We start from the raw sequence: 55,370 nt of genomic DNA, 5'->3' as shown, positions 1-55,370 counted from the left end.
TCCACCTGCCCGTGAGCGGTGCCGGTGTCTAGCGGCGCGAAAGCGCGGCGAGTTTTGCCTGCAATTCGCTGCGCAGCGTCCTGTCCTCTGGCGGAAGGGCATCCAGCAGCGCCGTTATGGCAGGCAGGCTAGTACGCTGTGTTTCGTAGGCCTCCAGCGCCCAGTTCAGCTTGGCAGCGCCCTGACCCTCGCCCAATTGCCCAGCAGCGACGCTGCGGGCTGCAAGGACCCATGGCACGCCGCGCATTCCGCGTTTCAGCGCACGGTCGAAGAGGTCGGCGGCCTCCTGCCATTTCCCGGCTTCGGCATAGGCGCTCGCGGCAAACGCCGCGGCATGGCCGTTTGCCGGGTTTGCGGCGGCGTATTCGGCAATGACCCGTGCCGCGTCTTCGCTCTCCAGTGCCGCAGAGAGCCGCAAGACGAGCGGCCATGAACGCTTTATGCTTGCGGCTTTCCCATAGGCCTGACGCGCGCCGACGCGATCGCCGGCAGCCAGTGCGGCATCGCCCTGCAAGGCCCAGGCATCGCTCGAATTGGGAAATTCAGCAGTAAAGGAGCGCGCGGCAGCCAGCCCTCCCTGGAAATCTCCGTTATACATCCGCACACGGATCGCATCGCGTTTCGCCAGCGCGGCCCCGCCCTGGACACCCGTGGGAGGAAGAACGGCCAGCGCCTCCGCCGGCGAAGAGGCCAAATCGAGAAACACAGCAGCTTGCTCCCGATCCCCCAGCGCCTCGTAGGCACGGCCCACGAGCGTGCGCAGCCATACCGAACCGAGTGGTCCACGCGCCTGTTCGGCGAAGCGGTAAACCAGCTCCTCCTCCCCACCGCTGCGTGACAAGGCGAAGGCAAGCAGTTCTGCAACCCTGCGATTGTCGGGTTGCAGGCGCTGCAGCTGGTCGAGCGTTTGCGCTGCGCTTTCGAGGTTCCCCCGCTCGATGTCGATGATCGCCGAAAGCAACCGGGCGGCAGGTGTCCTGCTGCGCACCGCTCCCGAGCGGTCGAGCGCCTCGCGCGCTTCGACAAACGCGCCGCTACGAGCGGCTGCAACCGCCTTCAGATAGTGGGCTGCAGGCGTTTCACTCTCTTCTTCGTAAAGCAGGTCGATCGCCTGCGGAACGTCGCCTGCATCAAGCAGGGCTGCAGCGTATTCAATCCGCACCTCCTGGTCGCGAGGCGCCGCCTGCCGCGCCCTGGCAAACCATTCCGTCGCCGGGACCATCCCTTCGCTATCGCGCGCCAGATGGCCGCGGAACCGCAGCGCGGCGGCATTGTCCGGCCCGAGCTCCACTGCCTTTTGCGCCGCGTCGAGCGCGGCAAACTGGTTGCCGATGTTGTAGCGAAGCCGGCCGATATCGACCCACAGCTCCGGGTCATCGGGAGCGACAGCGCGCGCCCGTTCCAGCGCCTCGATGGAAGCCGGCAGGTTTCCTTCGCGGTAGGCAAGCTTGCTCAGCAGGCGGAAGCCTTCGCTTGCCGTCTGCGGACTAAATTGGCCATCACCGAGCCACTTGCGCGCTGAAACCAAGTCGCCGCGTTCCAGCGCCTCCTTGCCTGCCAATGCAGCGTAGTCGGTCCGGGGCGTGCCTGATGCCGCGAGCTCTTCAAGCGTCAACTGCACTGCCCGTGCATCGCCGCGTTCCACCTGGGCCCGCAGGTTTTCGATGCCGTCGCGGGTCCCGCCGCTTTCGCCGCAGCCTGCAACCAAGGCCGCTGCGAGAACCGCAGCCAGTCGGAAATCAGTCCTGCAGGTCATACTGCTTCAGAAGGTCGTACAGCGTCGGACGACTGATGCCGAGCAGCTTGGCGGTATTGGAGATATTCCCCTGCGTACGCGACAGGGCCTTGCGGATCATCCTCCGGTCGGCCTCTTCACGCGCCTGCTTGAGATTGAGCGCCAGTTCGCCAGCCTCTTCGTCACCGCCAAGGTCGAGGTCTTCCGCACCGACCAGCTTTCTGTCCGACATGATAACCGCCCGCTTCACGCGGTTTTCCAGCTCGCGAACGTTCCCTGGCCAGCCCCAGCTATCGATGGCCGCAAGGGCATCGGGAGCAAAGCCTTTCACCTGCGGGTTCATCTCCGCGCTGAAGCGGGACAGGAAATGCTTTGCCAGCAACACCGCATCACCCGGCCTTTCCGAAAGCGTCGGGATCTTCACGACGATTTCAGCGAGCCGGTAGAACAAGTCCTCGCGGAAAGTGCCTTCCGCGATCATCGCTTCAAGGTCCTGGTGCGTCGCACACACGATGCGGGTGTCGACCGCAATCGGCTTGCGCCCGCCGATCCGCTCAATGACGCGTTCCTGCAGGAAGCGTAGCAGCTTGACCTGAAGTGGCAGCGGGATGTCGCCGACCTCGTCGAGGAACAGCGTGCCGCCGTCGGCCAGTTCGATCTTGCCCTCATTGGTCTTCACCGCACCGGTGAATGCGCCCTTTTCATGCCCGAAGAGTTCGCTTTCGAGGAGGTTCTCCGGGATCGCGGCGCAATTGATGGCGATGAAGGCCCCGCTGCGCCGGTCGCTTGCCTCATGAAGTCCGCGAGCGAGCAGCTCCTTGCCGGTACCGCTTGCGCCGAGGAGCATGACCGAAACATTCGTCGGCGCGACACGCTCGATCGTCCTCGCCACTTTCGCCATTTCGGGGGCAGCAGTGATCATCGAGCCGAGGACCGTTTTTTCCTCGCCCACCTTGGCCGAAAGCCGGCGGTTTTCCGCCTCGATTTCGTGCAGCCTGAAGGCCCGGTCGACGATCATGCCGAGCTGGTCGATATCGACCGGCTTCTGGTAAAAGTCATAGGCCCCGCGGTCGATCGCCTGGAGAGCGCTTTCACGAGCGCCGTGGCCGCTGGCGACGACGACCTTGGTGTCGGGCTTCATCGCCATGATCGCATCGAGCACGGCAAAACCTTCGGTCGTCCCGTCGGGATCCGGCGGCAGGCCGAGATCAAGCGTGACGACTGCCGGCTCTTCCGCCCGCAAAGCGGCGAGCGCCTGGTCGCGGTTTCCCGCAATCACGACTTCGTAATTGTCGTAAGCCCACCTCAATTGCGCCTGCAGCCCTTCATCATCCTCGACAATGAGCAGCTTGGGTTTCGCCTCGGCCATCAGACGGTCTCCTTGGTCGGGGTGCCGGACCCTTGGTAGATTGCTTGTGCGGAGCGCAGCGGCAGGCTGACGCTGAAACGGGTCCCCAGCCCTTCGCGGGATTCGACGTCGAGCCGGCCTTGCATGGCGCGGATCGTCTCGCGCGCCTCGTAGGCGCCGATGCCGAAACCGCCGTCCTTAGAGCTGACGAAGGGCTTGAACAGGCCGTTGCGCAGGAAGGCGGGGCTCATTCCCTTGCCCTGGTCGATCACGTGGATCTGGCCTGTGATACCGTCGCTGAAAACTTCGATCGTAACCGGCGTTTCGTCGAAGCTCGCATCGATGGCGTTCTGCACTAGATGGGCGAGCGCCTGTTCCAGCCCCTCGGCATGGGCGACGACGACTGCCTGTTCCGAACGCGCGATGCCGATCGGATGTGACCCGCCAAACTGGTCGACGAGCTTTTTGGCGACCTGCGCGAGATCGAGCGGCTCGACCGCCTGGTTACCGGCCGTGCCATAGCGTCCGAGCCGCGCGAGCAGGAGGTTGAGCTTGTCCGCGCTGTTGCGCAGGGTGACGAGCATGTCCTTGCGGAATTCCGGCTTGTCGGCATGCAGTTCTGCATTGCGCATCAGGAGCGACATCTGGCTCGAGAGGTTCTTGATGTCGTGCATGACGAACGCCATGCGGCGGTTGAACTCGTCGAACCGGCTGGCCTCGGAAAGGGCGACCTGCCCGCTCTGTTCCGCAAGGTAGCTGGCGAGCTGGCGCCCTACGATGCCGAGAAGGTCGAAATCCTCCCAGTCGAGGTCGCGCGTGATGGCCGGCCTGGCGAGCACGATGACGCCCACAAGTCGGTCGAAATGGAGCAGCGGGACCGCGGCCCAGGCGCGCTGTTCCTCGCGCAGCCATTCGGGCAGGAATTCGAGCTCTCCGTGGTGTTCGACCCCTTTGCGCGCCTCGTCGAAATCGATGATCAGGCCTTCGCGCTCGAGGATGGTGGCCAGTTCGACCGGCATCGCCCGGTGCGGGATGTCCGCGTTCGGCCAACCCCAGCTTGCTCCCAGAACCAGCGATCCGTCGTCATCGGGGACTAGTAGCAGGCCCGAGGGACTGTCGGTGATGTCGGCCAGCGCCTTCACCGTACGTTCCTGCAGGCTGGTCTCATCGAAGCCGGTGCGGCCGATGGTGTTGGTGAAGCGCATCCACTCGCTCCGGTAATCGTAGCGGTGCTTGAAGAGATGCTTGATCGCGGTCACTCGCATCCAGCCGCGCATCCGGTCGGACGGCAGCCAGATCAGCGCCAGCGCACCCGCCGCGATAAGCAGGCCGACCTGCGTCAGGGCACGCACGTCGCCTTCGAGCAGGTCGAGCGAATTCGCCAGCACCAGCATGACCGCGAAATAGGCGCCGATCACCAGCAGCGAGAGCGAGCGGAAAGCGAGCGTGCGCGAAGGCCTGAATTCCAGGCCGGCGGCATTCGAATTGTAGCCGATGGCGAAGGGTATCGCGATGATCGCCGCAGCAAGCCCCTGGACCACGACCAGTTCGGGCGGTGCCCCTCCGGTGAGATAGGCCAGCGTATGGAAGTTGAGCGCGAACGCCCACATCCCTGCCATTGCCGCGGCATTCCAGCGCAGCAGGCGGCGCGAGGACAGGGCAGCGCCCACGTAGAGGTTATGGATCAGCACAAGCGCACCGACCGCAGTCAGGACGCGCAGGATCGCGGCGGTCTCGAACACCATCAGGCTTGCATCGGGCCAGCCGGCATAGCGCCGGGCCAGCATCAGCAGCGCGATCTGGAATGTCTCGACGATTGCCAATGCAATCGCTGCGGGTCGCACAAGGCGCAGGCTCTCGTCGCGGCCATCATTGGCGAACAAGCGGAAGAGGACGAAAATCCAGGCAAGGTTGCGCGCCACTTCCGTGAGCGAAACGACCAGCCGGTCGGGCGGGAAGCTGGCCGCCGCAAAGCACCAGTTTGCCGTCAAGGCGAGCGCTGCCACGCCGGCCCAGCGGTCTGGCCTTTCGCCCGCACCGAAACGCGCGACCCACAGCGCGGCCAGGCCGCAAACCAGCGCGCCGACCGCGTAAAGCACGGACCCGAGGCTGCCGACCCATTCCATCAGCGGGCACCATCCGGCCAGAGGATGACGCGCGCCGTCTGGAGCAGGATCAGCACGTCGAGAAAGGGCGAGTAATTCTTTGCGTAATACAGGTCGTATTCCAGCTTGCGGCGGGAATCGGCCATGCTCGCGCCATAGGGGTAGTTGATCTGCGCCCAGCCGGTAATTCCGGGCTTCACCATGTGGCGTTCGGCATAATAAGGCAGTTCGGCCTCGAGCTCGTGAACGAATTGCGGGCGTTCTGGTCGCGGGCCCACGAAGCTCATCTCGCCCTTCAGTACGCTCCACAACTGCGGCAGCTCGTCGATCCGAACTGTGCGGATGAATCGTCCGACACGGGTGATGCGCGGATCGTCCTTCTCCGCCCATTTCGCGCCGTGCACCTCGGCATCCTGGCGCATGGAACGCAGCTTGGGGATCATGAAATTCTGGCCGAACAGGCCGACGCGCTGCTGGCGGTAGAATGCCGGGCCCTTGCTCTCCAGTTTCACGAGCAGCGCGAAGAGGAGGATCAGCGGTAGGGTCGTCACAAGCAGGACAAGGCTCACCACGATATCGAAGGCGCGCTTGGCAATGGATGACAGGCGCTGGCCCGCAGTAAAACCGTCCGAGAAGATGAGCCAACTCGGGTTAAGAGTATCGAGGTCGAGCCTGCCGGTCTCGCGTTCAAGGAAACCGGACAGGTCGCTGACATCGACCCCCTTGGTCTTCACGCGAAGCAGGTCCTTTAGGGGCAGCGCATTGCGTCGTTCCTGCATGGCGAGCACGACTTCCTGTGCCCCGATGCTTGCGACATATTTGCCGAGGTCGCCAACTGAGGCGCGGTCGAGCGCGCCTTCGATCTTTTCGCCCGGACCTGTGCCCATCCACAGGCAGGCGAGCACCTTGAAGCCCGCATCGGGCCTGCGAGACAGGTCGACGATCCTCTGCGCCCTCGGCCCTGCCCCGAGCACAAGCACCCGCCGCCTGAAGGCTTCCTTGTCGATGATACGCGACATCAGCAGCCGGTTTACGACCAGCAGCACCAGCCCGATGACCATCGCGTAGAGCAGGATGGAGCGCCACAGCGCTGTACCGGGCAGCACGAGATTGACGAAAGAGATCGCAAAGATGCCAAGCCCCAGAGCCACGAAGATACGGGCAGTGGCAAAGCGCATCGAGCGGAGGGCGATCGGCGTATAAGTACCTACCGCAATGGTCGCGAGCCAGACGATGACGGCAAAGCCGATCACGGCCGGCAAGCGGTCGCGAAAAGGTCCCGGGTCCATTTGCAGCTGGAAGGTGCGCAGGTGCCAGCCAGCCTCGCCCGCGAGGACCAGCAAGAGCAGGTCCAGCGCGCACAGAAGCATCACCTCGTAAGGGATGTAATGCTTGAAAATTCGAAACATCGTCGTTCTGCGGCGGCCTCGGGCTTGGTTAAGGCCAGCCTTACCATTGGAATGGTGAACTGTCGGTAAATTTTACACCAATGAAAAACGGCGCCCTGTCGCGGTGACAGGACGCCGTTTCGAGTGATTTTTCAGGCCGGGTTAGTTGTTGACTGCGTCTTCGACAGCCTCGCCTGCGTCCTGCGCGGCTTCGCCGACGGCGCCGGCCGCTTCACCGACTTCATTGGCGGCATTGGCGATAGCCTCGTCCTTAGCGACCTCCGCCCCGCCCATTTGGGTGAAGAGGACGACCGCCACGACAGCGATGACCAGCAGGACGAGCGCCATGAGCCAGCCCGAACCACCGCTGCGGCGCGGTTCGTCGGTCACGACGGTATGGGTGGTGTGCGTATTGCCGTCGGGCGTACGCGTTTCCGTGATACGTTCTTCTGCCATTGGTACTTGCCTTCCCACAATTGCTTGTATTGTGGCGAAAACGCGGCGCGCTGGCAGGCGGTTCCCGCGTGACTGGTTAACGCTCGCCGAACTGGAACGGGGTGGTCCCGCGGCTCATCCGGTCGAAGCTGAGGTGGCGCCCACGCGGCGGAAGCGAACGCTGGGCGCAGTTCTCGCGGTGGCAGCGCGCACAGCCCGGTCCGATCGGCTGCGCATCGGCAGGACGCAGCGAAACGCCCCGCGCCTGGGCCAGGTCGCCTGCCAGGACGGCCTCGATGCCAAGCACCACGGAATAGCGCGCCTCGCCCTTGGCCCCGCTTCCCACTGGGCTCTTGGCCATGGTCAGCCAGCCGCCCTGCCGGTCTCCGCCATCGTCGAGCGCAATAAATTGCACCTGCAATTCCCCGCCCCGTTCGAAAGCCAGATGCGCGGCCCACAGGGGGCAACTCACCTCCCCGTCGAGGAAGCGGGCCGTGCTGGCACCGACGAAGACCTTGGAAAACTGCCCCGCCCGGTCAAGCCGCGCCATGAAGAAGGGCAATCCCCGCTGACCGACCCGTTGGAGCGTCGTCAGGCGGTGGGCGAGCTGCTCGAACGTCACCCCGAAGCGGCGTTGGAGAACCGGCAAATCGTATCCGGTCGCCTCGCAGGCACGCAGGAACCTGCCATAGGGCATGATCAGCGCTGCGGCGAAGTAGCCGGTCAGGTGGCGGGCGAACAATTGCCGCGCTGCATCGTCCTCCAGCCGCGCACCCTGCACGATGGCGTCGATCTCGTCGCGCTGTTCGAGCTGGGCCAGCTGCGTGGCGAGATGGAAATTGCGCGAGGCCGGGCTGAGCATTTCGTTCAGCTGGATCTGCCGCGCATGGAGATCCAGCCGGCTCAACCTGTCCGGTAAGACCTCAGCGGGCAGGATGCGCACGGACAATTGGTGCCGCTCACGCAGGCGGTCTGTCAGGGCGACCCCGATATCTCCGCGCGACAAGCGGATTTCGTCGGCCAGCTCATCGGCCGCCGTGTCGAGGTCCGCGAAATGGTTTCGCCAGCGTTCGATCTCGCGCCGCGACGCGGCGAGCGGATCATCGAACAGGTCCGCGCCTGCACCCGCCTTGTCATAGAGGCGCGCGAAGGCCGCAGCGATCTGCGGCGAAGTCGCAAGGAACTCCTCCGCTTCGTCCCGGTCGATGGCGAGGTCGGCGAACCGTTCGTCCGCCAGTCGCCGCATCAGCCCGTCGAGTCCGCCCACCGCCTCGTCCTCGCGCAGGGACCGCGGGTCGAATTCGAACTGTTCGACCATCGCCATAATGACGCGCGCGCTAACCGGGCGCTGGTTGCGTTCGATCAGGTTGAGGTAGCTGGGCGAAATCGACAGGCGCGTCGCCATGGCTGCCTGGGTCAGGTTCTCGCGCTTTCTGAGGCGACGTATCGCCGGCCCTGCAAGGAGCGCCTCATCTGCCATTTTGTAAATTCCTTTACATCTTTACAGCCACAATTGCCAGATACGCGCCAATTAGACAACAAATTCTGTAAATTTCTCTGTCCTGCAAACGCCCGAGGGCACATCTTCCTCTCAAGGCCACAGTGCCAAGACGACAGGAGATTCGCATGACCTACCAGAGCCGCATCGCCGAACTCGGCCAGACCATCGCCAAGAATGGCGACAGCTGGGCAGCCATCGACGCAGCAAGCGCTGCTCGCATGGCCGTGCAGAACCGCTTCCCCACCGGCCTCGACATTGCGCGTTACACCGCCAAGATCATGCGCGAGGACATGGAAGCCTACGATCGCGACCCGGCGAACTACACCCAGTCGCTCGGCTGCTGGCACGGTTTCATCGCCCAGCAGAAGATGATCAGCATCAAGAAGCATTTCGGCAGCACCAAGCGCCGTTACCTCTACCTTTCGGGGTGGATGGTCGCCGCCCTGCGCAGCGAATTCGGCCCCCTGCCCGACCAGTCGATGCACGAGAAGACGAGCGTTCCGGCACTGATCGAGGAACTTTACACCTTCCTCAAGCAGGCCGATGCCCGTGAACTCGGCGGCATGTTCCGCGAACTCGACAAGGCCAAGGAAGCCGGTGATGCAGTCAACACGCACCGCCTGCTGCGCGAAATCGACGAGCACCAGACGCATGTTGTGCCGATCATCGCCGACATCGATGCAGGCTTCGGCAACGCCGAGGCGACCTACCTGCTCGCCAAGAAGATGATCGAGGCGGGTGCCTGCGCACTGCAGATCGAGAACCAGGTGTCGGACGAAAAGCAGTGCGGCCACCAGGACGGCAAGGTTACCGTTCCGCACGAGGACTTCCTCCAGAAGATCCGTGCGATCCGTTACGCCTTCCTCGAACTGGGCGTGCCCGACGGCATCATCGTCGCACGCACCGACTCGCTCGGCGCCGGTCTCACCAAGCAGATCGCATACTCGACCGAACCGGGCGACCTTGGCGACCAGTACAACAGCTTCCTCGACTGCGACGAAGTCGATCCGGCCAACATCACCAATGGTCAGGTCTTCATCAGCCGCGACGGCAAGCTGCTTTCGCCCAAGCGCCTGCCCAGCAACCTCTACCAGTTCCGCGCCGGAACGGGTGAAGACCGCTGCGTGCTCGACTGCATCACCGCTCTCCAGAACGGTGCGGACCTGCTGTGGATCGAGACCGAGAAGCCGCATGTCGAACAGATCGCCGGCATGGTCGACCGTGTTCGCGAGGTGATCCCGAACGCCAAGCTGGTCTACAACAACTCGCCCAGCTTCAACTGGACCCTCAACTTCCGCCAGCAGATTTTCGATGCGTGGGAGAAGGAAGGCAAGGACGTGTCGGGTTACGACCGCGCCAAGCTGATGAGCATCGACTACGACGGCACCGAACTCGCCGCCGAAGCCGATGAGAAGATCCGCACCTTCCAGGCCGATGCCGCGAAGCGTGCCGGTATCTTCCACCACCTCATCACGCTGCCGACCTACCACACGGCCGCGCTGAGCACCGACAACCTCGCCAAGGAGTACTTCGGCGAACAGGCGATGCTCGGCTACGTGAAGAACGTCCAGCGCGAGGAAATCCGCCAGGGTATCGCCTGCGTGAAGCACCAGAACATGGCCGGCAGCGACATCGGCGATGACCACAAGGAATACTTTGCCGGCGAAGCGGCCCTCAAGGCTGGCGGCAAGGACAACACCATGAACCAGTTCGCAGCTGCCTGAGGAGAGGAAGGATGACGACGATGACCGACGAAGCCCCGAAGACCGAACCGGGCCGCGCACGCGCCCTGTTCTCCACCGCCGACTTCCGCCTGCTGCGGACCGCCCTGATGCATTACGCAAGGGCGACGGATGACCGGGAGGAGCTCGCCAAGATCAACGCGCTCCACCACCGCCTGGGCACCTACGTGCCTTCGGACAGCTAAATACCAGTTCTCCTGGGGAGGAGAAACGGCCGTCGCAGCACCCCCAAAGCTGCGGCGGCCGTAAATTTTTGGCTCAGCCCCCGCTGCGCGGCATCAGTTCCAGCGCAGCACCGGCAAGCGCTTCCGCACCTGTCGCGACCACCTTTTCGGCATCGGGCGCCCAGAACGGCGAGTGCAGCGAAGGCAGCGGCTTGCCCTCTTCTTTAAGCGCCCTGAGCATGTGGTCCGGCGTACCGCTGACCCAGAAGATCACCGACTTGATGTTGTCGGGATCGGCACGGCGATATTCGCTGAAATCCTCGCCCCCCATTACCGGCGGCTGCGTACCGACACGGTCGGCCCCGAAGCGGTCGGCGAAGCTGGCGAGCAGTTGTTCGGCGAAATCGGGATCGTTGTAGGTGGACGGCGTGAAGTCTTCCTGCACCTCGACCACCGGCATCAGGTTTTCGGGCATGCCAGCCGCCACCGCCTCGCCGCGGGCGATGCGGGCAATCCCGTCGAGCAGCAGCTTGCGGCTTTCGTCCGAATAGCTGCGCACGGTCAGCTGCATGCGCGCCTCGTTCGAGATGATGTTGTGCTTGGCACCGGCAAGGAAGCTGCCCACCGTCACCACGCCCGGTTCCAGCGGCGAGAGTTCGCGGCTGACCAGCGTCTGCAGGCGCATGACGATGGCGCTGGCGAGCACGATCGGGTCCTTGGTGGTGTGCGGATAGGCCCCGTGGCCGCCTACACCCTTCACCGTGATGTTGACACTGTCGACATTCGCCAGCGCATAGCCCGGCGAGATGCCGATGCTGCCGGCCGGCTTGTCCGCGGCCGCATCGTGGAAGGCGATGGCGTAATCGGGCTTGGGGAAACGGGTATAGAGCCCGTCGGCCAGCATGGCGCGCGCACCGCCGCCGGCTTCCTCGGCAGGCTGGAGGACCATGACCAGCGTGCCCTGCCATTCGTCCTTGCGTTCGGCGAGCAGCTGGGCTGCACCGATGAAGCCGGTCATGTGGGTATCGTGGCCGCAGGCGTGCATCACGCCCGTCGTCACGCCGCTGGCAGGCGTCGCCATGACCTTGCTGGCGAAGGGCAGTCCGGTCTGTTCGACCACCGGCAGCCCGTCCATGTCGGCACGCAGCAGGACGGTGGGCCCGTCACCGTTCCTCATAACCGACACGACGCCGGTCTTGCCCACGCCTTCGGTCACTTCGAAGCCCAGCGCGCGCATCCGCTTGGCGAGCTTGGCGGAGGTCTTGTACTCCTCGAAGCTGAGTTCGGGATTGGCGTGGAGGTCGCGGTAAAGCTCCATCAGGTCGGGCATGTCTTCGGCCAGCGAGGCGCGCAGGTCCTGCGCCGAGGCAGGAGCCGCAAAGGCGATGGCAAGCGCGGCAAGGCTTGTTGGACGGATGTAGGACTTCACGGGTTTCTCCCCCACAGCATGGAACACTTGGAACACGGTCATGGGGCAAAATTCCCCGCCCCCGACCATCGCCCCTCTGGCCGCGCCTGTCTGGCACGGCAGCAGGCCGTAGGAAAGCCCTACAACCCGTAAGTGAAGACGAGCGCTGCCGACAGCGTGACCACCATGATGATGACCAGCGGCACGCCTGTGCGGATGTAGTCCCCGAACTGGTAGCTGCCTTCCGACATGATCAGCATGTTGGTCTGGTACGCGATGGGCGTCGCATAACAGAGGTTGCAGCCGAACAGCACGGCTAGCACGAGTGGCTCGGGAGGAAGCCCCAGCTGGTTCGCAATGCTGAATGCAATAGGGGTGCCGACGGTCGCCGCAGTCGCATTGGAGGCGAAATTCGTCAGGAACGTCACGAACAGCATGATGGCGGCCAGCACTGCGGCAGGTGAGAGATGTTGCAGACCCGATGCGATGACGAGGCCAAGCCAGTCTGCGGCCCCGCTTTCGAGAACAATGCGTCCGATCGCGATACTGGCTGCCACAAGCACGATGACCTTGCCCGAAAGTGCTCGACCGACGCGGTCGAATTTCACGCAGCCGGTCACGAACATCAGGATCGAACCGGCAAGCGCGGATATCGCGATCGGCACCTTGAGGAGGTAGAACCCCTCGCTGCCGTAGAAAGGCAGGCCGACCGATGCCAGCGCGACCGACCCAATCATGATGACCCCGGCAAGCACGGCCTTCGACCGCCGCGGCAATTCGCGCATCCCTTCGAGAATCAGCAGGCTGTCGGCCTGCGCGAAATTCTGCAGATCGTCGGGCAGGCCCATGACCAGCAGCACGTCGCCTTCGCTGATGCGCATGTCGCCGCCGACCGAGTACCGGTCTTTTTCGCCCACCAGCCGCTTGGGCCGGTGCATTCCGATCACCGCCACGCCGTAAAGGTCGGCAATGCCCGATCCCGGAAGGGTGCGCCCGATGAGGCGGGAATCGGCAGTGACGGTCATCTCCACGACGGCGATGTCGATGCGCTTTTCTTCCGAAGTGCGGCGGATGCGCTCGAGCACCCAGGACGGCGCGGTATCGCCCCTGAGGATCCGCGCCGCTTCCTCGATGGCTTCGTGGGTGCCCGACATGGTCAGGCGCTGGTTCGCGCGCATCAATCCGGCCGGCACCTCGTCGAACTCGATGCCTTCGGGCAGACGGCGGACCACTTCGGCCAGTTCCCTGCCGTTGAGGATGGAATTTTCCGTGATGCGCAGCCGGGTAACGAACCTGCGCATCTCGTGCTGGTTGGTGATCCGGTTGTCGCCCAGCAACCGCGGCATGACCAACCACAGGTATGGCAAGGCAACCACCGCGGCGACAAGGACGATGCCGGTATAATCGAACACCCCCATCTGGCGCATGCCCAGGTCGACCGCGATCGAGACGACCAGAATATTGGTCGAAGTGCCGATGGTGGTTGCCATGCCCCCGATCAGAACTGCGGCATTGATCGGTATGAGAGTCTTCGAGGCCGGCATGCCGCTCCGGTTCGCCAGGGCCATGAAGATCGGCAGCAACAGGACCAGAACGGGTGTGTCGTTGACGCCCATCGACAGGATCATCGCGACCAGCAGCGAAACCAGCAAGCCCAGCTGCCCGTTGATCTTGAACACTTTTTCAAGCAGGCGCGCCGCCGGTTCAAGGGCCCCTGTCACCACGAGCCCGCGCCCCATGATCATGAGGGCGCAGATCGTGATCAGGGCGTAATGGCCGAAACCGGAGAATGCGAGGGCCAGCCCATCGGTCGGTGCGGTCCCTTCCAGCGGAAAGAAATACAGGCCCACCGCGATGACCGCGATTGTCAGCAGCGAGACGATCTCCACCGACATGCGGCCGCGGGCAAAGGCGACGAACATGGCGACAGTCACGACCATGGCGGCTATCGCGTGATAGGACGGAATTCCGATCATCCGCCTGCGTGAATTCCATCGCTGGCGCGCGAATTCAAGGGCTTTCGTCCCCCAGTTTCAATTCGTCTCAGCTTTGCGCAGGTGCGGCGGTGCCTCGTCCCCCTACCAGCAGGGCCGCGGCAAAGGCAGCTGCGACCAGCGTACCGGCGCCGCCTGCAAGGAAAGTCCAGTCCGCGCGGCTGGCCATCGCAACAAGGTTGAGCCCTAGCGCCGCAAGCCCCGAAAGCACGCAGATTGCGCCTACTGCCTTGGCAACCGCTCCGCCCTTCCCGAACAGCGACAGTCCCAGCATCACGGCCGCCGCGCCGAGGGTGAACTTGGCGAGGAAATAGAGGAAGAACGCGCCTGCCAGCACCGCCTCGAACAGTTCGGGCAGGCTTTCCGACACTTTCATCGCGGGCGCGAACATCGAAAGGCCCATCGCGACCTGCAGCATGTTGAGCAGGCCGGAAATGCCGACCAGCGTCCACAGCATCGCATTATTCGGCTGCCGCATTCCGAGTGCGAACGACACGGTCGCCAGCACGAGGAAGGCGATAAGTTCCGCAAACCATGTCAGCGGGCGCAGCATCTCGTTTTCTGAGCCCGAAACGACGGTGATGTAGAAGATCTGCGACGCCACGGTCGCCAGCAGCGCGATTGCGACTGCGCGAATGGATGCCTGCTCGCTCATGGACTGTCCCCCTTGTGCCGGCACGGGATGAAACCATGCCGTTCGCGGGGTCTGCCACGAAAGTTACAGCGAATGGAAGGCTGGTACCCCTGGCCGGACTCGAACCGGCACTTCAAAGAAACTCGATTTTGAGTCGAGCGCGTCTACCAATTCCGCCACAGGGGCCTGTGCAAGAGCGCGGGAGTTAGCCGCGCTCTGCGGGTGCATCAAGCCTTGAGGGCCTGCGCCACCAGTTTGTGCAGCTTCGAATGCAGCTGGTCGTTGGCAGCCAGAACCTGCTTCGAATGGATCTGTTCCGAACGGCCACGGAAATCGGACACGAAGCCGCCGGCCTCGCGCACGATCAGGCAGCCTGCTGCCGTATCCCAGTCGTTGAGACCGCTTTCCCAATAGCCGTCGAACCGACCGGCTGCGAGCCATGCAAGATCGAGCGAGGCGGCGCCGAAGCGGCGGATGCCCGCGACATTGGGGCCGACCGCGCTGAAGATTTTCGACCATTCGGCAAAGTCGCCGTGACCCTGGAACGGGATGCCGGTGGCGATCAGCGCTTCGGACGGGTTGCGGCGCGAGGACACGCGCAGGCGGCCGTCATGCAGCCATGCGCCGCGGCTCTTTTCTGCCCAGAATGTCTCGTCGGTGACGGGGTTGTAGACCACGCCGGCAGTCACTTCGCCCCATTCGTCGCTGCCGAGCTTGCGTTCCTGCACCGCAATGCTGATCGCGAAATGCGGGATGCCGTGGAGAAAGTTGCTGGTGCCGTCGAGCGGATCGACGATCCAGCGCGGCATGCCGTCCTTGCCGTCGATCACGCCCGCTTCTTCCATCACGAAGCCCCAGTCGGGCCTCGCCAGGAGCAGCTCGTCGTAGATCGCGCGTTCGGCGCGCATGTCCGCCTTGGACACGAAATCGGCAGGGCCCTTGCGGCTCACCTGAAGGTGTTCGATCTCGCCGAAATCGCGGCGCAGGCGGGCACCCGCCTTGCGCGCGGCTTTCTCCATTACGCGGATCAGTCCGGAAATTGCGGCCATTGGTATCTCTTACTCGGTGAGGACGCGGATCGAACGCGCCTGCAGGTGGATGTCGCCCCACTCGCAGGCCATGTCGAACTTCGTGCCCTCGATGTTGAAAGTGTCGATCGCGAAGCGGCGCTTGCCTTCGTCGCCGATGTCGCGGCGGTCGAGGCTGAGCTTGGAAATGCCCGCGAAGCGCAGCATTCCGGGGTGGAAGCAGCCGTCCTCCCCTGCACCCGGCTCCTCGTAATCGGGGTGGCCGGGCTCGAGGCAGAAATCCATCTCCAGCGTCAGTTCGTCATCGTTGATGATCACCGCGCGCAGCTTGCTGCTGGGGATGTCGACGTGATCGAACCGGCTGGCGATGGATTTGCCCATGGTCGTTGTGCCTCAGTTGGCCTTGCCGACGTAGGTCTGCTCGTAGACGTCGACCACGATGCGCGTGCCGCTTTCGATGTGCGGCGGGACCATGATGCGCACGCCGTTGTCGAGCACGGCAGGCTTGTAGCTGGACGAGGCAGTCTGGCCCTTCACCACAGCGTCGGCTTCGACGATCGTGGCTTCGACCTGCTGCGGCAGTTCGACGCTGATGGGCTTTTCGTCCCACAGTTCGAGCATGACCCGCATGCCGTCCTGAAGGAACGGGCGGGCATCGCCGAGGAGGTCGGAAGGCAGGTTGATCTGCTCGTAGGTTTCCTGGTCCATGAACACGAGCATGTCGCCGTCTTCATAGAGGAACTGGTAGTCCTTCGTATCGAGGCGCACCTTCTCGACCGTGTCGGCGCTGCGGAAGCGGACGTTGGTCTTGCGGCCGTCCTGCAGGTTCTTCATTTCGACCTGCATGTAGGCGCCGCCCTTGCCGGGCTGGGTGTGCTGGATCTTGGCGACCTTCCAGATGCCGCCTTCGTACTCGATGATATTGCCCGGACGGATGTCCACGCCACTGATCTTCATGGGAAACCTGCCTTCGATGTGAAAGAGCTCCGACCGGGAGGGATTCGTGCCGGGCGGACGTGCGCCGCGCGCCTTACCCGAGGCAGGCCAATCGGGCAAGCAATGGAAAATTCATGCGGCACCCCCTATATTGGCTGGTGGAGGGCATCACCATGAAACGCCTCATTGCCACTGGCCTCGCCGCCGCCGCGTTTGCCGCCACCGCCGCACCGATGGTGCAGGCGCAGGGCCGGCTCGGCCTGCTCGAACAGGGCGAATATGTCTGCGCCCTGCCCGGCAGCGCCACCGGACCCGCCTGGCGCGAGATGGACGCGCATAATTTCGCCATCACCGGAGCGTCGAGTTACCGCACCGACAAGGGACAGGGCACCTACCTGCTCGAAGGCAACCGCGTGACCTTCACGCGCGGCCCGATGAAGGGGCATCGCATGATGCTGCTGTCGTCCGGGCTGCTGCAGGAACTGGGCAAGGACGACAAGCTCGGCCGCCTGCGCTGCCACCGCGCAGGCCCGCTGCAAGACTGACCTAGCGCCCCGCCGTCAGCAGCGGGAACGGATTGACCGCGTTTGCGGGCTCCCACCACTCGGCGTCCTGCGTGGTCTGCAAAATCGCGAAATGCAGGTGCGGAGCCTCGTCCGAGGCATTCCCGCTCGACCCTACCGTTCCCAGCCGCTGGCCGCGGCGCACGCGCTGGCCTTCCTTGAGCCCTTCGGCATAGCGGTCGAGATGGGCGTAGTAATGGATCGTCTCGCCATCGGGTGAGCGCACGTAGATCGTGTTGCCGCCCGCATCGGAGCGGAACAGCTTCTCCACCGTCCCCGGGCCTGCCGCCACCACGCTGGTGCCGCGCGGTGCCATGATGTCGATCGCCTCGTGCAGCCGCACACCCTCGCTGCGCGAATCGCTGAAGGTGTCGGTTAGGTCGGACGGGCGGATGTTCTTGACCGGAATGAGCAATTGCCGCCCGTCGCTGTCGGCAGGAGCGGTCGGCCCTGCCCTGTCGAGCGAAGCGGCAGAGGCGTCGGTCTCGCCATCGGTGGGCACAGCGACGGGACTGGGTGCAGCCTCTGCCGGGCGCGTGTTCTTGCGCTGGCTTTCGCTGCTCGCATTCTCAATCAGCGTGCCGCCCGCCACGATCCAGATCGCGCTGGTAATCGTGGCGGTGATGACGATGGTGAGGATGCGATCGACAAGGTTCATGGGTCCACCCTAACCCATCAGGCTTCGAATATCACCTGCGTCGATTGCGAGACCATCTGTGCGAGCCGCGCTGCATCCCAATTGGTCAGCCGCACGCAGCCGCTGCTCTGGGCACGGCCGATAGTATCGGGTTCGGGCGTGCCGTGGATGCCGTAATGTTCCTTGCTGAGGTCGATCCACACGACCCCGACCGGGCTGTTGGGTCCGGCAGGCAGCTTGTAGGTCTCGCCCGAACCCTTGCCGAGCACTTCGGGATCATAGGAATAGGGCGGGTTGTAAGCCTCGCCGAGGATTTTCCATTCGCCCAGCGGCAGGGGAAATTCGCTCGACCCGGATGACACGGTGAACAGGGCCACCAGCTTGTCGCCCTGATAGGCGCGCATTGTGCTGCCTGCCTTGCTGACGACGATGCGGTCGACTTCGGTCTGCTCGCTGCCGACGCCGAGCGAAGCGAGCGTGCGCTGCCAGTTATTGTCGTCGATCGAGCCGGGCTTGATGGCATCCGCGCCAATATTGGGCACGCGGATCTGCTGGCCCACCTGGAAATAACTCGGCTCCTCGCCATCGGGCCGGGCGATGTCGGGGGTCGGCGTTGGCTGCGGATTGGGGCCCTTGCCCTGCGCCGCACCCGCAGGTTGACCGCCGGGATTGAGTTCCTTCAGCACCGCGACTGTGGTGTGGAAACGTTCGGCCAGCCGCTCGTCGAGCGAGCGATAGCCAAGCCTCTCCATTTCCGCCTGCTCGGCCGGATCCTCGGGGATCGAGCGATAGTCGGTCTTGCCCCAGCTTGCCGGGATGGTGACCACGCGGGTCGCAGGTATCTGCTCCCACTCCGCCAGCGCAGCCCGGGTCGGCTCGTCGAGTTCACCCGTGGTATCGAGGTCGTTGGCTTCCTGGAAACCAAGCAGCGCGTTCTCGGTGCTCATGCCCATCTTGCCGTCGATGACGCCCGGTCCGAAGCCGATCCGGTCGAGCACGACCTGTGCCTGCATGACCGGGCGTTCTTCAGAATCGGGAATGGCATCGGCATCTGCCGCCATCGCATCGCCCTTGCCATAGGCCGCGTCGTTCGAGGCCATCGCGTCGGCGTAATTGTCCTCGCCATAGGTTTCGTACCCCTGGTCGGGCGCGGCAGGCCGGGCGGCGGCAGTGCCGGTCTGGTCAGTTTCTTCGGCCCCGTCCAGCCCGCAGGCGGCAAGGGTTACGCAGGATGCGGCGAGAAGCAGGAAATGGCGCATGGGAACTCCCGAAATTACGGGACGCGACCCGTCCCTTCGGGAGAAACAACTCACTTTACCGACATTTGCTCCGCAAAGGCCTTGATTGCTGCCACTTCGTCGCCGTTCCAGACGGCACCCGATACGGCGAGGAAGTCGGCCCCTGCCTCCACGATCGGACGGCAATTGTCGGGCGTGATCCCGCCGATGGCGACGCTGGGGATCTCGACCATCTCGCTCCACCATTCGAGCAGTTCGAGCTCGGCCGTGTGCTCGGTCGCCTTGGTCGTGCTGGGGTAGAATGCGCCGAAAGCGACATAGTCCGCCCCCGCCTCGCCCGCTTCCAGCGCGAGGTGGCGCGAGCCGTGGCAAGTCACGCCGATTTGCGCCTCGCGGCCCAGTTCCTCGCGCGCGTCGGCAGGATCGCCGTCGCCCTGCCCCAGATGCACGCCGTCGGCCTTGAGCCGCTTGGCCAGCCCAACATCGTCATTGACGATAAAGGCGACCTCGCGCGCGGCGCAGATCGCCTGCAGCGGTTCGGCAAGCGCAGCAGCCTCGTGCTGGTCCAGCCCCTTCACGCGGAACTGGAAGGCCGTGACGAGGCCTGCGCCTGCGTCGAGCGCGCGTTCGAGGCGTGCGGGAAAATCGCCCGACACGTCGAGCGGCGAAATCAGGTAGAGTTGGCAGGGGGTATCGGTCATCGCGGCGCTTCGTATCGCCAGAAACGCGCTTCGTCGACATTCAGATTTGCGAAAGCGGCGCGCGGCCTATCCTTGCGTCATGACCAAACGCCCCCTCGCCCTAGTGGCAGCCGCCCTGCTCTTCCCCGCGATCGCCGCCTGCGCGGTGGTGCCCGATGCGCCCATCGTGGAAGGAACGCCGCGTGCCGAAGGCACTCCCGTGGCCATCGGCCAGCCGGTGCGCGTGGGCGATATCGTGGTCACGCCCCGCCGCGTGGTCGAGGACAGCCGCTGCCCGGTGAATGCGCGCTGCGTGTGGGCGGGCCGCCTCGTGGTCGAAACCCGCATCGATGGTGCGGGCTGGCGCGACACGGCCAATATCGCGCTGGGCGAAGACTATGGTACGCACGACCGCGTGATCGCGCTCGTCTCGGGCGCGCCGGAGGTCACCACCGGGCGCGAACTGGCGCCCGGCGATTATCGCTTCGTCTACGAAAGCAGGTAGGTCGTCAGGCGATGCTGGCGGCGTGGATCTGGTCGATCGCGCCCGACAGCGTGCCGTCGAATTCCTCGTCACTCTGCGTGGCGCGCAGGTCCTGCAGCAGGCCGCGGCTGAAGCTGGCGATCATGCCCGGGTTCTGCGCCAGGTATTCGCACGCCTCGTCGGTCGAATAGCCGCCCGACAAAGCCACGACGCGAAGCACCTTGGGGTGGCCGACGAGACCCGAATAAAGGCCCGCTTCCTTGGGGATCGACAGCTTGAGCATGATCTGCTGGCCTTCCGGCAGCGCATCCAGCCCTTCCTCGATCGCGGCGAGCATGATCTTTTCGCCTTCCGCACGGTCGGCGGCAGTGATGTCGTATTCCGGTTCCAGGATCGGCACGAGGCCGCAGGACAAGATGCGTGCACCCTCGGCGAACTGCTGGTGCACGGCTGCCTTGATGCCGGCGGGGTTGGCCGACTTCACGACGCTGCGCATCTTGGTGCCGAAAACGCCCAGATCGCGGGCGCGGTTGCACATGTCCTCGAGGCCCGGGTTGGGCTTCATCAGCTGCGCGCCGTCACGCTCGCCCTCGAGGCCCTTGTCGACCTTGAGGAAAGGAACGATGCCGCGTTCTGCAAGGCGGTGGGGCACGCTCTTGCCGCCGCTCTGGCCGTCCATGGTCTTTTCGAACAGGATCGCGCCGATGACCTTGCCATTGCCGAAGCAGGGCGCCTCGATGATGCGCTGGCGCATTTCGTGGATCAGGCCGAACATTTCGTCCTCGGTGGTCCAGGCACCCTCTTCGATGCCGTAGCCCTTGAGCGCCTTGGGGGTCGATCCGCCCGACTGGTCGAGCGCCGCGATGAAGCCCTGGCCGGTGGCGATACGCTGGCGCATTTCCTCGAAATTCATGTCCGTCCTCGCTGGTGCGTGCATAGGTATGCACGGCCCCTTAGCGGGGGCTCTTCGCAGCTGCAACAGGAACGCGAGTATTACTTGTTGAGGGCGGCGACCCCGGGCAGGTCCTTGCCTTCCATCCATTCTAGGAAGGCGCCGCCTGCGGTCGACACGAAGGTGAACTCGTCCTTCACCCCGGCATGGGCCAGCGCGGCGACGGTATCGCCCCCGCCCGCTACCGAAGTGAGCGAGCCGTCCTGCGTCAGCGCGGCAGCCGTCTTGGCGAGCGCCACGGTGGCCGCGTCGAACGGCTCGGTCTCGAACGCGCCCATCGGGCCGTTCCAGACGAGCGTACGGCAGGTCTTGAGCACGTCGCCAAGGGCCTCCACCGCCAGCGGGCCGACGTCGAGGATCATCTCGTCCGTGGCAACCTCGTGGACGTTGCAGATCCGCATGCTCGCCGGGTTGGCCGCGAATTCCTTCGCCACCACCACGTCATAGGGCAGGTGCACGGTGCAGCCGGCATGGTCGGCCGTGTCCATGATGCGGTTGGCGGTATCGGTCAGGTCGTGTTCGCACAGCGACTTGCCCACATCGACCCCGCGGGCGGCCAGAAAGGTATTGGCCATGCCCCCACCGATGATGAGGTGCTGGACCTTGCCGACGAGGTTTTCGAGCACGTCGAGCTTGGTCGAAACCTTGGCCCCGCCGACCACGGCGGCTACCGGCGTCTGCGGCGCGCCGAGCGCGGCGTCGAGTGCCCTCAGTTCCGCTTCCATCGCGCGGCCCGCATAGGCGGGGAGGAAATGCGCCAACCCTTCGGTCGAGGCATGGGCGCGGTGCGCCGCGGAAAAAGCGTCGTTGACGTAGAAATCGCCATGCGCCGCAATGGCCTTCGCGAATTCGGGATCGTTCGCTTCCTCGCCAGGCCAGAACCGCACATTGTCGAGCAGCCCGATATCGCCATCGCGCAGGATACCGATCGATTGTTCCACCACGGGCCCCGAGACTTCGGGGATGAACATGATTTCCTTGTCCAGCACACGCTCGACATCGCCCTGCACCATGCTGGTGCTCATGGTCGAGTGGCGCTGGCCCTTGGGCCGGCCGAAATGCGCGAGCAACAGGACCTTGGCGCCCTTGTCCGACAACTCGAGGATGGTCTCTTTGACCGCCTCGACGCGGGTGACGTCGCTGGCGCGCCCTTCATGCATCGGCAGGTTGAGATCGACGCGCACCAGCGCGACCTTGCCGGTTACGTCGCCAAGGTCGTCCAGGGTCCTGAATTTGCTCATCTGAGTGTCCTTAGAGGAACTTCGCCATCACGCCGGTGGTGTCGATCATGCGGTTCGAGAAGCCCCACTCGTTGTCGTACCAGCTGACGACGCGCGCCAGCTTGCCTTCGAGCACGGCGGTTTCGAGGCTGTCGACGGTCGAGCTGGCCGGGTGGTGGTTGAAGTCGCTGCTGACGAGCGGCTGGTCGGTATAGTCGAGTACGCCCTTCATCTTGCCTTCCGCTGCGGCCTTGAGCGCGGCGTTGATTTCCTCTGCCGTGGTGTCGCGGCCGGGGACGAAGGTCAGGTCGACCAGCGAGACGTTCGGCGTCGGCACGCGGACCGACGAACCGTCCAGCTTGCCCTTGAGTTCCGGCAGGACGAGGCCGACCGCACGGGCAGCGCCGGTGGTGGTCGGGATCATGTTCTGCGCACCGCCGCGGGCACGACGCAGGTCCTTGTGGATCTGGTCGAGCATGCGCTGGTCGTTGGTGTAGCTGTGGATCGTGGTCATGAAGCCGCGCTCGATCCCGACGAGGTCCTGCAGGACCTTGGCGACCGGTGCGAGGCAGTTGGTGGTGCAGCTGGCGTTCGAGATGATGTCGTCGTCAGCGGTCAGCGTGTCGTGGTTCACGCCGTAGACGATGGTCTTCGACACGCCCGTTGCCGGGGCCGAGATGATCACGCGCTTGGCGCCTGCCGCAAGGTGCGGACGGGCCGCTTCGTCCGACTGGAAGAAGCCGGTGCATTCCATGACGATGTCCACGCCCATTTCGGCGTGCGGCAGCTTGCCGGGATCGCGTTCGCTGGTGACGCGCACGTGCTTGCCGTTGATGACGAGGTCTTCGCCGTCCACTTCGACCGTGCCGGGGAAGCGGCCGTGGGTGCTGTCGAAACCGAACAGCAGCGCGTTCGACTTGGTGTCGGACAGGTCGTTGATCGACACCAGCTCGAGGTCGTGGTCGTCACGCTCCAGGATGGCGCGCGCCACCAGGCGACCGATACGTCCGAAACCGTTGATTGCAACCTTGGTCGCCATTGGGAAGAACTCCTGCTTAGCCGTTCAATTTGTTGATGATTTGCGGGACAATCGCCTCCGCGGTGATACCGAATTTCGCGTAGAGGTCGCCGGCCGGGGCGGATGCGCCGAAGCGGTCGATGCCGATGGTCAGGCCGTCGACGCCGACAAAGCGTTCCCAGCCCTGTGTGACGCCCGCCTCTATCGAGACCTTGAGCGCATCGGCGGGCAGCACGTCGGCGCGGTAGGCCGCGTCCTGCTGCGCGAAGAGCTCCATGCACGGCATCGAGACGACATCCGCGCCGATACCCTGTTCCTCGAGGCCGGCGGCACAGGCCATGGCCACCTCGACTTCCGAACCAGTCGCCACCAGCACGACCTTGCGGTCGGCATCGGCGGCCTTGAGGCGGTAGGCGCCCTTGGCGCTACGGTTCCTCGCCGCGCTCCAGTCCGCATCGCCTTCGCCGCGCAGCTGCGGCAGGTTCTGGCGACTCAGCGCGAGCACGGCAGGCGTGGTCGGCGCTTCGAGCGCCAGCGCCCAGCATTCCGCCGTCTCGATCGTGTCGCACGGGCGATAGACGTTGAGATTGGGGATCAGGCGCAGGCTCATCACCTGCTCGATCGGCTGGTGGGTCGGACCGTCTTCGCCAAGGCCGATGCTGTCATGCGTCAGGACATAGGTCACGTTGATCTGCTGCAGCGCCGACAGGCGGATCGCATTGCGGCAATAGTCACTGAAGATCAGGAACGTGCCGCCATAGGGCGCAACGCCGCCGTGCAGCGCCATGCCGTTCATCGCGGCGGCCATTCCGAACTCGCGGATGCCGTAATAGAGATAGCGGCCGCTGTAATCGTCCGCGCTGAAGGGTGCGGTCGAGGCGGTCTTGGTGTTGTTCGAGCCGGTGAGGTCGGCCGAACCGCCGATCAGCTGGGGCAGCTTCTCGGTCAGCGGGCCGAGCGCCATTTCCGATGCCTTGCGGGTGGCAACGGTCTTGGGATTGGCGGCGAGGTCCCGGATGTAGCCTTCCAGCGCGGGGCTCGCGAGATTTCCGACGCCAGCCATGTGCTTCTCGAACGCGGCCCGCGCCGCGCTGTCGGCTTCGAGACGCTGGCGCCATTCCGCATGGGCGACCTTCCCGCTTTCGGCGGTCGAGCGCCAGTCGGCAAGGATCGCATCCGGCACGGTGAAAGGCTCTGCGTCCCAGCCGAGATATTCGCGGGCGGCGGCAATTTCGTCCGCACCCAGCGGCGCGCCGTGGACATTGTGGCCGCCCTGCTTGTTCGGGGCGCCCTTGCCGATGACAGTGCGGCAGGCGATCAGCGAGGGGCGTTCGTCGGCCAGCGCTTCATCGAGCGCGCGGCGGATGTCCGCGAAATCATGACCGTCGCAGCTGGTCACGTGCCAACCGGTCGCCTCGTAGCGGGCCTTGATGTCCTCGCTCGTCGACAGGTCGGTATCGCCGTCGATGGTAATACGGTTGTCGTCCCAAAGCACGTTCATGCGGCCGAGCTTCAGGTGGCCGGCAAGTCCGATCGCTTCGTGGTTGATGCCTTCCATCAGGCAACCGTCGCCTGCGATCACCCAGGTGCGGTGGTCGACCAGCCGGTCGGAGAAGACCGCGTTGAGGTGACGTTCGGCAATTGCCATGCCGACAGCCATCGCAAGGCCCTGGCCGAGCGGGCCGGTGGTGCATTCCACGCCGTCGAGGAGGAAGTTTTCCGGGTGGCCGGCGCAGGGGCTGCCGAGCTGGCGGAAGTTGCGGATGTCGTCTATCGTCGGACGCTCGTAGCCCGACAGGTGGAGCAGCGCGTAGATCAACATCGAGCCGTGGCCGGCCGAAAGCACGAAACGGTCGCGATCGGCCCAGTTCGGCGCGGCAGGATCGTGGCGCAGATATTCGCTCCACAGCACCGTCGCGGCGTCGGCCATGCCCATCGGCATGCCGGGATGCCCCGAGTTTGCCGCCTGCACCGCATCCATCGAAAGAGCCCTGATGGCGTTGGCCATCTGGACCATGCGGGCAGTGTCGATTGTCATGCTTGGTATCTCCGCGAAAAAGGGCCGATTCGACGCGCGCGCACCCTTCGCGGAGGCGTGCGACAAGGTCAAGCCGAGGGCTGGGGACAGGCCCGCGAGGCCGACCCTTGAGCAACTTATCAACAGCACACCCCAAACCTTTGCGCGGCAACGCCATTCTTGGTATTTCTACGCGCCATGAGCGAAGCGCGCATCACGACGGCCATCGACAGGATCGAAAAAGCGCTCGCCCGCATAGAGACCCAGGCCGCACTTTCGCGCTCTCCGTCGGCTTCGGCTGCACTCGTGCAGAAGCACGAAACGCTGCGCGAACAGGTCACTGCCAGCCTGGCCGAACTCGACACGCTGATCGCGGGACTTGAACGATGAGCGAGGTCCGCCTCACCGTCGGCGAGCGCAGCTATACCGTCGGCTGCGCAGCCGGGCAGGAACAGCGGATCGAGTATCTCGGCGGTCTCGTCGATGCCAAGCTCAAGGCGATGGGCGGCAATCTCACCAGCAACGAGGCGAAGAACCTGCTGTTTGCCGCGCTCATGCTGGCAGACGAGGCCGACGAAGCCCGCACCAAGGGCGGCCCGGCTGCACCCTCGCCCGCACCTGCCGGATCGTCGCTCGACAGCGATGCGGTCGCCGGAAAGCTGGAACGCTTCGCCACTGCGTTCGAAAACGCTGCATCGGCTCTTGAGGGGCGCTCGCAGGCCTCCTAAATAGACTGCGGCGGGACTGCCCGGCACGAGCCGCATGAAACATCCCTGAGGCTATAAGCAATCCAAGGGAGCTGTCCCTACCTGGTTGGCGGGTTCGTCCCGGCGATCCGGATATACGGCGCCCACCTGACGTGAAGGCGTCAGAGGATTTTCCGGCAACGACCCATGGTGGTTCCGCCACATTACCTTTGCGCCTCAGGCGCCGGCGTTCGCGTCCGCTCACTTGGCTTTCCTCGCTCAAGCGACTTTGCGGTCGCGTCGCTGCGGGCGGCCGGTCGGCCTTGCGGGCCTTTGGCCCGGAGGGGGACGCACGAGTAAGCGAGTAGATGAGGCGGCAGTGACCAAGGACGAACTTCGTAAGCAACTGCGCGCGGCGCGTCGTGAAACGGTCGAGGCCCTGCCCGACAGCATGCGCGCGCTCGTGTTCCATCGCCCGCCCGCCCCGCTGCTCGACTTGCTGCCCGAAGGTGTGACCGTCGGACTCTACCGTGCCAATCCGCACGAAGCGCCTGCCGCGTCCTATGCAAAGTTCCTGTTCGAGCGGGGCCACACCCTCGCCCTGCCGCGTTTCGCCACCCGCAATGCGCCGATGGAATTCGCGCTGTTCGAAGACCCGTTCGAGGAAAGCGACCTCGAGGTCGGCCCCTGCGGCCTGATGCAGCCCGCCGTGGATGCGTCGGTAGTGTCGCCTGAAGTGCTGTTCGTACCGCTGGTCGGTTTCACCGATCGCGGCGAGCGGCTGGGCCAGGGTGGCGGGCATTACGACCGCTGGCTGGAAGCCAATCCCTATACGAAAGCGATCGGGCTCGCCTGGGACAGCCAGCTCGTTGCCGCGCTGCCCACCGAACCGCATGACCGCAGGCTCGATGCCGTCGTCACCCCTACCCGCCTTTACGGACCCTTCGCATGAGAAACGAACCTACCTGGCGTATTCCCGTCGGCCTCATAGGCTTGCTGCTGGCACTGCTGGTCTACGGCATCCTCGTCGCGCGCTACGTGCCCGAAGTGATCGGCGGCTGGAACGCGCTGGTGCAGACGGTGATCTACCTGTTCCTGGGCCTCGTCTGGCTGCTGCCGCTGCGACGCTTCCTGATCTGGATGGAAACGGGGCGCTGGTCGCCTCCTGCGGACAAGGAATGAGGCGCGCATAACGAAAAAGCGGGGCCGAAGCCCCGCTTTCACGCATCTTCAGATCTGAAGAATGTCCCAAGTGGCGCGAGTGACGGGACTCGAACCCGCGACCCTCGGCGTGACAGGCCGATACTCTAACCAACTGAGCTACACCCGCGCATTCAGGCGCTGTGCCTCTTGGGAGCCGCGCATCTAGGCGGCACTCCGATTCCTGTCAATGCGCTTTTCGCCCCTTTTTTCGGATTGTTTTCCCGCCCCCGCATTTACTCGAAAGTAACCATTGGGGGCGACACTGCCGCCAGCATTTCCACGTGGGGGAACGGGGGAAGTCGCATGTTGCAAGGGGCATTACTCATCGCATCGCTGGCGCTGCTCGGGGGCGGCGCGATCGCCGCCAAATCGGCCATCGATATCCAGGACAGCTGTTACGAGGCGCCGTCCGGCTGGCCCCGCTGACGCTCAGCAGTTTTCATATTTGCAGTAGCGTTTCTTGCCCTCGGCAAGCCATTCGACCGCCTGGTCGAGCCGGCTTGCACGGGTCGCCTCCCGCTTTGCTCCGGTAATCCAGTCGGCGTAATCGCGCCGCTGCGCCGCGGTGAAACCATCGAAGGTCGCCTTCGCCGCAGCATTCGTGCCGAGGCGTTCGGCGAGGCCTTCGGGCACGGCACTTTCCTTGACCGGTACGCGCTTCTTGCGGCCGCCGGTGGCGCTCCCGCCCGCCTCGATCACGGCGGCGATGTCCTGCAGGCGGGCGACCAGGTCCGCATCGGCGGGAAGGTCGGAGAGCTCCGCGATCTTGCCGCACTGGCCCATACCCTCGCCGTGCTTCGCCTCGCCGTGGATGGTGAAAGAGCAATGCGCCTTGAACGCCGCCATGCCGGCGACGTTCTTACCCTTGAGGCAGAAGTGCGGCATGCCCCACTTAATGTCCTCCTCGCCTTCGGGAAGCGCGTCATGCGCCACTTGCCGCAGGTGCCGAAGGATGGGCTGCGCAAACGGCGCGGCCTTGGCGATGTAGTCATCGACTCGGGTGTCGGTCTTCATGTCCGACACCCTATCACAGGTCAGTCGACGAGGATCAGCGCGGGCGTCTCGATCAGCTTCTTCAGCGCCTGGATGAAGCTGGCGGCATCATAGCCGTCGACCACGCGGTGGTCGCAGCTGATCGAGATGTTCATCAGCTTGCGCTTCTCGATCCGTTCGCCGCCCATGCCGTCAGAGACGTACATCGGGCGCTCGATAATCCGGTTCGGGCCGATGATCGCGACTTCGGGACGATTGATGACCGGCGTGGTCGCCACCCCGCCGAGGGGGCCGAGCGAAGTGACGGTCAGCGTGCCGCCTTCCATCTCTTCCTTCTTGGCTGTGCCGCTGCGAGCCGCATCGGCAAGCCGCGAGATTTCCTTGGCAAGCTGCCACAGGTTCATGGCGTGCGCATTGCGCAGAACGGGGACCATCAGGCCCGCGTCAGTCTGCGCGGCCATGCCCATGTTGACCGAACCGTGCCGAGTCACCACGCCCGCCTCGTCATCGTAGCGCGCATTGATCATCGGAAAGTCGGGCAGCGTCTTGCAGATCGCGGTGATCAACAGCGGCAGGATCGTCAGCTTGGGACGATCGCCGCGATTGGCGTTGAGCTGGGCGCGCAGGGTTTCGAGGTCCGTGACGTCCATCTCCTCGACATAGGAGAAGTGCGGGATGTTGCGCTTCGATGCAGCCATGTTCTCGGCGATGCGGCGGCGCATGCCGATGACCTTCTTCTCCTCGTCCTGGCGCGTTTTCGCGGCAGGCGAATAGCCGGAGTTGTACGATAGGAACTGGTCGAGATCGCCGTGACGGATGCGGCCCTCTTCCGAAGGCTTCACCTGCGCAAGGTCGATGCCGAGGTCTTTGGCACGCTTGCGCACGGCAGGCGTGGCGAGGACCTTGGCGTGGGCCTTGGGCTCGGGCGCCGGGGTCGGCGCGGGCAGCGGCTCGGGTTCGGGGTCTGCGGCCAGCGGATCGTCGGCATCACTCGCATCGGAGGTTTCCACCTCGATCCGCTCCTCGACCTTCTCCGCCTTGGGAGCAGGTGCCGGAGCAGGCGCTTCTTCGGCGACGTCTTCGGGAATCTCGCCCTCGACCTCGATCACGACCAGCATCGAGCCGATCGAAACCATGTCGCCTTCCTCGCCGGCGACCTCGACGATGGTGCCGGTGACCGGGCTTTCCATCGGCACAGTCGCCTTGTCGGTCATCATGTCGACGAATTCCTCGTCCTCCTGGACGCGGTCGCCGACTTTCTTGTGCCACTGGACGATCTCGGCCTCGGCGATGCCTTCGCCGATGTCGGGCATATTGAAGGTGAACTTGCTCATCGCGTTACTCGCTTAGGATCTTGTCGAGGGCCTCGCCGATACGGACCGGACCGGGGAAGTAGGCCCATTCGAGGCTGTGGGGATAGGGCGTGTCGAAGCCGGTGACCCGTTCGACGGGGGCCTCGAGATGGTAGAAGCAGCGTTCGGTGACGAGCGCGGAGAGTTCCGCGCCGAAACCAGCAGTGCGCGTGGCTTCGTGGACGATCAGACAGCGGCCGGTCTTCTTCACCGAGGCTTCGATCGCCTCGATGTCGAGCGGGACGATGGTGCGCAGGTCGATGATGTCGGCCTCCACGCCCTTCTCGGCGCAGACCGCCTCGACCACATGGACCATTGTGCCATAGGCGATGATGGTCAGCTCCTCGCCCTCGGTGGCAAGACGCGCCTTGCCGAGCGGGATCTTGTAATGACCTTCCGGCACGATGCTGGCGTCGAACTTTTTCCACGGCTGCACCGGCTTGTCGTAATAGCCGGAGAACGGGCCGTTGTAGATGCGCTTGGGCTCGAAGAAGATGACCGGGTCGTTGTCCTCGATAGCGGAAATCAGCAGGCCCTTGGCGTCATAGGGTGTCGCCGGGATCACGGTCTTGAGGCCCGCCACATGGGCGAAGATCGCTTCCGGGCTCTGGCTGTGGGTCTGGCCGCCGAAGATGCCGCCACCGAACGGGCTGCGCACGGTCATCGGGGCGATGTATTCACCTGCCGAACGATAGCGCAGGCGCGCCGCTTCGGAGATCAGCTGGTCGAGGCCGGGGTAGATGTAATCGGCGAACTGGATTTCCGGCACGGGACGCAAGCCGTATGCCCCCATCCCCACTGCTACGGCGATGATGCCGCATTCGGAAATCGGCGTGTCGAACACGCGGGTCTTGCCGTATTTTTCCTGCAGGCCGGCGGTGCAGCGGAACACGCCGCCGAAATAGCCCACGTCCTCGCCCATGACGACGACATCGGGGTCCTTCGCCATGGAGATGTCGAGCGCTTCGTTGATCGCCTCGATCATGTTGAGGCGGCGTTCGGTGCCCGTTGCGGCGCTATCGGTCGTTTTCGTTGCGGTGCTCACAGGTCGAGCCCTCCCGGAAACTTGGTCTCGCGTTCGCGGATCGCCTGTTCGGCCTGCTCCTGCAGGTGCCACGGGAGTTCCTCGAACACGTCTTCGAACATGGTGCGGAAGGGATGGTGCAGGCCGTGGCCGAGAATGCCGTTGGCTTCCGCTTCCTTGGTGGTCTTCTTGACGTATTCCGCTGCTTCGAGGTCCATCGCCTGCTGGCGTTCCTCGTCCCATTCGCCGATGGCGATGAGGTGGTTCTTGAGGCGCATGACGGGATCGCCCAGCGGCCATTCGTCACGCTCCTGCGCGCTGCGATAGCCGGACGGATCGTCGGACGTGGAGTGGCCTTCGGCGCGGTAGCTGAAGAACTCGATCACGGTCGGCCCGGCATTGGCGCGGGCGCGGTTGGCGGCCCACTGTTCCGCTGCATAGCAGGCCAGCGGGTCGTTGCCGTCGACGCGCAGCGAGGCGATACCGTACCCGAGGCCGCGCGCCGCAAAAGTCGCACGCTCGGCACCAGCAAAGCCGCTGAAGCTGGAAATGGCCCACTGGTTGTTGACCACGTTGAGGATCACCGGCGCGTTGTAGACGGTTGCGAACAGGCAGGCGGAATGGAAGTCGCCTTCCGCAGTGCTGCCCTCGCCCACCCAGGTCGCGGCGATGCGGCTGTCGCCCTTGATCGCGCTCGCCATCGCCCAGCCGACCGCCTGCGGGGTCTGCGTGGCGAGGTTGCCGGAGATCGAGAAGAAGCTGTGCTCGCGGCTGGAATACATGATCGGCAGCTGGCGGCCCTTCAGCTTGTCGCCCTTGTTCGAGTAGATCTGGTTGATCATCTCGATCATCGGGTAGCCGCGCTGGATCAGGATGCCCTGCTGGCGGTAGCTGGGGAAGATCATGTCGTCGCCCGCCAGCGCCATGGAAGCCGAGACGCTGGTCGCCTCCTCGCCGGTGCACTTCATGTAGAAGCTGGTCTTGCCCTGGCGCTGGCCGCGGAACATCCGTTCGTCGAATGCGCGGGTCATGGCCATGTGGCCGAGCATGGTGCGCAGGGTTTCGGGATCGAGCTTGGGGTCCCAGGGCCCGTGCGCCTTGTGGTCATCGCCCAGCACGCGGATCAAGCCATAGGCGAAATCGCGCATGTCCTTGGGATCGGTGGTTTCGTCGGGGCGCGGCTGCGCGCCTGCTTCCGGCACTTCGATATGCGAGAAGTCGACCGTATCACCGGGACGGAACTTGGGTTCGGGAACATGGAGCGAAAGCGCGGGGCGGTTGTCGCCGGCTTTCGCTGCTGTCCGGTCACCCTCGGCAGGGGGCCTGTCGGCCATAGACTCTCTCCAGACGCAATCTTACGCTTGCGCGTTATTTTATTTCACGCGGGAGAAACGGTCAAGATGGTGCCGGTTCAGACCGCGACGGGGGCCTTGATGGGCCCGTGCGGCGTGTAGTCGTGAACCGCGAAATCCTCAATGCGGTAGTCGAAGATCGAGGCCGGACGCCGCAGAAGCTCAAGCCTCGGATGACCTTGCGGTTCCCGCTCCAGCTGCTCTTCGACGAGGTGTTCGTGGTTGAGATACAGGTGCGTATCGCCGCCCATCCACACGAATTCGCCCGGTTCGAGTCCCGCCTGGTCGGCCAGCATGCGCTGCAACAGCGCCGCCGACCACAGGTTGAACGGCAGCCCGAGCGCGACATCGCAGCTGCGCTGGTAGAGCAGCCCGTTGAGTCGTCCATCCGCGACGTGGAACTGGTAGGTCTTGTGGCACGGGGGCAGCGCCATCGAATCGAGTTCGGCCACGTTCCAGCCCTCGATAATGTGGCGGCGGCTGCCCGGATTGGCTTTCAGCGATTCGACCACCTCGGCGACCTGGTTGATGCCCTCGCCCTTCTCGTAGAGCCCGTCCTTGCGATAGCGAAAGGTCGGCCAGTCGACCCACTGCTTGCCGTAGACCGGACCGAGGTCGCCCCAGCGCGCAGCAAACGCCTCGTCATCGGCGATCCGCTGGACGAAGTCGTCGAGCGCGATCTCCTCGCCCGTCTCCTTGACGTAGCGCGCGTGCGGCCACTCGTTCCAAATCTTCACGCCCTGCAGTACCAGCGGGCGGATGTTGGTATCGCCGGTGAGGAACCACAGCATCTCGCGCGTGGCGGTCTTCCAGTAGACCCGCTTGGTCGTGATGAGCGGCATGGCCCCGCCCGCAAGGTCGAAACGGAGCATGGCCCCGAAGACGGACCTCGTGCCTACGCCCGTGCGGTCGCGGCGCTCGTCACCCTCGCGCCAGATGCGGCGCATGAGGTCGAGATATTGCTGTTCGTAATGCTGGTCGGACACGGCCGAAGCCCTATCCCGATTTTCCGCGAAATGCCTGCTTGCGTGTGCAGCAATCCACACCTATAGGGCCGCCTCTGCCTCGCGGGGTCCGCCCCGCAAGCATCCGGTCGGGGAGTAGCTCAGCCTGGTAGAGCACTGTCTTCGGGAGGCAGGGGCCGGAGGTTCGAATCCTCTCTCCCCGACCATTTTTGAAATCTTCATTGATTTCAACTGCTTGCCCACAGCCCTGTGGCGCATTTTATACAACGCTTTATACACTACAAACGGAAATCTACGCCACCTCCTAGTGGCTGCGCCAGAAGCCACGGAAAGGCCGCAGGAAACGCGAAGATAGGCTTTGCGGCCTACGAGGCCCGAGCGGTCAATTTCACCCTGTGACGATTAGCAAGGTGCGCGTCAGCTACCATTGATTTTGAGGCCTAGTTCCGCGATTTTTGCCGACTGCTCGCTGCTCTTACGCCTGGCCTTTTCGTCACTGTCGCCATCCTCAGAACCATCCGAATAATAGCAAGTTACGGGGTTGTAGGATTTAGAGCAGACAGGACATTCAGCCTCGTTGTAATAACCAGACTGTTTTAGCTCCACCATTCGGCATTCAAGCTCAACACATCTGGGACAAATCGGATAGCCGATGGGCTTCCCGTTGGGCTTCGAGAAATATTGATAATTACCCTCGCCACGCACAAGCTCGCCTTTACGTTTGAAGTTGGATTTCAGACGTTCAATTTCCGCCGCATCTACTGATTGACGGTCATTGGCTTGCCTCAATGCATCTTTCGCGTCGTAAAGTGCGTCAGCAAGTTCACTAATCTTCAGTTTGAATTCGGCGGCATCATAATTCTTGTCCACTTGCCGAAGCCAGGCGAGCACCTTCATTCCATGGCTAACTGCCGTGATACCCGCGCCAATCTCAGTCATTTGTTAGTGCCTCTCTTTTGTTTCAGCGTTTCGCCAGCAAAAACCACGGTGAATGCCCCTTCATCCCCGTAGTTCACGCAGTTGCTATTTTCGGCTTCAATCCGCCTCAGCCCTGAATGAATCGGAGTTTTTTCACCAGAACAAAATTGCTCGGCCTATCGATGCATCCGGTCGACAAGGTAGTGCAAGCCAATCAAAGTGGTGACAAAAAGACTAACAAGAAGCCAAATGTATACAAACCAAATAATGAAGAATAAAATTCTATTTATAATGTAGACCTTTGATTCTTCGACCGCCCCCAGCGAAACGTTCAATTGAAGAACACCAAATAGGTATATTGCCACCGATACTAGTGCGCAGTATCCGAAAACGGTTGCAAGATAGCGCCGCCTCGTAAGGTGCTCTTCAACGAGCCCCCCACTCGTGCGCCTTTTTAAGGTGGTAGGCGCCCCCTTAAGTGGTTCATCAAGAACTTGATTTGGAAAGGTTGAGACAGCAGCAAGTGCTGCGATGTAAAACCCGACGAGAACTCCAACCAGGCTATTCACGTCCCGGAGGAGGGTCGCGATGCTAAACTGAAGGCCCCAACCAAAAGGGTTCAAAACGAATGTGTAGAGGGTAATTGCCCCAATTGTCGGCAGAACCCATTGGTAAAGAAGCAAATCGGGGCTGTTCAAGCGGAGAAAGGTAATCGGCGTAAAAAGCTTACGCAGATTGGCTGGGAGCGCCCTGAAAAAATGGCGAGCCCCAGTCGGCATTTAAATCTTAGCTCCGAGCTCACGGACCTTGGCGACTAGTTCCGGATGGAATGTCGCATAGCGAGCAGGAAGTGGCTCGTTGAAGTCACTAACCACTTCATTTTGAATGAAAGACTGCTCTAACATTTGAGCGTTGTCCAAGTCTATTTCCGTCCTCTTAACTTGACCATTTTCAGTCTTGATTCTCACGTAGGTCTGGGAGCTTGTAGGGTCGTCAGAAAAGTCAGCAAAAAACTCTTTAGCCTTTCCGAAGATACCCTGCGCCACCTCCTCGGTAACTTTCTTTCCAATTTTCCATTTAGCTTGTCGAACCACCTCATCCACGATTGGTAGCTCATCGTGGCCTAGGGCGAAATCCTCTTCAATTGAGACGAACTCGATGTCGGTTAAAACTCCCTCGGCGAGTGCGTCGCCGATGGTTCGTGACCTATAGCCGTCAATGTCAAAAATCGCCCGGTATTGCCTTGGCTTGCCGTCGGGGCCCTCAGCCTCTTTCTCGTATGAGGGGTCATGGCATGCCCATGTAAAATAATCTCTGACTGACCCGAGGAAAATGCCCGGAACTTTCTCAACTAGGGTAGGGTGACGCCCCTCAATGTCAGCGGCCTTAGAGATAAGAACGTGAGCGGAGTAATGCCCGCCCTCATCCTCTTCCTTATCAATATCTCGAAATTCTCTGTTTTCGAAATGGAAGAAGGAAAAACCAGATACGTCCTTATCTCCCGTCTGAAGGAGAAGTTCATAAAAATCATCTGATTCTACTAAATGTGAGCACCACATCACACGGTTTTCATTGCTATAGAACCGAAAGTTAGTTTGGTTTGCAATTCGGTCATTCAATGCCGCTATCAGGTCAGCTATCTGGAAATCGGGCGCATTCTCAGCCGCGTTCAAGCGGTTGCGAACATTCAAACTGCCTACCGCGACCCAGCGATACCGAGAAGAAACTGCCATCTAAACCTTCCTAACTCTCCATTTTCCAAGGCGGTCTACATGAACAACCAAAATGGCCAAACGCTTAATTTAGTGCCGGTTTCAAGTCCCTCTAAAGTTGTCCGACGCGCTGATAGCTCATGATCGCAACATGGGGGACTTTTAAGGCAATCCAGGGGGGTCAATTGTCTTAAGCTTCGTGATCGCCACCATGTGCTTGTTGTCGCGTGCAGAGTAACGCGAGACCGTCTTCACCGCTGCGAAGGAGCCAAAATATATCTCCTCCCAGCTTCCGTCTGTATCGACCTTTAAAACCAACAGCAGGTCGGCCTCCCCCCTGAAACCGATTTGGCTCGCAGCGTGATTAGCCTTGATTTGAACGGTTCTACCGTCTGGCATTGTAGCGTCATACCCGTTTGCACCAGCCGGTGCCTTCTCTAACCCATATGCCTCAATTGCTACGAACTCACCGTAGTCACCAAGCAAGTTACCAAGGCCAGCCCAACGGAAGTCAGATGCAAGTTCTCTTAGCGCATTCTGTGCTGAGAAAAGCGTAGCCATCATGCGAGGGGTTGCCGCGCATTTGGGCTTGTGAATGTCTTTTTGGAGCCCCAGAAAGTTGATCTCGAACGGGACGTCCGTATCGCTGAGGGGAAGTAATGCCAGATTATGCTGCGATCGAGCGGCTCGCGAAACTGCGAGACAACGGCACGTTGAGCGAAGCCGAATTCGAACGGGAAAAAGCTGCCATCCTTAGCGCTCCCGACGAGGCGGCATTCTTCGCAGAAGAGCGGTCAGGCGCCCTCGCCTTCATCAAAGGCGAGTTTTCAGATCACCCCATTATTTCCTCGATCCTCGCGATCGGCATCGGGACGATCCTCTATGCGTTCATCTCGGCGGCGCTCTTCCCTGCCCCGCCGGAGCCCGAATACGAGATCGTGCTGCCCGAAGGGGTGACAGAATATGTCACAGCGTCAGATCTGCAGGCCTCCTTCGAAAGAAACGAGATCGCCACCATCCAGCGCTTTCAGGGCGATGTCGTCATGGTTTCGGGCAGAGTTAGCAGCGTCGATGCCGATCTGTTCGATAGGCCCGTCATCAGGCTGAAAACAGGAAGCTGGAGAAATATCAGCGTGCCGGTAAGCGCGCACGATTCCAATTTCGCCGCCAAGCTCAATCCAGGTGACGAAGTCTTCGTCATCTGCGTCGGGATAAACGAGGTGATGGGCAGCCCCGTGTTTGCTGATTGCGAAGCCTCCATCGGCCCAACCTATGTCGAGGTAGAGACTGGAGAATGACGGACAAGCTCACCCAGCTCGAATCGCTGCAAAGGCTCAAGGCCATGAATGCCCTCACGGATGAGGAGTTCGAAAACGAGAAAAAGCGCGTTCTCGGACAATCCGAGCCGACAAGCCCGTATGAAGCGGATGACGAAGGGTTTTCCGCTGGCCTGGCCGGCTGGGCGAAAGCTCTGGCTGGAATCGTAGCCGTCGGGGCCCTCGCCCTTACCGGATGGCTGCTCTATCCGCGCGATGTGCCGGCTGAAGAAATCGAGATGGTGGTGACAGGGACCGCGAACCTGCGCAACGAGCCCACGACCGAAGGCAGCGAAGTCGTCACCAAGCTCTCGGAAGGAGAATTGGTGTTCGGGCACTGGGTCGAAGGCTCGAGCGATGAAACAGCGCGCTGGCTCAAGATCGATTACCACGGCATCGATGCCTACCTTTGGGAAGGCAATCTCAAACCGCTAGAAGATGAGGATCTCGAGGTGACGGATGCAGCTGAAGGAGAATGCCCCTACATCCGCGAGGCAGAATGTCGCGAAGAGGCAGAGGCGAATAGACTACGCTGATCTGTGCCTTCGCCAAAGTGCCGACGGGCAGCCCGGGGAAATCCGTCACTGTTTTCTCTAGGCCCACTCAACATCGTCGCCCCACCCCGACAGCGTAATTGTGACTCAGGCGACGCTTGCGCAATATCGCTTCACAGTCGCAGCAGACACCCCGAATTCCTGCGCAGTTTGTGCAATGCTGGCTCCATTGTCTTTACGCCATTTGGCTACCGCAAGAGCATCAGCAGCCATCGGACGACCTAGGCTAGCTTTGCCTCTATGGGTCTTTCCGTTCTTAGCCAGTGAAGCCCTAGCTGCCTCTCTACCTGCATCGCAGCGCTCTTTGATACGCTGTCGTTCCATATCGGCAATCTGGGCAAGCACAGCCACAACAAGTTCACCTACCCCTTTGGCTATCGGTCCAAGGCCGTGCACATCAATGGTGACACCTTTGCTGATAAGGTCACGAACAACGCTTTGAACATCCAAGGCATCACGACCCAGCCGGTCAATCGCAGTTACGCAAACGGTATCACCTTCACGGACATAAGAGAGAAGGTCTGCAAACCCTGGCCTATCAACTGCCCTAGTCGCACCTGACACACCTTCGTCTGCAAACTCCTTGTCGAAGTTGCCACCCAAAGCCTTTCGCTGGCTTTCGATGCTCTGACCTTCGGTAGAAACCCTGAAATATGCAATGCGGCTCATAACGAACTCCGACTCGCTCAAAAGATATGAGTAGGTTTATGCGCTAGGCGCACAAAATATTCTAGTATCTTATGAGCTAACTGCGGCTATGAGTTTGAGAGTGGCTCAAAGCTTACAAGTTTTGAGCAATATCCCATCACACAGAGAAAGTTTGGAGCCGGCGCAATACTCAGCATGATGAGGAGGATTATTCGTAACCCTTAACTCCCAATGGAGCACATTGTGCTGATGGTTTCTCCTGCGGAGCCATCAGCATCTTCCACAGCCACCGTCCATGCGCCTCCGGATTTGACAGCCGCAAATTTCCGGAAACCAACGTAAGCGCCTAAGCGGTTCTTACCGTTCACCTCCCCGCAAACCATTATTTCCCCAACCGTGCGAACGTCTCTGAATTGCGCAGAGCCGGGGTCGAATAGATTGCGAGCGACTTCCTCCTGCGCTTCGGATTCAATTTGGGAGCAAGCGCTCACTATGGCTAGCGCGGGAAGAAGTAAGAAATGTTTCATCTCGTTTCCTAAGACCAAGGCGTTTTCAGAACCTCTTCAACATACTCCAGCCTGCCGTGCTCCATACTGAGCTTGCTCGCTAGTATACCTATCTCCAAAATCCGAAGATAATTGTTCGACTAATCCTTGGCAGGAGAACCCCATCATTTCGAGGTATTCTTGAGCCGATCTGGCAGCATTCTGGTTCCAATCAGCTCCAAGACTATCCACAGCAACGGTAGCATCTTCTACCGAATACCCATCGCCAGCATCAGATGAGAGCTGTTGGATGAGACCAGCGCGGGAAAACCCCGACATTTCCAGATACTGTCGCGCAGACCTCACCGCATTCATTTGTGGGAACGTAAGCTTGTTAGCTCCACCACCGGCATCGGCTGCGTCTTCAGTAGGAGAGACGGAGCCAACTGCCAGGGTGTCCGCAGACGCTTCTCCTAGACCGCTCTCGGCTACGCTTCCTTGCGGATCGACCGTGCCTTCACCGCACGAAGAGAGCATCGCCGCTGAAATTAATATAATCGGGCCATATCTTTGCATCCCCACCTCCCCAATCTTGGCTGCTATAAATTTTGAAAAAGTTCGGTTCTTCGGTGCGAGATAAGCCTTCATCTGTCGAATGTTTGACCATCGGTTGAAGCCATATATGCCCACTCTTGATATGGAAGGCGAAGGACGATGCGGTCTGTGGGCGCCTGCCCCATGGCCATTCCACGGCAGAGCAAAGAAACACCTCCAGTCCTTTCCAAACACAAGGCGTCGGCGGAGTTAAAGAAAGGCTCACCTTCGCCACGCCAAACGAGCGCTGTGCCACCTTCGGGCAGAGCCCCAATCGGCTGGACCGAATAGAATCCGAAAAATGAATAGAAGCCAATTCCAGTCAGAATGAGACCAATTACACCCAATGTCCGCTTGTTCATCAACACCCCCAAACCCGAATATATAAGAAAATATCTATTTTTAGATTAGCTTTTCAATACCCGGCTCTTCTGCTCAGCGAACTCTTCGTCCGTCAATGCACCTGCCTGATGCAGTGCATGGAGCCTTTCGAGCCTACCCAAGTCTTCGGCTTTCGCGTTTTCAGTTGAAGGTTGAGTAATGCGCACCCGCGCAGGGCCGCTCTCTTCCAACGCGGCGGCTCCATCTAGGGTATACCCACGTTCGACTAGCGAATTTACCACCATCTCATTGCCATTGGCACCCAAGTAGAACCAAGTTCCTATGGCGACCAACCATCCCAGAACCGGGATCAGCATTGAGAGTAAGACAACCAAGAAAACGATGGCCGCCTGCTTCCAAAGCCCCTTCGCCATGCACCAAAAGAGACCAAAGAAAAACGCAGGCCAATTCCAGCCTTCATAGATTTGCACTTTGGCCCCGTTGAGCGGGTTTACTGCATACCCAGCCTTTGAACTCATACCTTCCCCCAACCCCAAAAAATTCATCTCGCAGACTATGCCATTATTTTGATTAAGCAATATGGAAATTGCTAACATAACTTGATGGAAGAGACACAGCTGAGTGTTCGTTGCGATCACCAACCTCACCAAGCACACATTCGCTATGTGAGGATTTGAAAATCAGTTCGTTCTGACAGCAGATAACCCCATCAACCTATGATTTGGATGATAATTGGGCCTAGCTCAGCGGAAAGTGACTGAAAACACCTAAAAAACCTAAACTTGACTAAACATATCTGAACTTATCTAAATCAGAGTGAGTTTGTGAGTTTAGTTTTTCGAATATAAAATTAAGAAAAGTGAGGATTAGAGCGTCATGATTTACTCTAGGACGTCTGCGTTTCATGACGTTTAGATTTATTCCAAACTAAACATTTCATCCTTAGGCGATTTTAAGGGCCCTTCTGTGCGTTTTATTTTCTTTGGCTACCCATGTGTAGCCCAAAGGCCTCAAAGCGCATTCCTGAGGCATTCTAGAGCCCCTGAGCCCATAGGCCGTCGTGCATGGCCTAGTCGTTCGCTTTTGCCTTCTTGTCAGCAGGCTTTCTACCGCGTTTTTGATTGGGGTTTTTTCCTAGGCCAATCTTCTTGGCATGCTCACTTCGCGCTTTGGCATAAGCAGGCGCGACAAGAGGATAATCAGCAGGTAGCTTGTATGCATCTCGGTATTCCTGGGGGGTCATACCGTGCTCGTTTGCAAGATGCCGCTTAAGCGTCTTCATCTTCCTACCGCAAGCCAAGCAAACAAGGTGCTCATTCTTAAGGCTAGCCCTTACCGATACTACAGGCTCCGCAGGCTCTACCTCATTTGCCTGCTGACCCAGTAAAGCGAGGGCACCGTGAATGTCCGTCACAAGCCTGCCAACGCTTTCAAAGCCAATCTCGTTATTGGCTACGTATGCCGAAGCAATATCACCGGTAAGAATGATTAGGTTTTCTTTTTCCATTAGCCCCCCTTAGCAAAGACGATAAGGAGACGAAAAAGACATGTCTAGAAGCTAAATCTAGATTTAGAAAAACCTTTCCATTGATATGAGAAAAATCTCTTTTGCGTCTCCGCAGAAGAGTTTTGGAAAGTTTCCAAAATTATATCAACAGATGGATTCTTTTTGATAACATTCAAAGATATTTCTTCAAATCTAGTCGCATCCCAATTGTCTGGAACAGATAGAACTATCCTTAAATGAGTGGACTCCGGAAAATCCATTATCTCAAAATGACTATAAATATTCATACCGTATGAAGTCTTATTTTTTATTTCGTTTATGCTATTTTTTATAAGCCTTCTATAGATTCCATCATAAAATCCGGTGTGTATTTTTTTGTTATGAATGAAAGTATCTTTTAAACTTATATCAACAAATAGTTTAGTTTTATTATTCATTTTTTAATTTGTCATTAGATTATTTTTTGTAAATCAAATTTTGTTTTTAAACAACAACCAATAGGTATATTGATTGTAGCCGGAATGGATTATGCGCGCAATAGAGCTTAGTTTTTTTCTTAATTATTTATTTCATCGATGGTGAATTCCGGTGTTTCAATACTTTCTAGCATTTCATATATACGTTTGACGGTCCCCTGTCTTACCCTTCCATAACCAGCGGTGACGGTCTTCTGATTGTGGCCCAAAGCTACTTCAATCTCATCATCCAGATAGCCAGCGGTCCGCAATGCATCGGCCATGGTGTGGCGGAAGGAATGCGCTCCAAGGCCATCATTGCCGGATTTGACACCAATACGCTTGAGATAGTCACGCCAGAAGCGGGAAGGCTTGGCGCCCATATGCCCCCTCTCATTCGGCTCTAGTTCGGGAAATAGCTGACAGCTTGCTTTGCCATTGGCTCGGCTCCGCTGCCTTTCCACGAAGCTTAGAAAGCCAATCCGTTGCAGTTCACTATGGAGGGGGCAAACGCGGGTGGCACCCGACTTTGTGCGCTGTCCTGTGCTCTCGTTATGCCGAATGAGCAGGAACGGTATCCCATCTTCAAACTGAACGTCTTGAATCCGAAGCTGTGCGATTTCGCCAACCCTTGCTCCGGTGAACAAGCAAACAATCGGTATCCAATATCGCCAATCATCCGCTCTCTGGATTCCAGGCTTATGCTCTTGTCCGTCACGCAAAAAGCCAGTGAAGAGAGGGGAGGCAAAGATTTGCTCAAGCTGCTCCTTTGAGAAAGGCGGTCTAGGATTCTTTCCTTTTACAACGCCGAAGAACAACCCATCGCATGGGTTCCTGTCTGCATAGGCATTGGTGACGCACCAGCCGAGAAACGGAGACAATGTCGATAGGTGCTTATTGACGGTAACGGGGCTGATGCACTTCGCACCGATACCTTTTGCCTTCGCCGCAGCTTGGCGCATTGATAAACCTTCATAGGCCTTAGCCTTTTGATAGGTTGGAGGCAGTGCGGCGAGCGTGTCGCGCCAATCTCTAATATCCGCTGGGGTGATACTCCTGATACTTTTGCGAGGCCCTACAAAGTCCGCAAAGGCGGCAATCACCTTCCGGTCTTGTATGATGCCATCTTGGCGTTTTCGGCCTTCTGCCAGCCGCTGAGCGGCATATCGGTCAAAGAGTTCTAAGATGGTCTCGCCTTGCTCAGCAGACCGCTCCTTTGCTTCCAGACCAGACTTTACAACCAGACTTGTCGGCTCTGCTCCAAGGCTACCCTCTCGCTTCGCAAGCTCTACCGAGATGACCTCGATCGCTGCATCGGCAATCATCGCGACAAAGGAACGATAGCTTTCAGTGTCTTTCGCTAGCTTCCAGTTCCGTCGCTGGATTTGCTTGTCAGCTAGCTCCAACCATACGGGCAAAGGTTCTGATGCCTTCGCCCTTAGAAAACGATGACGGGTAGAACGAAGGGTTTGTAGGTATCCCTCGTAGGCTACCTTTGTATCCAGCCGTTTGTGCCTAACTAGCTGCTCAAGCTTTGGCTGAATGCGTAAATAGGCGCACTCTGTCGCCGCAAGCATGAGTTCAAGGTCATCCGGCTGATAAGCAATTGCGCTTGGGTTCTCCTTTAAGCGCCCTTCCCATTCAGCATGTAAGTCAGCCCTCATCTTGCCAGCCAGCAGTGAGGCTTGCCGAAGGTCGGATGTTTTCAGCGATACTTGGACAATCTTCCGCGTTTCGACGGATTGATAACGCTTAGGCACGCCGTAACGAAACCAGTAAATCGAGCCTCGCAGCCAAAGGTATTTGTCTGGTGCGCTAGCCTTTGCGCGCTTCCGTATGGTCCTCATCTGCAAACGCCTACAAGCCGAAAATGAGCAGGCCAATCGAGGCTACTTTTTAGTTTGGTTTGGCAGCTTGGCTGCCGATATAGGACCGAATTATTGAGCACAGTTTATACAGTTTCCTATACAGCATTCAGGAAATTCCTTTCGTGAAATCAGAAAGATATGCATCTCAAAGCCTTGTGACGCAGTATGTCCAAAATCCTCTCTCCCCGACCACTTATCCTGCACCGCGTCCCTCGCGTGCCACCAAATCAACATTTGTTTGAAACCACGGGGCCACTGCCTCGTTGGGCGGTCATGCCGTCCCATTCCGTGTTGTTCGTCTGCCTCGGCAACATCTGCCGATCCCCCCTCGCCGAAGCCGCTTTTCGCCGCGCTGCACAGGAGGCCGGGCTCGACGTGCATGTCGATAGCGCGGGCACGGCCGACTACCATGTCGGCCAGCCGCCCGACCCGCGCAGCATCGAGGAGGCGCGCAGGCAAGGCATCGACATTTCGGGCTATCGCGGGCGGCAGCTGGCGGCAGAGGATTTCCACCGGTTCGATTTCATCCTCGGCATGGACCGGTCGAACATGCAGGGCATCGCCGCACGCAATCCCGGCAATGGCAAGGCGCGCGCGGTCATGCTGCTCGACCTCGTGCCCGGCCAGAAGGGCCGCGAGGTGGGCGATCCCTATTATGGCGGCGCGGACGGGTTTCGCGTGACCTGGAACGAAGTCGATGCAGGCGCGCAGGCGCTTGTCGCAGTGCTGCTGTCCGATCATGGCTGACGAAGATAAGCGGCGCGCGCGGCCGGTCCCGGCATCGCGCCTGGGCAGGCTGGCAGGGTTCAGCGGGCTGGCAGGAGGCATGGTCGCCGGCGCGCTGGGCGAAGGTGCACGGCGACTGGCTGCAGGCGAACGGCCGAGCATGGACCAGCTGCTCCTCACCCCAGGCAATGCGAAACGCATGGCGGACAAGCTGTCGCATATGCGCGGAGCGGCAATGAAGCTGGGCCAGATGATTTCCATGGACGCAGGCGATGTCCTGCCGCCCGAGCTTTCCGCCATCCTCGCCCGCCTGCGCGAACAGGCCGATTTCATGCCGCCGCGCCAGCTCGACAAGGTGCTGGCGGAGCAGTGGGGGGCGGACTGGCGCAAGCTCTTCCGCCGGTTCGAACCGCGTCCGATTGCCGCTGCGTCCATCGGACAGGTCCACCGTGCCCTGACCCGCGACGGGCGCGCGGTGGCGATCAAGGTGCAATATCCTGGCGTTGCCAAGAGCATCGAATCGGATGTCGACAATGTCGCCGGCTTGCTGCGCATGACCGGCCTTTTGCCTGACAGCCTAGACATCGCGCCGATGCTGGCTGCGGCGAAAGAGCAGCTGCGCGAGGAAGCCGATTATGAGCGCGAAGGCCGGATGATGCAGGTCTATGCCGAATTGCTGGAAGGCGACACGCGCTTCGTGATACCCGAACTCCAGCCGGACCTGACCCGCCCGCACATCCTTGCCATGAGTTTCGAGGAAGGCCGCCCGATCGAGGCGCTCGCCGACGAACCGCAGGACCTGCGCGATTCGGTATTCGGGAGCTTCATCGAACTGGTCGGGCGCGAACTGTTCGATTTCGGCTTCATGCAGACCGATCCCAATTTCGCGAACTACCGCTTCCGCGCCGATACCGGGCAGGTTGTTCTGCTCGATTTCGGCGCAGCCCGTAAGGTCGATCCGGCAGTGGCCTCGCACTATCGCCGCCTGCTGCAGGCGGGGTTGGACGAGGACCGCGAGCGCGTGCGCGAGGAAGCCGTCGCCGCCGGTTTCATTTCCCCGCAAGCCCTCGCCCGCCATCCTGAACGCATCAGCCGGGCCATCGACATTATCGTCACCGAGATGGCGCGGCCCGGGCAGTTCGACTTCGGCGACCGGGCCTTCGTGCCCGAAATCACGAACGAGGCCATGCCTATAGCAAAGGACAAGCAAAGCTGGCACGTCCCGCCGCCCGAGACGCTGTTCGTCCAGCGCAAGGTGAGCGGGACCGCGCTGCTCGGCGCAAGGCTGAAGGCACGGGTGGACGTTCGCTCGATAGTCGGGGACCTGCTGGCGGAGACGGCGACCTAGGTTTGCCGGCTGCGTCCGGGGCCTAGCCGCCGCGCAGGGTCTTAACCCCGAAATCGCGCTCGAACAGGTAGAGCAGGATGCGCGCTGCCTCGCCACGGTCGCCCTCCAGCCCGCCGTCGCGTTCCATCAGCAGGCGGGCATCGTCATGCGCCTTGGGCAGCAGTTCGGTGATCTGCTCGAAGCTGGCGATGGCGAAAGGCGTATCGCCCGATTGCCGCGTGCCGAGCAATTCGCCTCCGCCGCGCAGGCGCAAATCTTCTTCCGCAAGGACGAAGCCGTCCTGCGTCTCGCGCATCAGGGCGAGGCGTTCGCGTGCGGTTTCCGAGAGCATTTCGCCGTGCAGCAGGACGCAGAAGCTCTTCTCGCTCCCCCGCCCCACGCGTCCGCGCAATTGGTGCAACTGGGCAAGGCCGAACCGCTCCGCCTGCTCGATCACCATGAGCGTCGCATTGGGCACGTCGACCCCGACCTCGATCACCGTGGTCGCCACCAGCAGCTTGGCATGGCCGCTGGCGAAGCGTTCCATCGCCGCATCCTTCATTTCCGGGGCCAGCTGGCCGTGGACGAGGACGACATCGTCGCCGAACCGCTCTTTCAGCGAGGCGTAGCGAGCCTCGGCCGCCGCGATCTCGTCTGCACCGTCGCTTTCACGAACCATCGGGCAAACCCAGTAGGCCTGCCGCCCTTCGGCGACCTGCGCCGCGAGCCGTTCGACCAGCGCAGGGATGCGGTCCTGCCCCATCACCACCGTATCGATCGCCTGTCGGCCCGGCGGCAATTCGTCGAGCTTGCTGACGTCGAGTTCGCCATATTGCGCCAGCGTCAGCGTGCGCGGGATGGGCGTTGCGGTCATGGCAAGGACGTGCGGCGCGCGCTTGCCCTTGCTTGCCAGCATCAGGCGCTGGCCGACCCCGAAGCGGTGCTGCTCGTCGATCACCACCATGGCGAGATTGCGATAGGCGACCTTGTCCTGGAAAATCGCATGGGTGCCGACGACGATATCGATGCTGCCGTCGAGGAGCCCCATCAGCGTCGCCTCGCGTGCCTTGCCTTTGTCGCGGCCCGTCAACAGGGCAACATGCGCGCCGGTCGGCTCCGCCATTCGGCGCAGGCTATCGTAATGCTGGCGTGCAAGAATTTCGGTGGGCGCCAGGAGCGCCGCCTGCGCGCCCGCCTCCACCGCAATCAGCATGGCCTCGAGCGCCACCACGGTCTTGCCTGCCCCGACATCGCCCTGGAGCAAGCGCAACATTGGCGCTTCCTGCGCCATGTCGCCCTCGATTTCTGCAATCGAACGCTTCTGCGCGCCCGTCAGCGGGAACGGCAGGTCGAGCTTGCCGCGATAGCTGCCATCGCCCTTAAGCGGCTGGCCCTTGCGCCGGCGGTTGTCGGCGCGCACCAGCATCAGGGCCAGCGAATTGGCGAGCAGCTCGTCATAGGCTAGCCGGTCGCGCGCCAGCTCGTCCTCGGCCCTGTGTGCGCGGACCACCGCCTCGCGCCATGCGGGCCAGCCTTCCTTGGCGACCTGTGTCGGTTCGACCCATTCGGGCAGCTGTGGACACCGGGCCAACGCCTGTTCGACGAGGCCCGCCACCTTGGGCTGGGTCAGCCCCTCTGACAGGCGATAGACCGGCTCGCAAAGGCGCTGCAGCGTATCGCCGCCTTCCTCGACCACGTGGTCGGGATGGACGATCTGCAGCATGTCGCCGAAGCGTTCGAGCTTGCCCGCCACCCAGCGAGTCTCGCCGACGGGCAGCTGTTTCTTGGCGGTATAGGACGCGCGCCCGAAATAAGTCAGCGCCAGGACGTTGCCGATGCTGTCCTGCGCCAGCACGCGGTAGGGCGCGCGCGGCGAACGGCCGCTGCGATGTTCGGTGACAGTCAGTTTGACGACAATGTTCTCGCCCTCGCCCGCCTCGTCGAGCGTCTCCACCGCGCGGCGCGACACGAAGCGTTCGGGCAGGTGGTAAACGACGTCGCGCAGCCGCGTCAGGCCTAGCTTGTCGAGCGGCTTCTTCAGTTTCGGGCCGACGCCGTCCAGCGTCTCCGTTTCGGCGAACAGGGGGTTGAGGACGTCGGGCCGCATCGTCCACACGCTATAGCCGCTTGCACGCGTTTGGCGAGTGCCCTACCCGCCCCATCCATGGTTCAAGCCCTGACATTCGAAGGCCGCAAGCAGCGCGCCCGTTTCCGTGCCTGGCACCGTGGTACGCGCGAAGCCGACTACATGATCGGCGGATTCTTCGACCGCTATCACGAAGGCTGGGGCGAAGAAGAACTCGGCTGGTTCGAGGCGCTGCTCGAGGAAGACGACGTCGATGTCATGGCCTGGGCGCTGAAGACGCAGGAAACGCCGGTCCGCTTCCAGGGCGCACTGATGGCGAAGATGCAGCTGCTCGATTACGTCGACATTCCGCGTTGACGGGAACAGGGGGGACGCTATCGCGCTGTCCCTTCGATGCCCGACCTTTCCCGGATCCTCAAAGCCCGCCAGCCGCTGACCCTGGCGCAGGTCGCCCGCGGGGCGCAGCCGCTGGTGATGGCCGACCTTGCGCGCGCCAGCACGGGACGCGCCGTGTTCATCGCGCCTGACGATGCGGCGATGCGTGCCATCACCGATGCGGCGCATTTCTTCGCACCCGAGCTGGACGTCATCGAATTTCCCGCGTGGGATTCGCTGCCCTACGACCGTGCCAGTCCTGCCCTGTCGGTCAGTGCCAAACGGCTGGCTGCGCTTCACCGCCTGCAGACCGGCAAAGCAAAGGCGCAGCTGGTCGTCACCACGGCCAATGCCGTGCTCCAGCGCGTCCTCACGCCCTTCCGCATTCGCGAAAGCGTAAGCGAATTCAAACCCGGCACGGAAATCGGACGTGAAAGCCTCTCGCTGCTGCTCCAGAAGCAGGGCTACAGCCGCACCGACACGGTGATCGACAAGGGCGAATACGCCATTCGCGGGTCGATCGTGGACGTCTTCCCGAGCGGGCTGGACGAGGCCCTGCGGCTCGACTTCTTCGGCGACGAGCTGGAAAGCCTGCGCAGTTTCGACCCGAATACGCAGATGTCCACCGGGCGGCTCGACAGCCATTTGCTGCTGCCCGCCAGCGAGGCCCTGCTCGACGAGGACAGCATCAAGCGGTTCCGCAGCCGGTACCGCGAGATGTTCGGGGCCAATGCCACGCAGGACCCGCTTTACGAAGCGGTCAGCGAGGGGCGCAGGCTCGCCGGGATGGAGCACTGGCTGCCGCTGTTCGAGGACCGGCTAGTCACGCTGTTCGATCACCTCGGCGAAAACGACCTCGTCGTCATCGACCAGGCCGCGCTCGCCGCTGCGGAAGAGCGGATCAAGGACGTCTCGGACTATTTCGAGCAGAGGAAGGCGATCAGCGGGCAGGCCAAGGGCAATTACCGCCCGCTGGCACCCGATGCGCTCTACCTGACTGAAGACGAGTTCAAGCAGGCGCTCGCCGCAGCGCCCGCACACCGCGCCACGCCCTTCGACGAGCCGGAGAGCGACACGGTGGTCGGCTTCGGCTTCCGCTCGGGCCGCGATTTCACGCCCGAGCGAGCGCGCGGCGACAATGTCTATCCGGTGCTGGCGGATCACCTGAAAGCACTCGGCAAGGCCGGCAAGCGCCCGCTGCTCGCTGCCTATTCGACAGGCAGCCGCGCCCGTATCGCCTCCATCCTAGAGGAAGCGGGCCAGCCGGTCGCGCTGGCGGACAGCTGGCAGGAAGCGCTCGGCCTTTCGGCCAAGGGCAAGCCCGCCGCCATGGTGCTGCCGCTGGAAGCCAGTTTCGCCAATGACGAGATGGAACTGCTTACCGAGCAGGACATCCTCGGCGACCGCCTCGTACGCCGCAAGAAGAAGCGCAAGGACGCCGATGCTTTCCTCGCGGAACTGCAGGCGCTCGCGGTGGGCGATCTCATCGTCCATACCGAGCACGGGATCGGCAAGTATCTCGGCCTCTCGCCCATCCAGGTCGGCAAGTCGAAGCACGACTGCGTGCAGCTGGAATACAAGGGCGGCGACAAGCTGTTCATCCCGGTGGAGAACATCGACGTCCTCAGCCGCTACGGCTCTTCCGAAGAAGCGGTGATGCTCGACAAGCTGGGCGGCGAGGCCTGGCAAAAACGCCGCGCCCGCCTGAAGGAGCGCATCCGCGAAATCGCTGGCGAGCTGCTCAAGGTCGCCGCAGCCCGCGCTTTGCGGAAGGCGCCCGTGCTGGAGGTCGAGGAAGGCCCGTACAACCAGTTCCTCGACCGCTTCCAGTACGAGGAAACCGACGACCAGGACCGCGCCATCGCCGACGTCCTGTCCGATCTCGAAAGCGGCAAACCGATGGACCGGCTGGTGTGCGGCGACGTCGGTTTCGGCAAGACCGAGGTCGCCCTGCGCGCCGCTTTCGTCGCCGCGATGAACGGCCAGCAGGTCGCGATTGTTGCGCCGACCACCCTGCTTGCGCGCCAGCATTTCGAGAACTTCAGCCAGCGCTTCAACGGCTTCCCGCTGAAGGTCGGTCGCCTGTCGCGCCTCGTCCCCGCCAAGGAAATGAAGGATACGCGCGAAGGGCTGGAAAAGGGCGATATCGACATCGTCGTCGGCACCCATGCGATCCTCTCGAAGCAGACCAAGTTCAAGAACCTCGGCCTCGTGATCGTGGACGAGGAGCAGCGCTTCGGGGTGAACCACAAGGAAAAGCTCAAGCAGCTGCGCGCCGACGTGCATATGCTGACGCTGACCGCCACGCCCATCCCGCGCACGCTGCAAATGGCGATGACGGGGCTGCGCGAGCTTTCCACCATCCAGACGCCGCCCGTAGACCGCCTCGCGGTGCGCACCTACGTCATGGAATGGGACGACATGGTGATGCGCGAGGCGCTGCTGCGCGAACACCATCGCGGCGGGCAGAGCTTCATCGTCGTGCCGCGCATTTCGGACATGGAGCAGGTGTCCGACTGGCTCCACGAACACGTGCCGGAAGTGAAATTCGTCGCCGCCCACGGCCAGATGGGTGCGGGCGAAATCGAGGAGCGCATGAGCGCCTTCTACGAGGGCAAGTACGACGTGCTGCTAGCGACGACGATCGTCGAAAGCGGTCTCGACCTGCCGAGCGCGAATACGATCATCATCCACCGGGCCGACATCTTCGGCCTCGCCCAGCTCTACCAGCTGCGCGGCCGCGTCGGCCGGTCGAAACTGCGCGCCTATGCCTATCTCACCTACGCCGCCGACACGCAGCTGTCGGAAGTGGCGGAGAAGCGCCTCAAGGTGCTGGGCGATCTCGACAGCCTTGGCGCAGGTTTCCAGCTGGCCAGCCACGACCTCGACATTCGCGGCGCGGGCAATTTGCTCGGCGACGAGCAATCGGGTCACATCCGCGAGGTCGGGTTCGAGCTTTACCAGTCGATGCTGGAAGACGCGATCCTGGCCGCCAAGGCAGGCGAGCTTGGCCTCGAGCCCAAGCGCGAGACGGTCAGCCCGCAAATCACGGTCGATGCACCCATCATGATTCCGGAGGATTACGTCCCCGATCTTGCCGTGCGCATGGCGCTTTACCGCCGTCTCAACGACGCGGAAAGCAAGGGCGACGTCGAGGCGCTGGCGGCCGAGATGATCGACCGCTTCGGCCCTCTTCCCTCGGCGACCGAGAACCTCGTCCGGCTCATCCAAATCAAGCTGCAGGCGATCGAGGCCAATATCGCCAAGATCGACGTCGGCGCCGCCGGCACGCTGGTCACTTTCCACCAGGACGACTTCCCGGACGGCCCGGGCCTCATCGCCTACGTGGACCGCCTGCAGGGCACGGCCAAGCTGCGGCCCGACATGAAGCTGGTGATCAGCCGCGCATGGAATTCGCCGGAAAGTCGCCTCAACGGGCTGTTCCAGTTGACCAAGGGGCTTTCGGGCATCGCCCGCAAGTCGAAGAAACGCGAAAAGCAGGCCGCCTAGGTGGAAGCGAGCGCGAGGAAATCCGTCACCGCGACGGGTTCTGCACGCAGGAAGCCCTGGTAATATTCGCAGCCCTCGGCAGCGCAGAAGTCGCGCTGCTCGGCGGTCTCCACGCCTTCGACCAACACCTTGAGTTCAAGCGCGCGCGCCATGCCCATGATCGCGCGGAACACCGCCTGGTCGCGTTCGTCCTCGGCCACGCCGTCGACCATCGACCGGTCGAGCTTGATGCAGTCGAGCGGCAGCACCTTGAGATAACGGAAATTGCAGAAGCCCGCTCCGAAATCGTCGAGCGCGATACGGCAGTCGAGCAGCTTGAGCTGGTCGAGCACGCTCGCCACGCGGTCGAGGTCGCCCAGCAGCACCTGCTCGATGATCTCCAGTGTCACGCGTTCGAGCGAAAAGCCGACCCGCTCCGACAGGCGCGCGAAATCGAGCGCGAAATTGTCGGCCCCGAGGTCCGCCGGTGTGATGTTGAGCGAGAGGCGCAGGTGCGCAGGCCAGTCGCGCGCCTGCTCCATCGCACGCTGGGCGATATGGCGCGACAGGTGCGCCGTATGGTCTGCGCGCTCGGCAATCTGGAATAGCGACGCTGCCCCCATGCGGCCGATCTGCGGATGGTGCCAGCGGGCAAGCGCCTCGGCCCCGATCATCTCGTCGGTGTCGAGCGAATATTGTGGCTGGAACAGGATCTCGATTTCGTCACCATCGATGGCCGCAAGCAGGTCGGCTTCCAGTTCGTGGCTAGAGCGCTTGCTCGCGGCGGCAGGGCCGCTTGACCAGGCAATGCGCGAGCCTGCGGACTGGCGCGAACGTTCGGCAACTTCTGACAGGCGGTCGAGGATGGAATCGGCATCGTCGTTTTCACCCGCACGCATCAGCGCGATGCGCGGCCAGAGGCGCAAATTGGCGCCGCCTTCGGGATTGGCGATTGGCCCTGCAATCGCATCGGCCAGCGCCTCTGCCAGCCATTGCCAGCGCTCTCTCGTGCACTCCTCGCGCGCCAGCAGGACGAAATTGCCGCCATTCAGGCGCGCTGCCAGCCAGACCCCGCTTTCGAGTTCGTCGGCTGCGAAATGCCGGATGCGCTGGGCCACTTCGACAAGCGCCACGTCGCCTGTGCTTTCGCCGAAAGCGACGTTCACAGTGTCGATCCTGCCGATGGTGATGAGCATCGCGTGGATGGGACAGTTGCCGGCATAGCCCGGCCATTCCGACTGCCAGCGCCACACCGTCCGGCGCATTTGCGCCGGGTCGGCGAGACCCGTCAGAATGTCCCTCGTTTCGTCCATATCCGGCTCAATCGCACGACCCATGCAATACCGCTTATCCCCCTAACGTAAAAATTATGCCACAAATTCCGGCTTTGTTGCCAAATGGGACGCCGTTCCATAGGGATGCGCTCCACTGCCGCGCCGCACCGGCGGGCGAAGACGGGACAGGCAATGGGCGATTACAGCCGACTGGCACTGCTGGTTTCCGATTCCGATCGGGCACAGGAAGCCGCCGAGCAGGTTTTCCGCCCGCTCGCCGACTGGGTCCCGCTGGAAGAGGCGGATGCTGCCGTCGTGCTCGGCGGGGACGGCTTCATGCTGCAAAGCCTCCACGCCATGCTCGATGCGGACCGTATCGTGCCGGCATACGGGGTAAACCTTGGCACGGTCGGCTTCCTGATGAACCGCAACCGCCAGCCCGAACGGCTGCTTGCGCGCATCGCCAAGGCGAAGGAACTGAGCATCAGCCCACTGGCCATGGAGGCGAGGACACAGGACGGGCGCACCCAGCGTTTCTGCGCCATCAACGAAGTCTCGCTGCTGCGCGAAACCCGCCAGACCGCCAAGATCGAAGTTTCGGTCGACGACAAGGTGCGGATCAAGGAACTGGTGTGCGACGGCGTGCTGCTGTCGACGCCCGCCGGCTCGACTGCCTACAACCTCTCGGCCGACGGGCCGATCCTGCCGCTCGATTCCCAGCTCTTTGCACTGACGCCGATCTCAGCCTTCCGCCCGCGCCGCTGGAAGGGCGCGATCATCCCTGACCGCAGCTGCGTGACCTTCCGCGTTCTCGAAGCGGACAAGCGACCGGTGGCAGCCGTGGCCGACCAGCGCGAGCTGCGCGACGTGGCCGAAGTGCGCCTGGAAATCGCGCGCGAAAAGGCGCTTACCCTGCTGTTCGACCCGGGTCACACGCTCGACGAACGCATCGTTGCAGAGCAATTCGTGGTCTGAGTGTGGGCAGCGGTCCACACCGCCCCGATTTTTTGAAAAACCCGGCTTGCCAAAGCAAATCCTCGCCCATATAGGCGCACCCCTGCCTTCGGGCTGCTCCCCGATAGCTCAGCGGTAGAGTAGGTGACTGTTAATCACTTGGTCGTTGGTTCGAATCCAACTCGGGGAGCCACTAATTTCCGCTACAGCGTTGAGATTTAAGAGCTTTTTGGCGTAGCCAGAAAATCGCTCCCACGTTTCTTACCACATTAGGCAGAAAAATGGCTGTTCCGGTCGGCGGCTAATTTGGACGTGGCCCTAAAGCAGTGCGAATGGCCGATATTGGGTGGTAAGCGGACTTTCGTGATCAGGCGCATTTGGCAAACTGGTTTGCAAAGTTGACCCACCATTCCCAATGAACAATCCGGCTCATTATCCAGATGTGACTGAGCCATAGCCCGCTGGCGAGAAGAAAGGGGAAGCGGATGCTGCCTTGTAGCTTGTCCCATGCCACAAGAGTGATCGCCATCACCGCAGGAATTGACTGAACCACGAGAAGTGGAAGGCCAGGAAAACCATGAGGTTCTAGCAGCAGGGAGTAAAATCGCCCAAGCGATGGAACAACAAAAACCAGCCCAGTGGCGATCATAAAGCGTGCGTGTAATTCGTGATTACGCCGCGTCAGAAAAGCAAGCCCTGCCATGAGCGCGAAATTGAGTGAAAGAAAGAGGCTGAAGTAGAAGCCGCGCGCGCCCATGGAGTTGACGCCTTCGCCAAGGCCGAAGATCGCGACATGCACCCCCGAAATCACAACTAAGGCTGCAACGAGGAAGCCGATCTTACCGACCTTTCGATGAAGTGACCGACGCTTTGTCCGAATAAGCCAAGGCTGGACAATCAGCAGCCCGACCCAGGTAAGCATGACGATCGCATGGAAGTGATGGGCGAAATCGACACCGCGGAAAAGCTTGCCGAAATAGGTCACCCAAAAACCGCCGACAACGAGTGCCAGCAGACCTAGGAACCAAAAGGATACGTTCCTGAACTTTTCCAGAGAGCCTTCCCCCCGACCGCACGCTAGCAACAGGGCTGCTCGCTAATCAACGGTGTTCGTTTAGAGAGGGCCGACGAAAGTCCGCAATTGGGTCGTTAGCCGCCCGTCCGCTCCTGGCACATCGCTAACTCGGCAAAACTGTCGCTAGATGGGTGAAAAGCGGACTTTGGGCAGCCGGGGCCTGAAGTTGACTGCTATAGATGTTGGATTGCACGCGTAGGGGATGGCAGGTCGAACGAGTCGGCACGTCCATCACGTCCAAAACCATTCTAACCGGGGGTCAATTTGCAGCGCGTTTTGATCATTGGACCCTGTGGCTCAGGCAAATCCACCCTTTCCCGGGAACTTGGGGGTCGGCTTCATCTTCCGATTTACCATATGGACCACTTGGGCTGGCTACCCGGATGGGTAGAGACCGACAAACACGAGTTGAGAGAAAAACTGGGTGCGCTCGTAGCGACTGATCGCTGGCTGATCGAGGGTAATTACGGCAGCACGCTCGATCTCCGTCTTCCGAGAGCAGACGCGATAATCTACCTCGACTTTCCCATCGGCCTCTGCCTTTGGCGCCTGATGCTGAGAGTCTTCCGACACCGTGGCACCACACGTCCGGACATGACCGAAGGCTGCCCGGAACGCTTTGACCTAGAGTTTTTCCTCTACGTCTTGTTCTGGAACCGGGGCCCGCGTCCTCGCACAGAGCAGGCACTAGAAGGTCATCAGGCCAAGATAATTCGCCTGCGCGGACCAAAAGAGCTCAAGCGGTGGCTTGCGGCACTTTGACGCGGAAGATGTCGATAAAATTGTGTCCGCAACCGGGTCGTTAGCCGCCCGTCCGCTCCTGGCTCATCGTTAGCTCGGTGAAACGGTCACGAAGTGGGTGG

At 61.7% G+C, this 55,370-nt stretch carries 53 protein-coding genes, 4 tRNA genes and 1 other RNA gene; 20 read left to right on the top strand and 38 right to left on the bottom strand.

Annotated elements, in window-relative coordinates:
- Positions 1 to 28 precede the first annotated feature (28 nt).
- The 6 genes from GRI42_RS02555 to GRI42_RS02530 all read right to left on the bottom strand — a co-directional run bounded on the left by GRI42_RS02555 (position 29) and on the right by GRI42_RS02530 (position 8,491).
- Positions 29 to 1,756, bottom strand: coding sequence for a tetratricopeptide repeat protein (locus GRI42_RS02555; protein WP_160606632.1), 1,728 nt, complete (start codon positions 1,754 to 1,756; stop codon positions 29 to 31).
- Positions 1,740 to 3,104, bottom strand: coding sequence for a PEP-CTERM-box response regulator transcription factor (gene prsR / locus GRI42_RS02550; protein ID WP_160606630.1), 1,365 nt, complete (start codon positions 3,102 to 3,104; stop codon positions 1,740 to 1,742). Before prsR ends, GRI42_RS02555 begins: the two co-directional genes overlap by 17 nt.
- The gene (prsK, locus tag GRI42_RS02545; RefSeq protein ID WP_160606628.1) at positions 3,104 to 5,209 is read right to left on the bottom strand and encodes an XrtA/PEP-CTERM system histidine kinase PrsK; all 2,106 of its coding nucleotides are present in this window, start codon (positions 5,207 to 5,209) and stop codon (positions 3,104 to 3,106) included. The genes prsR and prsK overlap by 1 nt, the downstream gene beginning before the upstream one ends.
- Positions 5,209 to 6,597: a TIGR03013 family XrtA/PEP-CTERM system glycosyltransferase gene (locus GRI42_RS02540; protein WP_160606626.1), complete on the bottom strand. Its 1,389-nt coding sequence runs from the start codon at positions 6,595 to 6,597 to the stop codon at positions 5,209 to 5,211. The genes prsK and GRI42_RS02540 overlap by 1 nt, the downstream gene beginning before the upstream one ends.
- A 141-nt stretch (positions 6,598 to 6,738) precedes the next feature.
- Entirely contained in the window at positions 6,739 to 7,032 is a 294-nt protein-coding gene (locus GRI42_RS02535; protein WP_160606624.1) for a hypothetical protein, read from the bottom strand.
- 76 nt (positions 7,033 to 7,108) lie between these two features.
- The gene (locus GRI42_RS02530) at positions 7,109 to 8,491 is read right to left on the bottom strand and encodes a helix-turn-helix domain-containing protein (protein WP_160606622.1); all 1,383 of its coding nucleotides are present in this window, start codon (positions 8,489 to 8,491) and stop codon (positions 7,109 to 7,111) included.
- A gap of 146 nt (positions 8,492 to 8,637) precedes the next feature.
- Here GRI42_RS02530 and GRI42_RS02525 point away from each other — a divergent pair, with 146 nt between their 5' ends.
- Together GRI42_RS02525 and GRI42_RS02520 are read left to right on the top strand one after the other, a co-directional pair.
- Entirely contained in the window at positions 8,638 to 10,236 is a 1,599-nt protein-coding gene (locus GRI42_RS02525) for an isocitrate lyase (RefSeq protein ID WP_160606620.1), read from the top strand.
- Between the two features lie 20 nt (positions 10,237 to 10,256).
- Positions 10,257 to 10,439: a hypothetical protein gene (locus GRI42_RS02520; protein ID WP_160606618.1), complete on the top strand. Its 183-nt coding sequence runs from the start codon at positions 10,257 to 10,259 to the stop codon at positions 10,437 to 10,439.
- 73 nt (positions 10,440 to 10,512) lie between these two features.
- On the opposite strand, the gene GRI42_RS02515 is transcribed toward GRI42_RS02520, so the two are convergent.
- The 7 genes from GRI42_RS02515 to efp form a co-directional block, all read right to left on the bottom strand.
- Positions 10,513 to 11,883, bottom strand: coding sequence for an amidohydrolase (locus GRI42_RS02515; RefSeq protein WP_407692162.1), 1,371 nt, complete (start codon positions 11,881 to 11,883; stop codon positions 10,513 to 10,515).
- Between the two features lie 83 nt (positions 11,884 to 11,966).
- Positions 11,967 to 13,802 carry an SLC13 family permease gene (locus tag GRI42_RS02510; protein ID WP_199800414.1) on the bottom strand — a complete coding sequence of 612 codons (1,836 nt, stop codon included), beginning with the start codon at positions 13,800 to 13,802 and terminating at the stop codon, positions 11,967 to 11,969.
- 67 nt (positions 13,803 to 13,869) lie between these two features.
- A complete protein-coding gene (locus GRI42_RS02505; protein ID WP_160606614.1) occupies positions 13,870 to 14,475 on the bottom strand; it encodes a hypothetical protein in 606 nt (201 codons plus the stop codon).
- 81 nt (positions 14,476 to 14,556) lie between these two features.
- A tRNA-Leu gene (locus GRI42_RS02500) sits at positions 14,557 to 14,640 on the bottom strand.
- Positions 14,641 to 14,681: 41 nt separating this feature from the next.
- Positions 14,682 to 15,503: an inositol monophosphatase family protein gene (locus GRI42_RS02495; protein ID WP_160606612.1), complete on the bottom strand. Its 822-nt coding sequence runs from the start codon at positions 15,501 to 15,503 to the stop codon at positions 14,682 to 14,684.
- Between the two features lie 9 nt (positions 15,504 to 15,512).
- On the bottom strand, positions 15,513 to 15,863 hold the full coding sequence (locus GRI42_RS02490) for a hypothetical protein (RefSeq protein ID WP_160606610.1): 351 nt from the start codon (positions 15,861 to 15,863) through the stop codon (positions 15,513 to 15,515).
- Between the two features lie 12 nt (positions 15,864 to 15,875).
- A complete protein-coding gene (gene efp, locus GRI42_RS02485; protein WP_160606608.1) occupies positions 15,876 to 16,439 on the bottom strand; it encodes an elongation factor P in 564 nt (187 codons plus the stop codon).
- 113 nt (positions 16,440 to 16,552) lie between these two features.
- Between efp and GRI42_RS02480 the strand changes: the two genes are divergently transcribed.
- Positions 16,553 to 16,963: an elongation factor P gene (locus tag GRI42_RS02480; protein ID WP_234033800.1), complete on the top strand. Its 411-nt coding sequence runs from the start codon at positions 16,553 to 16,555 to the stop codon at positions 16,961 to 16,963.
- A gap of 1 nt (position 16,964) precedes the next feature.
- Here GRI42_RS02480 and GRI42_RS02475 read toward each other — a convergent pair whose 3' ends face one another.
- From GRI42_RS02475 to thiE, 3 genes are read right to left on the bottom strand one after another with little or no spacing between them, the layout of a single operon-like run.
- Positions 16,965 to 17,639 carry a M23 family metallopeptidase gene (locus GRI42_RS02475; protein ID WP_160606606.1) on the bottom strand — a complete coding sequence of 225 codons (675 nt, stop codon included), beginning with the start codon at positions 17,637 to 17,639 and terminating at the stop codon, positions 16,965 to 16,967.
- Positions 17,640 to 17,656: 17 nt separating this feature from the next.
- A complete protein-coding gene (locus tag GRI42_RS02470) occupies positions 17,657 to 18,877 on the bottom strand; it encodes a L,D-transpeptidase family protein (RefSeq protein ID WP_160606604.1) in 1,221 nt (406 codons plus the stop codon).
- Positions 18,878 to 18,927: 50 nt separating this feature from the next.
- Positions 18,928 to 19,557 (bottom strand): thiamine phosphate synthase, encoded by a 630-nt coding sequence (gene thiE / locus GRI42_RS02465; RefSeq protein WP_160606602.1) that lies wholly within the window; start codon positions 19,555 to 19,557, stop codon positions 18,928 to 18,930.
- Positions 19,558 to 19,636: 79 nt separating this feature from the next.
- Between thiE and GRI42_RS02460 the strand changes: the two genes are divergently transcribed.
- Positions 19,637 to 20,041 (top strand): hypothetical protein, encoded by a 405-nt coding sequence (locus GRI42_RS02460; protein WP_160606600.1) that lies wholly within the window; start codon positions 19,637 to 19,639, stop codon positions 20,039 to 20,041.
- A gap of 4 nt (positions 20,042 to 20,045) precedes the next feature.
- Here the strand turns inward: GRI42_RS02460 and GRI42_RS02455 are convergent, their stop codons facing one another.
- The 4 genes from GRI42_RS02455 to tkt all read right to left on the bottom strand — a co-directional run bounded on the left by GRI42_RS02455 (position 20,046) and on the right by tkt (position 25,248).
- Positions 20,046 to 20,933 carry a fructose bisphosphate aldolase gene (locus GRI42_RS02455; RefSeq protein ID WP_160606598.1) on the bottom strand — a complete coding sequence of 296 codons (888 nt, stop codon included), beginning with the start codon at positions 20,931 to 20,933 and terminating at the stop codon, positions 20,046 to 20,048.
- An 80-nt stretch (positions 20,934 to 21,013) separates the two neighbouring features.
- The gene (locus GRI42_RS02450; protein ID WP_160606596.1) at positions 21,014 to 22,213 is read right to left on the bottom strand and encodes a phosphoglycerate kinase; all 1,200 of its coding nucleotides are present in this window, start codon (positions 22,211 to 22,213) and stop codon (positions 21,014 to 21,016) included.
- 10 nt (positions 22,214 to 22,223) lie between these two features.
- Positions 22,224 to 23,231 (bottom strand): type I glyceraldehyde-3-phosphate dehydrogenase, encoded by a 1,008-nt coding sequence (gene gap, locus GRI42_RS02445; RefSeq protein ID WP_160606594.1) that lies wholly within the window; start codon positions 23,229 to 23,231, stop codon positions 22,224 to 22,226.
- Between the two features lie 16 nt (positions 23,232 to 23,247).
- Positions 23,248 to 25,248: a transketolase gene (gene tkt, locus GRI42_RS02440; RefSeq protein ID WP_160606592.1), complete on the bottom strand. Its 2,001-nt coding sequence runs from the start codon at positions 25,246 to 25,248 to the stop codon at positions 23,248 to 23,250.
- Between the two features lie 177 nt (positions 25,249 to 25,425).
- Between tkt and GRI42_RS02435 the strand changes: the two genes are divergently transcribed.
- The 5 genes from GRI42_RS02435 to GRI42_RS02420 all read left to right on the top strand — a co-directional run bounded on the left by GRI42_RS02435 (position 25,426) and on the right by GRI42_RS02420 (position 27,095).
- Positions 25,426 to 25,617 carry a hypothetical protein gene (locus GRI42_RS02435; RefSeq protein WP_160606590.1) on the top strand — a complete coding sequence of 64 codons (192 nt, stop codon included), beginning with the start codon at positions 25,426 to 25,428 and terminating at the stop codon, positions 25,615 to 25,617.
- Positions 25,614 to 25,955, top strand: coding sequence for a cell division protein ZapA (locus tag GRI42_RS02430; RefSeq protein ID WP_160606588.1), 342 nt, complete (start codon positions 25,614 to 25,616; stop codon positions 25,953 to 25,955). Before GRI42_RS02435 ends, GRI42_RS02430 begins: the two co-directional genes overlap by 4 nt.
- A gap of 10 nt (positions 25,956 to 25,965) precedes the next feature.
- A non-coding RNA gene (ssrS, locus tag GRI42_RS14205) (6S RNA) lies at positions 25,966 to 26,134 on the top strand.
- A gap of 158 nt (positions 26,135 to 26,292) precedes the next feature.
- Positions 26,293 to 26,865 carry a 5-formyltetrahydrofolate cyclo-ligase gene (locus GRI42_RS02425; protein WP_160606586.1) on the top strand — a complete coding sequence of 191 codons (573 nt, stop codon included), beginning with the start codon at positions 26,293 to 26,295 and terminating at the stop codon, positions 26,863 to 26,865.
- A complete protein-coding gene (locus GRI42_RS02420) occupies positions 26,862 to 27,095 on the top strand; it encodes a DUF2842 domain-containing protein (RefSeq protein WP_160606584.1) in 234 nt (77 codons plus the stop codon). Before GRI42_RS02425 ends, GRI42_RS02420 begins: the two co-directional genes overlap by 4 nt.
- 71 nt (positions 27,096 to 27,166) lie before the next feature.
- On the opposite strand, the gene GRI42_RS02415 is transcribed toward GRI42_RS02420, so the two are convergent.
- Positions 27,167 to 27,243: transfer RNA gene (locus GRI42_RS02415), tRNA-Asp, on the bottom strand.
- Between the two features lie 176 nt (positions 27,244 to 27,419).
- Between GRI42_RS02415 and GRI42_RS14055 the strand changes: the two genes are divergently transcribed.
- Entirely contained in the window at positions 27,420 to 27,542 is a 123-nt protein-coding gene (locus GRI42_RS14055; protein ID WP_261388562.1) for a hypothetical protein, read from the top strand.
- A gap of 3 nt (positions 27,543 to 27,545) precedes the next feature.
- Here GRI42_RS14055 and GRI42_RS02410 read toward each other — a convergent pair whose 3' ends face one another.
- The 5 genes from GRI42_RS02410 to thyA all read right to left on the bottom strand — a co-directional run bounded on the left by GRI42_RS02410 (position 27,546) and on the right by thyA (position 32,823).
- On the bottom strand, positions 27,546 to 28,130 hold the full coding sequence (locus tag GRI42_RS02410; protein ID WP_160606582.1) for a YdeI/OmpD-associated family protein: 585 nt from the start codon (positions 28,128 to 28,130) through the stop codon (positions 27,546 to 27,548).
- A 20-nt stretch (positions 28,131 to 28,150) separates the two neighbouring features.
- Entirely contained in the window at positions 28,151 to 29,443 is a 1,293-nt protein-coding gene (locus GRI42_RS02405; RefSeq protein WP_160606580.1) for a dihydrolipoamide acetyltransferase family protein, read from the bottom strand.
- Between the two features lie 4 nt (positions 29,444 to 29,447).
- Positions 29,448 to 30,446, bottom strand: coding sequence for an alpha-ketoacid dehydrogenase subunit beta (locus GRI42_RS02400; RefSeq protein ID WP_160609037.1), 999 nt, complete (start codon positions 30,444 to 30,446; stop codon positions 29,448 to 29,450).
- Between the two features lie 56 nt (positions 30,447 to 30,502).
- Positions 30,503 to 31,819: a 3-methyl-2-oxobutanoate dehydrogenase (2-methylpropanoyl-transferring) subunit alpha gene (locus GRI42_RS02395; protein WP_160606578.1), complete on the bottom strand. Its 1,317-nt coding sequence runs from the start codon at positions 31,817 to 31,819 to the stop codon at positions 30,503 to 30,505.
- Between the two features lie 77 nt (positions 31,820 to 31,896).
- Positions 31,897 to 32,823, bottom strand: a complete 927-nt coding sequence (gene thyA / locus GRI42_RS02390) for a thymidylate synthase (protein ID WP_160606576.1) — start codon at positions 32,821 to 32,823, stop codon at positions 31,897 to 31,899.
- Between the two features lie 108 nt (positions 32,824 to 32,931).
- On the opposite strand from thyA, the gene GRI42_RS02385 reads away from it, so the two are divergent.
- Positions 32,932 to 33,008 (top strand) — tRNA-Pro (locus tag GRI42_RS02385).
- 211 nt (positions 33,009 to 33,219) lie between these two features.
- Here the strand turns inward: GRI42_RS02385 and GRI42_RS02380 are convergent.
- From GRI42_RS02380 to GRI42_RS02370, 3 genes are all read right to left on the bottom strand, one after another.
- Positions 33,220 to 33,741 carry a hypothetical protein gene (locus GRI42_RS02380; protein WP_160606573.1) on the bottom strand — a complete coding sequence of 174 codons (522 nt, stop codon included), beginning with the start codon at positions 33,739 to 33,741 and terminating at the stop codon, positions 33,220 to 33,222.
- A gap of 758 nt (positions 33,742 to 34,499) precedes the next feature.
- A complete protein-coding gene (locus GRI42_RS02375) occupies positions 34,500 to 35,453 on the bottom strand; it encodes a hypothetical protein (protein ID WP_160606571.1) in 954 nt (317 codons plus the stop codon).
- Positions 35,454 to 35,594: 141 nt separating this feature from the next.
- On the bottom strand, positions 35,595 to 35,993 hold the full coding sequence (locus GRI42_RS02370) for a DUF6998 domain-containing protein (protein WP_160606569.1): 399 nt from the start codon (positions 35,991 to 35,993) through the stop codon (positions 35,595 to 35,597).
- A 98-nt stretch (positions 35,994 to 36,091) separates the two neighbouring features.
- On the opposite strand from GRI42_RS02370, the gene GRI42_RS02365 reads away from it, so the two are divergent.
- Positions 36,092 to 36,730, top strand: coding sequence for an SHOCT domain-containing protein (locus GRI42_RS02365; protein ID WP_160606567.1), 639 nt, complete (start codon positions 36,092 to 36,094; stop codon positions 36,728 to 36,730).
- Positions 36,727 to 37,284, top strand: a complete 558-nt coding sequence (locus GRI42_RS02360) for an SHOCT domain-containing protein (protein WP_160606565.1) — start codon at positions 36,727 to 36,729, stop codon at positions 37,282 to 37,284. Before GRI42_RS02365 ends, GRI42_RS02360 begins: the two co-directional genes overlap by 4 nt.
- Before the next feature lie 105 nt (positions 37,285 to 37,389).
- On the opposite strand, the gene GRI42_RS02355 is transcribed toward GRI42_RS02360, so the two are convergent.
- From GRI42_RS02355 to GRI42_RS14115, 6 genes are all read right to left on the bottom strand, one after another.
- Positions 37,390 to 37,971 (bottom strand): recombinase family protein, encoded by a 582-nt coding sequence (locus GRI42_RS02355; RefSeq protein WP_160606563.1) that lies wholly within the window; start codon positions 37,969 to 37,971, stop codon positions 37,390 to 37,392.
- Positions 37,972 to 38,513: 542 nt separating this feature from the next.
- Positions 38,514 to 39,083: an Ltp family lipoprotein gene (locus tag GRI42_RS02350; protein WP_199800413.1), complete on the bottom strand. Its 570-nt coding sequence runs from the start codon at positions 39,081 to 39,083 to the stop codon at positions 38,514 to 38,516.
- Between the two features lie 353 nt (positions 39,084 to 39,436).
- Positions 39,437 to 39,967 carry a DUF2628 domain-containing protein gene (locus GRI42_RS02345; RefSeq protein ID WP_160609035.1) on the bottom strand — a complete coding sequence of 177 codons (531 nt, stop codon included), beginning with the start codon at positions 39,965 to 39,967 and terminating at the stop codon, positions 39,437 to 39,439.
- A 473-nt stretch (positions 39,968 to 40,440) separates the two neighbouring features.
- Positions 40,441 to 40,878 (bottom strand): MucR family transcriptional regulator, encoded by a 438-nt coding sequence (locus tag GRI42_RS02340; RefSeq protein ID WP_160606561.1) that lies wholly within the window; start codon positions 40,876 to 40,878, stop codon positions 40,441 to 40,443.
- Positions 40,879 to 40,922: 44 nt separating this feature from the next.
- Positions 40,923 to 41,315 carry a hypothetical protein gene (locus GRI42_RS02335; RefSeq protein ID WP_160606559.1) on the bottom strand — a complete coding sequence of 131 codons (393 nt, stop codon included), beginning with the start codon at positions 41,313 to 41,315 and terminating at the stop codon, positions 40,923 to 40,925.
- A 119-nt stretch (positions 41,316 to 41,434) separates the two neighbouring features.
- The gene (locus tag GRI42_RS14115; protein WP_325065289.1) at positions 41,435 to 43,180 is read right to left on the bottom strand and encodes a site-specific integrase; all 1,746 of its coding nucleotides are present in this window, start codon (positions 43,178 to 43,180) and stop codon (positions 41,435 to 41,437) included.
- 294 nt (positions 43,181 to 43,474) lie between these two features.
- Between GRI42_RS14115 and GRI42_RS02325 the strand changes: the two genes are divergently transcribed.
- A complete protein-coding gene (locus tag GRI42_RS02325) occupies positions 43,475 to 43,948 on the top strand; it encodes a low molecular weight protein-tyrosine-phosphatase (RefSeq protein WP_160606555.1) in 474 nt (157 codons plus the stop codon).
- Positions 43,941 to 45,275: an ABC1 kinase family protein gene (locus GRI42_RS02320; protein ID WP_160606553.1), complete on the top strand. Its 1,335-nt coding sequence runs from the start codon at positions 43,941 to 43,943 to the stop codon at positions 45,273 to 45,275. The genes GRI42_RS02325 and GRI42_RS02320 overlap by 8 nt, the downstream gene beginning before the upstream one ends.
- Before the next feature lie 22 nt (positions 45,276 to 45,297).
- Here GRI42_RS02320 and recG read toward each other — a convergent pair whose 3' ends face one another.
- Positions 45,298 to 47,361, bottom strand: a complete 2,064-nt coding sequence (recG, locus tag GRI42_RS02315) for an ATP-dependent DNA helicase RecG (protein WP_160606551.1) — start codon at positions 47,359 to 47,361, stop codon at positions 45,298 to 45,300.
- A 57-nt stretch (positions 47,362 to 47,418) separates the two neighbouring features.
- Here recG and GRI42_RS02310 point away from each other — a divergent pair, with 57 nt between their 5' ends.
- Positions 47,419 to 47,697, top strand: coding sequence for an FAD assembly factor SdhE (locus tag GRI42_RS02310; RefSeq protein WP_160606549.1), 279 nt, complete (start codon positions 47,419 to 47,421; stop codon positions 47,695 to 47,697).
- Positions 47,698 to 47,733: 36 nt separating this feature from the next.
- Positions 47,734 to 51,225 (top strand): transcription-repair coupling factor, encoded by a 3,492-nt coding sequence (gene mfd / locus GRI42_RS02305; protein ID WP_160606547.1) that lies wholly within the window; start codon positions 47,734 to 47,736, stop codon positions 51,223 to 51,225.
- Here mfd and GRI42_RS02300 read toward each other — a convergent pair.
- Positions 51,222 to 52,517 (bottom strand): bifunctional diguanylate cyclase/phosphodiesterase, encoded by a 1,296-nt coding sequence (locus GRI42_RS02300; RefSeq protein WP_234033798.1) that lies wholly within the window; start codon positions 52,515 to 52,517, stop codon positions 51,222 to 51,224. The genes mfd and GRI42_RS02300 overlap by 4 nt on opposite strands.
- A 153-nt stretch (positions 52,518 to 52,670) precedes the next feature.
- On the opposite strand from GRI42_RS02300, the gene GRI42_RS02295 reads away from it, so the two are divergent.
- Positions 52,671 to 53,453 carry an NAD kinase gene (locus GRI42_RS02295; protein WP_160609034.1) on the top strand — a complete coding sequence of 261 codons (783 nt, stop codon included), beginning with the start codon at positions 52,671 to 52,673 and terminating at the stop codon, positions 53,451 to 53,453.
- 97 nt (positions 53,454 to 53,550) lie between these two features.
- Positions 53,551 to 53,625 (top strand) — tRNA-Asn (locus GRI42_RS02290).
- Positions 53,626 to 53,799: 174 nt separating this feature from the next.
- On the opposite strand, the gene GRI42_RS02285 is transcribed toward GRI42_RS02290, so the two are convergent.
- Positions 53,800 to 54,417, bottom strand: coding sequence for a hypothetical protein (locus tag GRI42_RS02285; protein WP_160606543.1), 618 nt, complete (start codon positions 54,415 to 54,417; stop codon positions 53,800 to 53,802).
- A 447-nt stretch (positions 54,418 to 54,864) separates the two neighbouring features.
- Between GRI42_RS02285 and GRI42_RS02280 the strand changes: the two genes are divergently transcribed.
- Positions 54,865 to 55,269, top strand: a complete 405-nt coding sequence (locus GRI42_RS02280) for a P-loop NTPase family protein (RefSeq protein WP_234033733.1) — start codon at positions 54,865 to 54,867, stop codon at positions 55,267 to 55,269.
- Positions 55,270 to 55,370: the final 101 nt, after the last annotated feature.

It is taken from the genome of Qipengyuania gaetbuli, assembly GCF_009827315.1.
GTDB lineage: Bacteria > Pseudomonadota > Alphaproteobacteria > Sphingomonadales > Sphingomonadaceae > Qipengyuania > Qipengyuania gaetbuli.
The sequence above is the reverse complement of the archived record's forward strand: the minus strand, read 5'-3'. Positions and strand labels throughout refer to the sequence as shown.

Coding starts and splice junctions, on each gene's coding strand:
- GRI42_RS02335 (WP_160606559.1), bottom strand. CDS start 41,315: ATGAATAATAAAACTAAACTATTTGTTGATATAAGTTTAAAAGATACT.
- GRI42_RS02430 (WP_160606588.1), top strand. CDS start 25,614: ATGAGCGAGGTCCGCCTCACCGTCGGCGAGCGCAGCTATACCGTCGGC.
- GRI42_RS02310 (WP_160606549.1), top strand. CDS start 47,419: ATGGTTCAAGCCCTGACATTCGAAGGCCGCAAGCAGCGCGCCCGTTTC.
- tkt (WP_160606592.1), bottom strand. CDS start 25,248: ATGACAATCGACACTGCCCGCATGGTCCAGATGGCCAACGCCATCAGG.
- recG (WP_160606551.1), bottom strand. CDS start 47,361: ATGCGGCCCGACGTCCTCAACCCCCTGTTCGCCGAAACGGAGACGCTG.
- prsK (WP_160606628.1), bottom strand. CDS start 5,209: ATGGAATGGGTCGGCAGCCTCGGGTCCGTGCTTTACGCGGTCGGCGCG.
- GRI42_RS02435 (WP_160606590.1), top strand. CDS start 25,426: ATGAGCGAAGCGCGCATCACGACGGCCATCGACAGGATCGAAAAAGCG.
- GRI42_RS02510 (WP_199800414.1), bottom strand. CDS start 13,802: ATGATCGGAATTCCGTCCTATCACGCGATAGCCGCCATGGTCGTGACT.
- GRI42_RS02345 (WP_160609035.1), bottom strand. CDS start 39,967: ATGTTAGCAATTTCCATATTGCTTAATCAAAATAATGGCATAGTCTGC.
- GRI42_RS02420 (WP_160606584.1), top strand. CDS start 26,862: ATGAGAAACGAACCTACCTGGCGTATTCCCGTCGGCCTCATAGGCTTG.
- GRI42_RS02455 (WP_160606598.1), bottom strand. CDS start 20,933: ATGAATTTCGAGGAAATGCGCCAGCGTATCGCCACCGGCCAGGGCTTC.
- GRI42_RS02370 (WP_160606569.1), bottom strand. CDS start 35,993: ATGGCTACGCTTTTCTCAGCACAGAATGCGCTAAGAGAACTTGCATCT.
- GRI42_RS02535 (WP_160606624.1), bottom strand. CDS start 7,032: ATGGCAGAAGAACGTATCACGGAAACGCGTACGCCCGACGGCAATACG.
- GRI42_RS02380 (WP_160606573.1), bottom strand. CDS start 33,741: ATGACTGAGATTGGCGCGGGTATCACGGCAGTTAGCCATGGAATGAAG.
- efp (WP_160606608.1), bottom strand. CDS start 16,439: ATGAAGATCAGTGGCGTGGACATCCGTCCGGGCAATATCATCGAGTAC.
- GRI42_RS02365 (WP_160606567.1), top strand. CDS start 36,092: ATGCCAGATTATGCTGCGATCGAGCGGCTCGCGAAACTGCGAGACAAC.
- GRI42_RS02320 (WP_160606553.1), top strand. CDS start 43,941: ATGGCTGACGAAGATAAGCGGCGCGCGCGGCCGGTCCCGGCATCGCGC.
- GRI42_RS02525 (WP_160606620.1), top strand. CDS start 8,638: ATGACCTACCAGAGCCGCATCGCCGAACTCGGCCAGACCATCGCCAAG.
- GRI42_RS02350 (WP_199800413.1), bottom strand. CDS start 39,083: ATGAAGGCTTATCTCGCACCGAAGAACCGAACTTTTTCAAAATTTATA.
- GRI42_RS02340 (WP_160606561.1), bottom strand. CDS start 40,878: ATGGAAAAAGAAAACCTAATCATTCTTACCGGTGATATTGCTTCGGCA.
- GRI42_RS02360 (WP_160606565.1), top strand. CDS start 36,727: ATGACGGACAAGCTCACCCAGCTCGAATCGCTGCAAAGGCTCAAGGCC.
- gap (WP_160606594.1), bottom strand. CDS start 23,231: ATGGCGACCAAGGTTGCAATCAACGGTTTCGGACGTATCGGTCGCCTG.
- GRI42_RS02495 (WP_160606612.1), bottom strand. CDS start 15,503: ATGGCCGCAATTTCCGGACTGATCCGCGTAATGGAGAAAGCCGCGCGC.
- GRI42_RS02540 (WP_160606626.1), bottom strand. CDS start 6,597: ATGTTTCGAATTTTCAAGCATTACATCCCTTACGAGGTGATGCTTCTG.
- GRI42_RS02410 (WP_160606582.1), bottom strand. CDS start 28,130: ATGAAGACCGACACCCGAGTCGATGACTACATCGCCAAGGCCGCGCCG.
- GRI42_RS02475 (WP_160606606.1), bottom strand. CDS start 17,639: ATGAACCTTGTCGATCGCATCCTCACCATCGTCATCACCGCCACGATT.
- mfd (WP_160606547.1), top strand. CDS start 47,734: ATGCCCGACCTTTCCCGGATCCTCAAAGCCCGCCAGCCGCTGACCCTG.
- GRI42_RS02405 (WP_160606580.1), bottom strand. CDS start 29,443: ATGAGCAAGTTCACCTTCAATATGCCCGACATCGGCGAAGGCATCGCC.
- GRI42_RS02280 (WP_234033733.1), top strand. CDS start 54,865: ATGGACCACTTGGGCTGGCTACCCGGATGGGTAGAGACCGACAAACAC.
- GRI42_RS14115 (WP_325065289.1), bottom strand. CDS start 43,180: ATGAGGACCATACGGAAGCGCGCAAAGGCTAGCGCACCAGACAAATAC.
- GRI42_RS02480 (WP_234033800.1), top strand. CDS start 16,553: ATGCGGCACCCCCTATATTGGCTGGTGGAGGGCATCACCATGAAACGC.
- GRI42_RS02295 (WP_160609034.1), top strand. CDS start 52,671: ATGGGCGATTACAGCCGACTGGCACTGCTGGTTTCCGATTCCGATCGG.
- GRI42_RS02490 (WP_160606610.1), bottom strand. CDS start 15,863: ATGGGCAAATCCATCGCCAGCCGGTTCGATCACGTCGACATCCCCAGC.
- GRI42_RS02520 (WP_160606618.1), top strand. CDS start 10,257: ATGACCGACGAAGCCCCGAAGACCGAACCGGGCCGCGCACGCGCCCTG.
- GRI42_RS02400 (WP_160609037.1), bottom strand. CDS start 30,446: ATGATCGAGGCGATCAACGAAGCGCTCGACATCTCCATGGCGAAGGAC.
- GRI42_RS02530 (WP_160606622.1), bottom strand. CDS start 8,491: ATGGCAGATGAGGCGCTCCTTGCAGGGCCGGCGATACGTCGCCTCAGA.
- thiE (WP_160606602.1), bottom strand. CDS start 19,557: ATGACCGATACCCCCTGCCAACTCTACCTGATTTCGCCGCTCGACGTG.
- prsR (WP_160606630.1), bottom strand. CDS start 3,104: ATGGCCGAGGCGAAACCCAAGCTGCTCATTGTCGAGGATGATGAAGGG.
- GRI42_RS02325 (WP_160606555.1), top strand. CDS start 43,475: ATGCCGTCCCATTCCGTGTTGTTCGTCTGCCTCGGCAACATCTGCCGA.
- GRI42_RS02460 (WP_160606600.1), top strand. CDS start 19,637: ATGACCAAACGCCCCCTCGCCCTAGTGGCAGCCGCCCTGCTCTTCCCC.
- GRI42_RS14055 (WP_261388562.1), top strand. CDS start 27,420: ATGTTGCAAGGGGCATTACTCATCGCATCGCTGGCGCTGCTCGGGGGC.
- GRI42_RS02355 (WP_160606563.1), bottom strand. CDS start 37,971: ATGAGCCGCATTGCATATTTCAGGGTTTCTACCGAAGGTCAGAGCATC.
- GRI42_RS02470 (WP_160606604.1), bottom strand. CDS start 18,877: ATGCGCCATTTCCTGCTTCTCGCCGCATCCTGCGTAACCCTTGCCGCC.
- GRI42_RS02300 (WP_234033798.1), bottom strand. CDS start 52,517: ATGGACGAAACGAGGGACATTCTGACGGGTCTCGCCGACCCGGCGCAA.
- GRI42_RS02450 (WP_160606596.1), bottom strand. CDS start 22,213: ATGAGCAAATTCAGGACCCTGGACGACCTTGGCGACGTAACCGGCAAG.
- GRI42_RS02555 (WP_160606632.1), bottom strand. CDS start 1,756: ATGACCTGCAGGACTGATTTCCGACTGGCTGCGGTTCTCGCAGCGGCC.
- GRI42_RS02505 (WP_160606614.1), bottom strand. CDS start 14,475: ATGAGCGAGCAGGCATCCATTCGCGCAGTCGCAATCGCGCTGCTGGCG.
- GRI42_RS02395 (WP_160606578.1), bottom strand. CDS start 31,819: ATGGCCGACAGGCCCCCTGCCGAGGGTGACCGGACAGCAGCGAAAGCC.
- GRI42_RS02375 (WP_160606571.1), bottom strand. CDS start 35,453: ATGGCAGTTTCTTCTCGGTATCGCTGGGTCGCGGTAGGCAGTTTGAAT.